The sequence below is a fragment of the Acidobacteriota bacterium genome (genome assembly GCA_016715115.1).
In the GTDB taxonomy this organism is placed as follows: domain Bacteria; phylum Acidobacteriota; class Blastocatellia; order Pyrinomonadales; family Pyrinomonadaceae; genus JAFDVJ01.
The window spans coordinates 1187501-1245171 of record JADKBM010000011.1 but is presented as its reverse complement, the minus strand read 5'-3'; the positions used below and the strand labels follow the sequence as shown (position 1 = coordinate 1245171).

Below are 57671 nucleotides of genomic sequence, written 5' to 3'. Positions count from 1 at the left end.
GCCCGAGCCCCGTCTTCCAACGCGGGTTCTTCGTATAGGAATACTCGGCGGCGCGTATCTCACTGTACTTAAACGATTTCGAGATCTTCTCGCGGCCGGACGATTCAATCAACAGCGCGTCTTCGAGGAATGTGACGGTGACCGACCTTTCATCGATGTTCTTGCCGTCCTGAACGAGAAGTTCGATCTTGTCAAACGTTTGCGCAGTTGCCGGAAGAACGCCGCTGATCGAGAAGATCAGCAAAAGGTTGACGAGCGTTTTCTTTAGTTTATCCACGATTCGACGATAACAGGTTTCGGTGCGTCGGATCGCGGGAGTTGTCGGAGTTTGTCGGGTGTCACAATCAGCGAAGCCGTGTGTTCTGATCTACAGACCCTGTTCGCGCTTCGCGCTCATTGCAAGCGGGGACACTTGTGCTCCAGTCGCTTTGCGCTCCAGTATTAAACGGACTATTCGTGCATCAATTCCTCGAACGCTTCGCGGACATTGAGGCGATGCACGGTCAATTTCTCGGAAAGGTCGGCGGCGGAGGCGAGTTTCATCCGCCGAGCGACGACCTCGAGCGCGTCGCGGTTGGCGGCGGGGAATTTCGTGGAACGCCCGATCGTCAGGCGGAGTTCGTGATCGAGCGCGGAAAGGAACTCGTAGCCGAACGACAAAGCCTCGAATTGGTCCGCGGAGAGCGAACCCCGTTCGTAAAGCTTGCGGAGCATAAACCCCGTCGAGCGGTTTTGCGGATCATCCGGCACATCATCCCGAAGCTGCAAAAAACGCATCGCAAAATAGATGTCGAGCATTCCGCCGGAACCGTACTTGATATCTATGTCGCGGTGCGTGCGCCCGGCCTTTTGAGACTCGAGCCGATCCCTGACCCGACGGGCCTCAAGGCGAAGTTCATCGCCATCGACGCCCCGGGCCCGTGCGAGGATGATCCGCCGAGCCTCGGACTCGATAATGCGGGCGAGTTCGAGATCGCCGCCGACGGCGCGCAGTTTGACGTATGCGAGCAGTTCCCAAACATCTGCACGGGTCTCGAAATAGTTCAGAAACGCACGCCGCCCGGTCGCCAACGCGCCGTTCTTTCCGTCGGGCCGAAGCCGCAGATCGACGCGGTACAGGCTGCCTTCGCGCGTCATCGCCGACAATGCGGTGACGAAGACCTCGACTGCTTTCCCGAAGAACGCGGCGCGCGTCAGTTCGGATTCGTCGAGAAATCCAAGCTCGGCCTCGTCGTCGTAAACGAGCACCAGATCGAGGTCCGAGCCGTAGTCCATCGCGTTTCCGCCGAGTTTTCCAAGTCCGAGAACGGCGAACGGGAATCGATCGATGCCGACGCCGAGTCGGTGCGTCAGTTCGTTTTGCGTGACAAAGAGCGCAGCGGCGATGCTGGCCTCGGCGAGTTCGCACTGAAGTCTTTTGGAGTCGGACTTCGTCAGCTGCCCAAAGACTTCCGCGACAGCGATCCCCAACAAAAACCTGGACTGAAGCCGGCGCAATGACGCGAGTCTTGACGCAAAGTTCATTTCATCCCGAACGATGGTTTGAAGTTCCAATTTGTAATCGCGCGCGGCAAATCCTTCAGCAGATATTTCGGCCAACACTTCGACAAGTTCGGGATTGGCGGTGATCGAACCCGCAAAATACGGCGAGATTTCGGCAAGATCACGCAAGACGGATAGCGTTCGTTCGTCTGGCTCGGCGCCCGATTTTTCGAGCGATGAAACGGCCGCGCCGTAAGCCGGATTGCTGGTTCTGATCGAACTGCCGGTCGTCGCCGATTCGCCCGGCGTTTCCGGTTCGGAGTCGATATCGACCAGAGCGCTCTCGTCGAAGATCCGGCAAAACGTCCGATAGACTGCGGCCGTTTGACGCGCAAGAGCCGCGTCGAATTTCGTCAGATCTTCGAAATGCATACGTTTTGCGACCGGAAACCGCCGTTCGGGGTCGTTCGGAACGAGATGCGTCTGAAGTCCGTGTTCCATCTGCAACCGATGCTCGAGGCGCCGCAGAAAAGAATAGGCGTCGGCAAGTTCCGTGTGCTCGGACTCGGTGATCAGGCCGCGGTCGGCAAGCCGCGAGAGCGAGATCAGCGTATGCGGTGCCTGCAACCATTCGTCGGCGCCGCCGTGAGCCAGTTGCAGCGCCTGGGCGATGAACTCGATCTCACGGATTCCGCCGTGTCCGAGCTTGACGTCAAACCCGTTCGCGGATTGCTTTTCGAGATTGATCCTTTCCTTTGACAGGCGGACGTTGCGGAGCGCTTCAATGACCGAACCGTCCTTTGAAAAGACACTCGGCCGGACCGTTTCGAAAAACCGCCGATATATCTCGGCGTCGCCCGCGCAAGCTCGCGAACGGATCAGAACCTGCCGTTCCCAAGGCTGCGCCGTCGTCAAATAGTATTGCGCCGCGTCGCCTCCGGGAATTGCCAGCCCACCGACCCTGCCGTGCGGCCGGAGCCGCATATCGACGCGGTACGCGGCGCCCTCGCCCGACTGTTGGCCAACGAGTTTGATAATGTGTTCCGATAGCTTTACGAAATACTCCCGATTCGTCACGGCACCGCGCGAACCGTTGCCGGACGTGTTTCCTTCCGACGAGTAAAGAAACAAAAGGTCGATATCGGAAGAGTAGTTAAGCTCGCGCGAGCCGAGCTTGCCGAGCGCGACGATGCAGAAAGTCGCTTCGGCCGAACGGCCCTTGTCGTCCGTTTCGAGCGGAGCGCCGAAGCGATTGTCCAGTTCCTGGCGTGCGATGCGCAGCGCGAATTCGAGTATCGCGTCGGCGAGATCCGAGATTTCTTCGGTGATCTCGGCAACGGTTTTGAGGCCTCGGATGTCGAGCAAATATATCCGAAGGAGTTCGCGTCGGCGGAACCGCGAAAGCAAGACGTGAGTTTCGAGCGTCGAGTTCGTCAGTGCAAAGCGCGCGAGCGATTCGATCAGGTCTTCTTTCCCGCGGGATCTCGACGAAACGCGCTGGCGTTCGAGCCACGAGAAATACGATTTATGTTGGAGCAGCGTGGTGGCGAGCAGAGGGCTGAAAGCGACGAGCGTCAAAACGTCGGAGAGAAGCCCATCATTGCGCCGCAATCGTTTTTCCTCGAGCGGGAACCGGGCCGAAAGATCGACAAGAAACCGCTCCGCGCTCTCCGCGTCCGGCAGGTTCCGCATAATGTTCCCGACCTGTTCGTCTTGCACGATGTTGAGTCTCTCGGTGTCCGAAATCGAGAATCGCTTCATTTGAAGCGTTTTGGCGTGATTCCGTACCTCTTGATTTTATAGCTCAAGATTCGTTCCGTCGAATCGAGCAGACGCGCGGCCTTGGCGACGTTCCCGCGGGCGGTTTTCAGAGCGTCCTGTATAAGATCGCTTTCGTACGCTTCGACAGCCGCGGCGAGGGAGAGTTCCGCGACAGTGTCGGAGATTTCGGCGGTCTGCAGCGTCGGCGGAAGGTGATGGCCGTGGATCACCTGTTCGTCGCAGACCAGGACCGCGCGTTCGATGACGTTCTCGAGTTCGCGGACGTTGCCCGGGAAATGATAGCTGGTAAGCATATCGATGGCAGGCGTTGATATGCGCTTGATCTCTTTGCCGTGTTCGCGCTCGTATTTGTCGAGGAAATGCTCGGCGAGCAGGAGGATGTCCGATTTTCGTTCACGCAACGGTGGAAGGAAGATCGTAAAGACATTGAGCCGGTAATAAAGATCCTCGCGAAACGTGCCGTTGGCGATCTCTTCCTCGAGATTCTGGTTCGTCGCCGTGATGAATCGCACGTTGATCTTGATAGTCTCTGTTCCGCCGAGCCTTTGGATCTCGCGCTCCTGAATGACGCGGAGCAGTTTCACTTGAGTCTGCGGCGGAAGATCTCCGATCTCGTCGAGGAAGATGGTTCCGCCGTCGGCCATTTCGAAGCGGCCTTTTTTCAGACGGTCGGCACCGGTAAAGGCGCCCTTCTCAAAGCCGAAAAGCTCGGATTCGATCAGTGTTTCGGGCAGCGCGGCGCAGTTTACCTTGATGAACGGGCGTTTCGAACGCAGCGAATTGTAGTGGATCGCGTGCGCGATCATTTCCTTTCCGGTCCCGCTCTCGCCGCGCAACAGGACCGTCGCGTTCGAACGCGCGACCTGCGAGACCTGGTCGTAGACCTGGCGCATCGCGCTTGAATTCCCGATGATCTGCGAGAAGTCATACTTTTCCTTGAGTTCCTGTCGAAGGTGCGAATTCTCGTCGGCAAGAAGTTGGCGTTCGGCCGAGACGGCGTACTCGATCTTGAATGCCTGCGAAACGAGCGCCGCGACGACAGCGATGAATGCCGGCAAGACTTGGGAATCGCCCGCCGGGATTTCCGAACAAAAGACGCCGAGCGGTCGGCCTTCAAGGATTATCGGCTCGACCGCAACTGTCGACGAGGTAGCCGACTGCAGAAAACGAAGCGAAGGGTCAGTCGCGGGATCGGCCACGGAACGTCGCTTGCCGCTCAGGAACACGTCTTGGAGCGCGCTCTTGCGTGCCGAGGTTTCGACGCGGCGGAATTCATCGATTCCCAAGCCGTTGGCCGCGACCATCGACAGCTTTTCCGCTTCGGTCTGGTATACGAGGACGCAGCTCCGCCGAATCCCGGCCCGCTCGGACAGGATCTCGAGAACCGCCGAGAAGGCGGATTTTGGAGTTTGCGAATCATTCAGTTTGAGAATGATGCGCTCGATCGTTTCGAGTTGATTCGGCGACATTGACTTTGAAATCCTACGAAATTGTCGGAAGTCGACAAGCGTTGTTTTCGACTTTAGCAGGGTAATCGGGAAATATTCAAATGCCTGATCCAAATCAGACAAAAATGTCGGATGATTGTTCAATATTCGACAATATTGTAATAAAAGTGGTCGCGCTGAAATCCGACGATCGCACGGAATGGGTTTCAAGTCCTTATCCGAAAAGCGCTTGCGGGCTTTCATCCGCTGTGGAACGGCGATTGCCGACGTGTTCTTGCGGAATCACCCGAGCCCGAAACAATGAAAAAGTTGAACATTTCAAAATCGTTCCAAACGGCCGCATTCGTTTTGGCCACCGCCGTCTGCGTCAAAGCCGAAGATCTCGCTGAACGGATCGCGCAGCTCGAGGCCGGTTCGGCTCGCGCTCAAATGAGCGCCGATAACGCCTGGGTTCTCCTTTGCTCGGCGCTCGTCCTGCTGATGACCGTTCCGGGGCTGGCGCTCTTTTACGGCGGCCTCGTACGGCAAAAGAACGTGCTCTCAACGATGCTCAAAAGCCTTATCTCGATCGGCATCGTAACGCTTTTATGGGCGTTCGTCGGGTACAGCCTGGTTTTCTCAGAAGGAAACGCTTTCATCGGCAGTTTCGACTTCGCGTTTCTGCGCGGCGTCGGCGGGAGTCCGAATACCGACTATTCCGCGACCCTTCCGCAGCAAACGTTTATGATCTTCCAACTGATGTTCGCGATCATCACGCCGGCGCTGATCACGGGCGCGTTCGCCGAGCGCATCCGGTTCGCGGCGAAACTCGCGTTCACCGTGCTTTGGACCCTTTTCGTTTACTTTCCCCTCGCCCATATGGTCTGGGGAAAAGGCGGTTTCCTGAACGCCGCGCTCGGCGGCTCGATTCCGGCGCTCGATTTCGCCGGCGGAACGGTCGTCCATATTTCATCCGGCGTTTCGGCGCTTGTCTGCGCGATCTGGCTCGGCAAACGGCTCGACTACAACAACGAACCGACAACGCCTCACAATACCGTCTTCAGCCTGATCGGCGCCGGACTGTTGTGGTTTGGCTGGTTCGGATTCAATGCCGGCAGCGCGCTTTCAGCCAACGCGCTGGCGACGAACGCGTTCGTCACGACCCACTTTTCGGCTGCGACGGCGATGCTCGCCTGGACCATCATCGAGTGGCTGACGCACGGAAAACCGACGACCCTCGGAGCGATCTCGGGTGCCGTCGCCGGGCTTGTCTGTATCACGCCCGCCGCCGGATTCGTCACGCCGATCGCGGCGATCGGTTTCGGATTCGTCGCTGGCGTCACTTGCTTCTATATGGTATCTGAGGTCAAGCGCCGGTTCGGTTATGACGACACGCTCGACGTCTTCGGCATTCACGGTATCGGCGGAATTCTCGGCGCGCTTTTGACCGGCGTCTTTGCGACGTCCGCCGTAAATCCGATCTTCGCCGATGCGTCGGGAAACGCGCTTCCGGTCGGAATGCTCGAGGGAAATTGGATGCAGGTCTTCAATCAGCTTGCCGGCGCGGGGTTGACGATCGTCCTCGCGGTCGCGGGTTCGGTCGTGATCTTGAAGTTGGTCGATCTGTTTATCGGCTTGCGGGTCAGCGAAAGTGACGAAGCCGCCGGGCTCGACGTGACTCAGCACGGTGAAACGGCGTATGTTTTTGAAGGGGAATCAATTCACGCATCGAACGAACCGGCGACAGCACCGAGTCTGACGCCGGCGTTCGAGACCAAGTAAAGTTCTTAAAACATTTGGGGTTCGCATCCTATCACGCAACTTGGGGAAGATTGTCGGGATGCGAACCCCGAATTTATTTGCGATTTGCGATTTGCGATTTGCGATTTGGGGGACTAAAACGAGATTCCGGATTCCGGATTCCAGATTCCAGATTCCAGATTCCAGATTCCAGATATTCCAAATTCTAGATTCCAGATTCCAGATGCGGGAGCTTTGAAATACCGGCTTGAAGGAAATCGGCGGCGTTTAACCACAGATGAACACGGATTTGCTGGATGGAGCGGATTTGTTTCAATCGATAGAGAAACGCTTGTTTCGAAGTATCCTCTTGCATCCGATCTATCTGTGTCCATCTGTGTTAGGAACGGCGCCGGGACCGCCGTTATGTAGGTTTTTCAAAGCTCCAGATTCCCGATTCCAGATTCAAAATCCTAAGTATTCAAGATTCCGAGAGCCTGTCGGAAAAGCCGTTTGAGAACTGAATTTGCCTCTTTAAGCGTGCGGAGCACGCGATCTTGCGATAGCACCACGTGAAGCGGAGCGGAACGCGGTGGCTGGGCGCGCCAACCTCGACAGCGTGTGTAGCACGCGTAACTCTCGTGTGTGCAACAGTTCCGCGTTTTACATACGTTCGCTGGAGTCGTCGGTGGTGACACCTGGGTTCCGCTCCGCTTCACGTGGTGCTATCGTAACTGCGTGTGCTCTGCACACTGAATCGTTTTTTCGACAGGTTCCCGGAGATCGAAAAATCGAAAATCGAAAATCGAAGATCTCAAATGACCAATCCGATGTCACACAGATTCGAGTTTCAGGTTCCGCCAGAACACCGCAAGCAACGCCTCGACGAGTTTCTGTTTGCGCAGTTTCCGCATCTGAGCCGGATGTATCTTCGCGATCTCGTTCGCGACGGCAAATGCGACGTCAACGGGACGCACGAAAACCGCGGCTACAGACTTCGAACCGGCGACTTTGTCGAAATCGACGTCGACCGCGCGCGGCAACCTTCAATGCAGCCCGAAGACCTTTCGTTGGACGTCGTCTTTGAAGACGCAGACCTGCTTGTCGTCAACAAGCCTTCGGGAATGCTCATTCACCCGACCGTCCGCGTCCGATCGGGAACTTTGCTCAACGCCGTTGCGCATCATTTGAACGCCGACGGCCCGGAGTTTTTCCGCCGTGCCGGACTCGTTCACCGGCTCGACAAGGATACTTCCGGAATCGTGGTCCTGGCCAAAAACATTCGTGCGCATCGCATTCTGGCCCGGCATTTCCAGCGTAAACTTGTTGAAAAGAAATACCTTGCCGTCGTCGTCGGCGAACTGACCGTCGAGCAGGGAACGATCGAGGCGCCGATCGGACGGTTCGCGGAAGAACGTCTTTGGGCGGTCAAGGAAGACGGCAAACCGTCGACCTCGAAGTTTCGGGTCGTCGAATTCAAGAATGGCCGGTCTCTGCTCGAACTCGAACCCGTCACGGGTCGCACAAACCAATTGCGGATTCACCTCGCGCACATCGGCCATCCGATCGTCGGCGATACAAGATACGGCGGACAGCCGTTTTCGCGGCTCTGCCTCCACGCCTTCAGACTCTCGATCAATCATCCTTCGAGCGGTGAACTTCTGAGTTTCGAGGCCGCCGCGCCGGTTGAAATGGAGTTTTCGGCGAACTCAATTTAGAATTGAAGGACGGAGCGACACATATGAAAACCGAAGCCGTGTACAAGAAGATCAGAAAACTCATAAACGAACGCGAACTTGACGATGCGAACCTCGACGAAGCGTTCGATTTGCTCAATGAGATCGTCGAAAAGGACCCGAACTGCGCCTGGGCGTACGGGCTGTTGGCGGAGATCTTTTACTGGTTCGGCGAAACATCCGAACCGGAAGACAAGTTGGTCAACTACGAGGAAGGCGTAAGCCTCGGTGAAAAGGGTGTCGCGGCCGACCCGAACTCGCTTGAGGCCAACTTCTGGCTCGCGGTCAACTACGGGTCGTTTGGTCAGGAAAAGGGAATTATGAAGAGCCTCGCATTGATCAACCCGATGAAGGAATGCGTCGAACGCGCGATGAAGGTCGACGAAAGTTACTTTTACGGCGGCCCTTGGCGGGTTCTCGGCCGGCTCTATCACAAAGCGCCGGGATTTCCGTTTTCGATCGGCAACAGCAAAAAGGCGATGGATTGCCTTCAGAAGGCGCTTGAGTTCGGCCCGAATTTCTATCTCAATCACCTTTTCATCGCCGAACTTTGCATTTCGAACGGCGACCGCGCCAAGGCGCGCGAGCATCTGGAGTGGATCATCAACGCGCCGCTCTCGCCGAATCACGAGACTGAAGACGGGATCACGAAACGCGACGCCGAAGCTCTTCTGGCGAAGTTGTAGATCCGTTGTTCATCGGGCGGGCGAAATTTGTTTCGCCACGAACTGCACGAACATCACGAATTCATCTGGGAGTCCTTCTTGCTTTCAGTTCAAATACCCCGGGCCGCGGAGCGCTTTGCCGGGCATCTTGCCGGTCAACTTCGTGCCGTCGAAAACGATTTCGCCGTTGACGATCACCGTTTGAAATCCTTCGGCGTACTGGTGCGGATTTTCGAACGTCGCCTTATCCGCGACCGTGTTCTCGTCGAAGATAACGATGTCCGCAGCGAAGCCCTCGCGGATCAGGCCGCGGTCGCGTAGGTTGAACGTCTGCGCCGGGAGTGAGGTCATTTTGCGGATAGCGTCCTCAAGCGTGATGATCTTGAGTTCCCGCACATAGCGTCCAAGAACGCGGGCGTTGTTGCCGTATCCGCGCGGATGCGGGACGCCGGCGCCGAAACGGGCCACTCCGCTGTCCGAAGCGATCATCGTAAACGGCTGTCGCATAATGTTTTGCACGTCATCCTCGTTCATCACGTGGTAGACCATCTGAGCGCCGCCTTTGTCGTACATTTCGAGGAACTGATCGATCTGGGCGTCGAGTTTCTTTTTTCCCCGAACCAATTTCGTGATCTCGGCGATGTTCTTGCCGTTGAACTCCGGATTTGCGCGATAGCTTGCGACATAGGCAAAGCTGTAGTCCTTGAAGTTCTTCCTCTTCAGTTCATCTTTCATTTCCCGCACTACTTTTTTACGCGTTTCCGGATCGGCAAGCCGTTTCCGGCCCTCTTCGCGTCCGCCCGCGATCGCCCAACTCGGGATTCGCGCGTCGAGCGACGTCGACGACGCAGTATATGCGTACTGATCGACGGTCACCGTCAGCCCGCGTTTTCGGGCCGCTTCGACAAGCCCGATCGTCGTCGGCGTCTGCCCCCAGAGAGCCTTGCTTGAGATCTTGAAATGCGAAATGTCGACCGGCATATTCGCCTGTTCGCCGATGTTGATCGCTTCTTCGATCGCCTCGACGACCTTTGTGCCTTCGTCGCGAATATGGGACGCGTAAACCCCTCCGAACTTTGCCGCCGACTTCGCCAGTCCGACGACCTCTTCGGTCTTTGAAAATGTCCCCGGAACATAGATCAGACCGGTCGAGAGTCCGAGTGCGCCGTCGCGCATCCCTTTCTCGACGAGTTCGTTCATCGACGTTTGTTCTTCGGGTGACGGATCACGATTGTCGAGTCCCATCACCTTCGACCGAACCGAGCCGTGCGCGATGAGTGTCGAAATGTTCAAGGCGAGAGGTTTTGATTCAACGCGTCCGAGAAATTCCTTGATGTCGGTCGCCGAACCGCCACAATTGCCGGTGACGAGTGTCGTCACGCCCATTCGTACAAAATTTTCGGCCGCTGGATTCGAAAAAACATCCTCGACGTGCGTGTGAACGTCGATGAATCCCGGCGCGACGATCCTGCCGGCCGCATCGATCGTCGCCTTCGCTCCGGATGCTTCGACACGCCCGATCTTGACGATCTTTCCATCGCGAATCGCGACCGACCCGCGAAACCAGGGGTTGCCCGTGCCGTCGACGATGCGCGCATTCGTGATCACCAGGTCGTAGGTCCCGGAAGTGTCGGGAACGCTCGCAGTTGTCGAAAGAAGGATGCAAAGAATCAGGATGCCCGAAAAAACTAGTCTCATAGCACAACTAAAATGCCCAGAAACCGACGGTTTGTCAACATTTTCGATTTTCGTCCGCCGGATCCGAATGCCACGCCGGCGGCATTTCGAATCTCACCGGTATCTGGAATGAACCGCGAAATCAGCCTACACCCAAGTGTCGAGCGCATGGCGCGGATCGGCGCGAGTTTGGGTTCTGGATTTGTGATTTTGGATTTGAATGCACCGTGCGCATCGATCGGTCCGTAAACAATCGCAAATCGCAAATCGCAAATGGAGAACCCACCGAACCGCCCGGCAATCCGAAATCCGAAATCCAAAATCCAAAATCGGCTAGTCAGCCCGGAGCGGCGCGACGTATCGATCCCAGAAGTCCGACGCGGCCGAGCGGAATTCGCGCGGCGCGGAATTGAACGCGTCATCGAAATTCTTCTCGCCGCGTTCCCGATAATCAGGCACCTCAACCGAATTCGTCCCGCGCACGGCGAGTTTCTTTTCGCCACTGTGCATCATCAGTTTGTAAGGGATCGGCGAAACGTCGCAGCCGCCGGCGATGTTGTAGACGAACATATTCTCGGCGACGCCGTCGCCATCGATGTCGCGGACGTCGATCGGCGATGTCAGGCCTTTTCCGTTGTCGCAGTAGTTCTCGGCGTTATCCTGTATCTTCCAAAGAAGCCGCGTCGAACCATCTTTGACGGCATAGAGATAGCCGTAAATGAAATGAATCGAATCGTCCTGACCGCGGACCTGTTTTCGTTCGGTAACGAGGAGAGTGTTCTCACCGTTCGAGTCGATCCAACGCGCGCCGTCCGTGATCCGGCCTTCATACGCAAAATCGCCGGGCACTGAACCGGAAGAGAAATCCAGTTTCTTGTATTTTGCCGGCGTGCTCTCGGCCGTCGTTCCGGCAATCGGAGAATCCTTCGATGCCTCGGCGTCGGCCGCACGTCCCGCTTGCGTCTCGTCAGCGGGCGTCTCGGCCGAACTTTTTCGACCGCTCGTCCTGCAGCCCGAACCAATGAAAACAAGAAACAACAAAAAAATAGCCGCAAATCTCATAATTGTTCCCCCTATTCCTGCTTTTGAAAGCAAAGCGGATATCAATTAATGCCTCTGCAACTATTCTAACGGCACTTTCCAGCGAAGTTTCACCCGCGCAAAATTAGTTCCGCCGACACCGCAAACAACCTGCGCTGATTACTTTGATTTGCACGGTTTGCCCGGGGCCGCGTCGGCGAGTTTGCGTGCCTCTTCGTTTTGTTCAGACGACGGTCGGACGACGTCTGTGATGCAAGATTTCTCAGCGCCGATCTTCGCAACGACGAGATATGAGGTCGTTTCAGTCTGATCTTTTTTGTCGCTCGCAATGAATCTGACGATCATCGCGAACGGAACGGGCTTGCCGTCCTTCTTCTCGACGCGCCATTCGGCCTTTTCACCGAATTCCGAAAAGGCGTTCGAGACGTTCGCCTGGAAATCAAGTTCCGACTTCTTGCCGCCCGGCGGGACAACGTTCATCGACTGGCGAATATCGTCCTCGTAAACCTCGAGTTTGTAGCCGCCGACGCCGTCGCACATCTGAATGATCCAGCCTTCGGCCTCGTTCTGCGAGGTCGTTTTGCATTTCTTCGCGGCGATATCCGTGTAGATCGACTCAAATCGATCCGACGAAACTTTGGTGTTGTCGGCGTTTGCGGCGGCGGGTGCCGGGCTTGTGCCTGAATCACTCCTGGCGGCGGCGGAATTCGAATTCGCCTCGCCCGCCGTATTTGCGGTGGTATTTGAAACTCTCGAACAACCGGACACGCCGATGATTACCGGAATGATCGCCAGCAGTATAAGCGATTTGAATTTTTTCATAGGTTTTGTCGTCAATCGACGATCGCGTCGGATTATTTGCCCAAGCCGAACGCGTAACCGAACGAGATCACGAGATTCCCGGTCTTGCTGTTCCCGTTGAGCACCGTGTCTTTCTGGATCGACACCAGGCCGTACGAAACGCACGCGTCGAAAACGAAATAGTTCTTCTTGTGCGGGATCTCGAATCCGCCGCCGCCCGTCAATCCGAAATTATGTTTGTTGAGTTCGTCCTTGATGTCGGTCGTCGCGTCGAACGGGATCGCCGGAAACGGAGTGCCGACCGGCGGAAGCAGCAACGGAACGCGCCCGTCGCGATCGAGGAAGAGCGTGCTGTTGCCGTTGGTCACGGTTTCAGCCTTGACCAGCAACCCGTAATAAGCACCGCCGTTTACGAACAATCGCGGTTTTGTCTTCGGGCCGAATTTGTATTTTGCCAAAACCGGAACTTCGAGATAGGTCAGTTTCGCGGTGTTGTTGAAATTGGCGTAATAATAATTTCCGGCCGGAAGCGCCGGAAGTCCCGGTATCGGCTGCGTCACGGGCTGAATCCCGTTGCGTTTTCCGCCCTGGCCGGCGTAGTTGACCTCGAACTGGAGCGAGGTCCGTTTGGCGACGCCGAATTCGAAAAATGCCCCGAAATTCGGCGCGACCCGCGATTTGTAATCGCGGCTGAGTTCGTTGTCGTCGCTGCTGCTGAGCTGCGGAATGCTGACTCCGCCTTTGAACCCGATGTAATTTTCCTTGTCGTCCTGTGCGAAGATCGTTGCTGCAAAAGCAAGAATGGCGATCAACCCGGTCAGGGTCCGATGTCGATTGCGTGTCATAAACAATTTCTCCTGTTTTGATTCTTGGAATTGAACGGTTCGATTGTAACGGCGAAGCGTCGAACTTCCAACTACCCGCCGCGCCGGTAAACGATTTTTCCGCCGACGATGGTGGCGACCGCCGCGCCGTGAAAACTGCGTCCGTCGTAAGGTGAATTCTTCGATTTCGAACGCGATTCGGCGTTGCGGTAGACCCAATCGAGCGTCGGGTCGAGCAGTGTCAGATCGGCGTGCGATCCGACTTTCAGCGTTCCGCGTTCGCGAAGGTGGAAAACGCGCGCCGGATTCGTCGAAAACAGCTCGACCAACCGCACGAGATCGATCAAACCTTTGTGAACAAGCTCGGAAAACGCGAGCCCGACGGCGGTTTCGAGTCCCGTGATGCCGAACGGTGCGCGGTCGTATTCAAGCGCTTTTTCATCGGCGTGGTGCGGGGCGTGATCGGTCGCGATGGCGTCGATCGTGCCGTCCTTGATCGCTTCAAGGATCGCCGCGACGTGTTCTTCGCTGCGCAACGGCGGCGCCATTTTGGTATTCGTGTCGTAACCTTCGACGGCGGCATCCGTAAGCGTGAAATGGTGCGGCGCGACCTCGCACGTCGCGTGAATGCCCTCCGCCTTCGCTCGGCGGACGATCTCGATCGAGCCTTTTGTCGAAATATGAGCGACGTGGATGTGCGCGCCGGTTTCCCGGGCGAGATAGATGTCGCGCACGGCGTCGAGGTCCTCGGCAAGCGCCGGCATTCCCTTGAGTCCGAGCAGCAGGGAAACGCGGCCCTCGTGCATAACCCCGCCCGATGACAGCGATTTGTCCTCGCAGTGATCGACCACCGGAAGATCGAAATCCTTGGCATATTCCATCGCGCGGCGCATCATTCCGGCGTTCGGCACGGGACGGCCATCGTCGGATACCGCGACCGCGCCGGCGGCCTTCATTTCGCCCATCTCGGCGAGCTGCGCGCCATTTGATTCCTTGGTGATCGCGCCGACCGGGAAGACGTTCGCGAGCCCGGCGCGTTCGGCCTGCTCGATCATATAACGCGTGATCGCGGCGTTGTCGTTGATCGGATTCGTGTTCGGCATCGGGCAGACGCTGGTAAATCCGCCGGCGACCGCCGCCGCGCAGCCCGAAGCGATCGTCTCCTTGTGCTCCTGACCAGGCTCACGCAGGTGAACGTGCAGATCGATGAATCCCGGCGCGACGACGAGCCCGCTGGCGTCGAACACTTCCGCGTCCGCCGGCGGCTGTTCGCCCCGTCCGATCCAGGCCGCGACGCGTCCGCCCTCGATAAGGACGTCCATTCCGCTGTTCTGATTTTGTGCCGGGTCAATAAGATGACCGTTTTTGATAAGAAGTTTCATTCAGAAATCAAAAGTAAAAATGAAAAGTCGAGATTCGAGATTCCAATAATTCCAAATTCCAGGTTCCGGATTTTCCAATCGCAAATCACCGCGTGAAAATCCAAAATCCAAAATCCAAAATCCAAAATCCGAAATCCAAAATCCGAAATCGCAAATCGCAAATCGCAAATCATCCTCCGCCCGTCGCCAGATACAGCACCGCCATTCTCACTGCGACACCGTACTTCACCTGATCGAGAATCAGAGACCGCGAACTGTCGGCGACTTCCGAAGCGATCTCGATGCCGCGGTTCATCGGGCCCGGATGAAGGACGATCGCGTCCTTGCGCGCGAGATCGAGTCGTTCGTTGGTCAATCCGTAATGTATCGAATACTCGCGCAGCGTCGGAAAATACGCCGAGTCCTGACGCTCGCGCTGGATTCGAAGGATCATCACCACATCGGCGCCACGGATCGCGTCCTCGACGTGAGGGCAGACCGTCAGATCCTTTTCCACCAGATGCTCAAAGTCCCTCGGCACCAGGGTCTTCGGGCCGGCGACGCGAACGCGCGCGCCGAGTTTCGTGAGCAAGTGTATGTTCGAACGCGCGACGCGGCTGTGCAGGATGTCGCCGAGGATCGCCACCTCGAGCCCCTCGATCGTCCCCTTGTGCTCGCGGATCGTCATCGCGTCGAGCAGCGCCTGCGTCGGATGTTCGTTCGCGCCGTCGCCGGCATTGACGATCGCCGCTCTTGAGACCTTGGCGAGCTGATGCGGGACGCCTGCGCTGCCGTGACGGACGACGATGCAGTCCGGCTGCATCGCGTCGAGATTAAGCGCCGTGTCGACCAGCGTTTCGCCTTTGGTAACGCTCGATGACGAAACAGAGATGTTGACAGCGTCGGCTGAAAGCCGCTTCGCCGCGAGTTCGAACGAGGTCCGCGTCCGCGTCGAATTCTCGAAGAACAGATTGATCACGGTCTTGCCGCGCAGGGTCGGAACCTTCTTGATCTCGCGCTGGTTGATCTCGCGGAAGTTTTCGGCGGTGTTCAAAATACCGGTGATTTCCGCGGCCGAAAGATCGCGGATGCCGAGAAGATCACGTCGTCGAAAAGGCTTTTCCATAATTCGGAATTGAGATTGGGGATTGCGGATTTGGTCGGACACGTCGGCTTGAAGACAAATCCGAAATCCCAATTCCCAATTCCCAAATAAAAAAAAGCAAGGCGTCTAAAATCCTTGCTTTCAAATAACTTACGCCGGTTTCTCGTAGATCCAAACGGATTCTTCATCGTCATACTCTTTGAGCATTACCTTGATGATCTCGGTCCGTTTTGTCGGCACCGTTTTACCGATGTAGTCGGCCTGAATCGGCAATTCGCGATGTTCCTTGCCGCGGTCGATAAGCACGGCAAGCTGGACGCGATTCGGTCGGCCGAAATCCATCAGCTGATCGAGGGCCGCGCGGATCGTTCGTCCGGTATAAAGAACGTCGTCCACGAGAATGATGTTCTTGCCTTCGATGTCGTGCGTCAGTTCGGTCCGGTTGACTATCGGATTCGCGCCGACGGTCGAAAGATCGTCGCGATACAACGTGATGTCGATGATCCCGAAGTGCGGCGTTTCGTTTTCAAGTTCGGCGATCTTCTCGACGATCCGCTGGGCCAACGGAACGCCGCGGCGACGAATTCCGACGATATAAAGATCACGCGCGCCGTGGTTGTCCTCGACGATCTCCGAAGCAAGCCGCGACAGGGCCCGCGTCATCCGTGAAGAATCCATGATCTTCGATTTTTCAATTAATCCGTATTGGTCTGCCATAGCGTTCAGCCGAAATCGTATCACCGCTAAGTTTCGACTTTCAAGTACCGTTCCGACTGTTTTCGTCCGCGCCCGAAAGAAAGAGCAAAATCGCCGATGCTGCGCGCGCCGACGCACCGCCGTGCCCGAGTTTTTCGGTCGCTTCGGCGAGGCGGCGCCGGAACGAGGCGTTGACCTCCGGATCGAGGAGCCGGAACAATTCCGTACCGAGGGAATCCGTTGTGAGATCGTCCTGTAAAAGCTCGGTCGCGATCCGTTCATCCGCGATGAGGTTGATCAATCCGAAGTGCTCGACCGAGATCATCGGCCGAAAGATCCGGTAATTGAGCGGCGAGGTCTTGTAAACGATCGCCAGCGGCGTGCCGATGACGGCGGTTTCAAGTGTCGCCGTTCCGCTCGTGACCGCCGCGGCGTCGGAGGCGTTGAGCGCGTCGAACGTCTCGCCGTGCGCGGTAACGATGCTGAGCGCATCGCGGACAACACCGCTTTTTGAAAAGGCCGCGGCGACTTCGGTCTCGCGCCTGAGATTGGCGAGCGCGATCACGAACTGAAGCGCCGGTTCACGGTCGGTCATATCTTCGGCCGTCTGGAGCATCAGCGGAAGGATCCGTGCGATCTCCTTGTGGCGGCTTCCCGGCAGAAGAGCGATGACGGGCCGCTTCGGATTGAGTCCGTATTTTGAGCAAAACTCTTCACGAGTCGATCTGGCCGCAACTTCGCTTATGGTCGGATTCCCGACATATTCGACCTTCGAAAACCCGTTTTTCAGATACCAGTCTTTTTCAAACGGAAGTATCGTCAGCAGCAGATCGACGTATTTTTTTATCGCACCGATCCGATATTGGCGCCACGCCCAGATCTGCGGCGATATATAGTAAATGACCTTGATGCCGCGGCGTTTGAGGGATCGCGCGAGTTTCAGGTTGAACTCCGGAAAATCGACCAGTATCACGGCGTCGGCGCGGCGACTGACGGCGGCATCGCGGAGTTTCCGAAACGCGCGCCAGAACATCGGCAGGACCTTCCCGATCTCGAGCAGTCCGACGACCGAAAGTTCGTCCGCGTTGACGATCTCTTCAACGCCTTCGGCCCGCAAATGATGGCTTGCCGCGCCGAAAAACTCGAAATCGATCCCGGTTTGCGCCCGCAGTTCACGGACGAGTTTCGCGGCGTGTGCATCGCCGGACGCTTCGCCCGCGACAATCATTATTTTTCGGCTTTTTGGTGCGTCCACGTTGGTCCGGATGGTTCCGGGTCGAATAAATCGTTGCTGCAGGTCAACCCGTTACGTCATTTATTGCATCAAAGGCTATGTTTTTCAAACGCGTCGGAACTTTAATCCGGTACTTGCTTGCAGAACCCAGGTTTTACCTTTAAAATGCAATGTTTTGCGATTGATGCGAGCGGAACGTTTGGGAGTCTTTATACGCCCTCGTAAAAATCTGATTTTCGGAGGACTTTGTGAAGTTTCACATTTTCGTAATTTTAGTCATTATTGCACTTTTTTCGGCGCCGGCCGAGGCACAGGTCGATTCTGTTATCGGACAGGTAACGAATTCGTTCAGTGACTCCTTTGCGGGTGGCATCAGCGGGGACGGCCGCCTTATTGTTTTTGAATCGAGCGGCGACATCGCCACTGAAAATCCTCGGAACTCCGACGGCAATCGCGAGATCTTCATCTTCGACTACGCTCAGCGACGCATTTTCCAGATCACCGACACCAAAAGTCTTTTGAACGATCCGACCAAGGCTCCGACGTTTGACAACATCAAGGTCGACATCGTGAATACGCGTCCTGTGATGAGCGTTGACGGGCGTTGGATCGCATTCGGTTCGAACGCGACGACTTCGACGCCGCTCGCGCCCAATTCGACAAATCCCGGTTCGTTTGACGGCAACTCGTTTACGACCGGAACCGGAACGAATCCGCTGACCGCGGACGGGAATACCGAGGTTTGGTTCTATGCCGTACCGGCGGTCGCCGCCGCGGACCTCTCTTCGGGAGTCGAGATTCCGTTGACGGATTTGACGGGCGGCGCTTTCACCCGCGTCACGAATTCGCTTCCGAGCCGGTTGCCGACACCGGGCAGTCCCTCGACGCAGTCGACGATCGCCGACGACAATCGTGACGTCAGCATCAACGATGACGGCACCTATATCGCGTTTACGTCAAGCCGCGATCTCGTCACCGGCGGGAACGCGCCGTCGGCCGACAACGACGAGATCTTCGTCTACGCCCGTTTGATCACGACCTTAAAGCAGATCACCCAAACTCCGCGCGGAACGATCGGAAACCCGATCTACAATGGCTTTTCATCGATATCGGGAAACGGCCTGCGGATCGCGTTTATGAGCAACGCCGTCAATCCGATCATCGGAATGACCGGCGGTTCGAACGCCGACAGCAACGAAGAGATCTACTTTGCGGACATCGATGCCAGCGGTTCGCCGACGGGCCAGAAGAAACAGGTAACGACAACGGCCCGCACGAATCCTGGTGACGTTGTCAATGTTTTCAGTTTTGGAAAACGCCTGAGCCGGGACGGCCGCTACCTCGCGTTCGATTCGTTCGCGGATCTCGCCAACGAGCACTCCGGAACGAATCAGGCCGGATTTGCGACGTTCATTTACGATTTCAATCCGCCGGTCACGATGCCTCCGAATCCGAACCCGCTGATCAAACGCATTTGCGCGCGAAGCGATGCGGACAGTGCGGCATCCGGCGGCGATGTGCAGCGTTATCCGTCGTTCACCGATTACGACCTCGGCGGCACTCCGCAGACGCTTGTAATGGAAACGCGAATGAACATCAAGGCCGATGGAACAATTCCGGCGACCCCGGCCGACGGTTTGAATAATATCGATGCCCGACCGCCGCAACTTTATTCGTATCCGTTGGCGGCGATCCCGGCAGCATCTATCTTTACGCGCGTCACCAAGTTCCCGCGACCGGAGTTTTTCCTCGGAACCACGGCACCGATAACGACGAACAGTCTGCAGCGGATGGCGTTCACCTTTTCGCAGACGGAGATCGGCACCGGTAATGACGATCTCGGCAACGAGGTTTATTATTTCTATCTGCCGACGGTGATTCGTCAGGGAGCCTCGACGCTTTCATTCGCGACGGGTGCCAGCCGCCAGCCGGTTTCGCCGACGGCCATACCGTCGCCGACTCCGACTCCGACGCCGTCGCCGACACCGACGCCGACCCCAACACCAACGCCGACGCCGACACCAACGCCGACCGGAACGCCGACGCCGACGCCGACTGCCACGCCGACTCCGACGCCGCAGAATCCGCCTGCAGTTCAGGGCGTTTCGCCCGGAATGCTCGCGATTCTCGATTATGATGCGGGAATCAGTCAACCGGTCGCCGCGCGGACGGCAACGGGTTCGATTCAACGGAGTTTCACGCTTCCGATCGAACTGAGCGGCGTGACGATGACGGTGAACGGCGTCGCCGCGGGCCTGAAGTTCGTGAGTCGTCGTCAGATAGAGTTTATCGTTCCGCCCGGACTCAGGGCGGCCGACGCGGGCGCGACGTATCCGGTTGTGATCAACAATAACGGAACGGTTATTCGTGGCAATATCGTCGTTGTCCCGGCAAGACCGGATCTGTTTACGGATCCCGACGTTCGCGGACCGGGCGGGCGTGTCAAGGCGTTGAACGTCGTCAACCGAGTTTACACGCGCGAACCGTTTACGGTCACGACTTTCAAGCTTCGCGGAAGCCGTCGTGTCGCGACGGTTCTACGAATTCATTTGACCGGGGTGAACAATATCGGATCGACCGCGATCGCCGGCACGGCTGTATCGGTCAGGATCGGCGACGTGACGGTCTCTGGGGCCACGGTCATCACCAATCCGGTGTTGGTTGAACCCGGCGTTTACACGATCGATGTCACTTTGCCGCAGACCTTGGCAGGTGCCGGGGACAGGCCGATCATCGTCTCGGTCTTCGTTAACGGGATCATTTACACCAGTCGGCTTGACTCGTCGGCAGCACGGATCTCGATTCTATAACGGAGTGTTCCAACAAGTCGGGCGGGTGAGGATCTCGGTATCTTCACCCGCTTTTCTGTTTCCGGAATCGCCGCGGGGCCAGGGTCGTAGGGATATGTATCTTGCCAATGATTCCGCCATATACTATCCTTAAGTCATAGGTTGAATCTGGTTTTTTCTAAGTTTCCACCGCGTTTATCACCGGCTTCAAATTCTTATCTTGAGGAGCATTCATAACTATGTCGTCAAAAGATGTCAACACTCTAAGAATCGCGTCGAAAGTTTGGCGCGACGGACAGATGATCGATTGGAACGACGCTCGCGTTCACGTAATGACGCACGCGATCCACTACGGTTCGAGCGTTTTTGAGGGCATCCGCGCCTACGAGACGGTCAACGGAACGGCGGTCTTTCGTCTCACCGAGCATATGCAGCGGCTCGTGAATTCGGCCAAGATCTATCGTATGGATCTTAAGTTTACCCGGCAGGATTTTTGTGACGCCGCGGTCGAACTTGTTCGTGACAGCGGACTCGAAGCCTGCTACCTGCGGCCGATCGTTTTTCGCGGATTGAACGAGGAGAAACCTGCGTTTGGCGTCAATCCGTTTCCGAATCCGGTGCAGTGTTACATCGCGGCCTGGGATTGGGGCAAGTATCTCGGAGAAGAAGCGCTCGAGGCTGGCGTCGACGTCTGTGTCTCAAGCTGGACACGGATAACGACCAACTCTCTGCCGGCGGTCGCGAAGGCCGGGGCGAATTATATGAATTCGCAGCTTATCAAGATGGAGGCGATCCTCGGCGGCTTCAGCGAAGGCATCGCGCTCGATGACCGCGGCTACGTTTCCGAGGGCTCGGGCGAGAATCTGTTCTTGGTCAACAACGGGATGCTTCTGACGCCGCCGCTCGGCGCGTCCATTCTTCCGGGAATCACTCGTGATTCCGTGATTCAGATCGCGAAGGAACTCGGAATTCCGGTCAAGCAGACGAACATCCAGCGCGCGGCCCTCTATCTGGCGGACGAGTTGTTCTTTACCGGGACCGCCGCCGAGATCACGCCGATCCGTGCGGTTGACCGAATTACCGTCGGTTCCGGCAAGCGCGGCGAGATCACCAAGAAACTTCAGGAACATTTCTTCCAGGTCATTCGGGGTGAGCGGCCGGCGCCGAACAACGCTCCGTGGCTCACCTATGTTTCCGAAGGCTCGGAAAAAAAAACGGCTAAGTCCGGAGAATGAGCTGTAAAATAGTTCTTCCAAATAAACCCGCAAATTGTTTATAATCCTAAAGGTTGCGTCAATCGCAGCCTTTAGTTTTTTCCACTCCAAGCTTCCAATCCGAAAGTAAAGACTCATTCCCGATGAAGAAAATAATGTTGCGCATCATCTTCGCCTCGGCGTTTGCGCTCACGCTCTGCCTCTCTGCAAACGCACAGAAGAAAGACTCGACCGCCGAAAAAGCGGTCAAACTCGTCGTCGTTGTCGTCGGACAATCGGCGAAGCTCACCGGGCGAACGATCAAAGTTGTCGCACCCGTCGCATTGCGTTTGACGGAGAAATCCGCCGTCGTTTCGGCCAAGGCCGCCGGATTCATCATCGAAAAGACCTTGCCCGTCGCGAAGAAATTGATTGTTACCTACTTGAAAGCTAAACTTCCTCTATGAAGTTTACGATCGAAGCGTTCCTCGCCGAACTTCCCAAACCCGCGAACGACAAATGGATCGACGGAGTTTGGGATATTGAGCCGTTCTCGAAAAATGGCGTCAAACTCGTCTTTTTCGCGCCGCGCGGCGTTGATCGGCAGACATTTCACGACGAGGACGAGTACTATTTCATTGCCCGCGGCACCGGAGAGATCGTCATCGACGGCGTTCGATTCCCGTTCGAAGCCGGCGACGCCCTGTTCGTGCCGGCGCGTGCGGAGCATCGGTTTGAGAATTTCAGCGAAGATTTCGCGACCTGGGCGGTTTTCTTTTAAGAGCGATGTCGAAGATTTTTGATAGGTTGATCCGTCCGTGTCTTTTTCGATTGGCGCCTGAAACGGCACACGAATTCGGTGTCGAAACCCTCCGCATCGGACTCGGATCGCGAATCTCGCAGAGAATCGCCTCGTCGGTTTATCGGAGTGAATTCTCCTTCGGGCCGATAACGCGGTTCGGACTTAGGTTCGACAATCCGCTCGGGATCGCGGCCGGATTCGACAAGAACGGATTGGTCGTCGATCAACTCGCCGCGCTCGGCTTCGGCTTTGTCGAAGTCGGCACGGTGACATTCCGTCCGCAGCCCGGCAACGCGAAGCCGCGGTTGTTCCGCCTTCCGGAGGACGAGGCACTGATCAACCGTTTCGGGTTCAACAATGATGGCGCGGCGCGTGTCGTTGAACGCCTGAAGCGCTCTCGCCGCAAATGCGTGATCGGCGTCAACATCGGGAAAAACAAAGACGTGCCTCTCGAATCCGCGCTCGAGAACTATCTCGAAAGTTTTCGCCTTGCATACGACGTCGCCGATTATGTCGCGATCAACGTTTCGAGCCCGAACACTCCGAATCTGCGGGAACTTCAGCGGGCCGACTCGCTCTTGGAACTCCTCGGCGAGATCCAGAATCTCAATCGCGCGATCAGCGAAACGAAAGGAATTGGCCTGAAACCCTTGCTCGTCAAGATCGCGCCGGACCTTGACCGCCCGGAGATCGAAAGCATTGCCGCGATCGCGCAAAGTCTGGAGCTTTCCGGGATCATCGCGACGAACACGACCGTTTCCCGTGAAGGTTTGAAGACGGTCATCGACGAGGCCGGAGGTTTGAGCGGGCGCCCGGTCCGGAGACGCTCGACCGAGGTCATTCGGACGATCTATGAGGCGACGGGCGGCGCGCTGCCGATCATCGGCGTCGGAGGTGTTTTCTGCGCGGCAGACGCGTTCGAGAAAATCGCCGCCGGCGCATCGCTCGTCCAGGCCTACACCGGATTCATCTATCGCGGGCCTTCGTTCGCGCGCGAGATCAACGACGGATTGTCGCGAATTCTCGTCGAACGAGGTTTTTCGACTTTTGACAATGCGGTTGGTTCAGGCGTTCGGTAGAATGGTTTGATGACCCGAAGCGATTGCGCCGCGAACCGCTTTGGTTTGACACATTCGATTCAGAAGCTATAATTATTCCTTTGCGTTTCGCGCCGTGATAATTGAAATTTCAATCTTTGCCAGATGATTATTGAAATCCGCGAATCGGGACGGCCCGAGATACCTTTTGAGTTTAGTTCGGCGCCCGACCTCGATGACGACGCCGCACGGATATCGGGGACCGTGAAAGTCGCCGGTACGCTTCGCCGGACGGGCGGCCGTGTTGAAGTCGAGGGACGCGTCGAAGGCGTCGTTGAATGTGATTGCGTCCGTTGTCTGAAACCGGTGAACGTTGAGCTCGACTTTCCGTTCCACGATGTATTTGTGACGGCCGAACTTTTTGAAAACAGAGCCGAGTCCGAGGTCGGCCAAGACGAACTCGACGTTTCCGTCTTTGACGGGCAACAGATCGATCTTGCCGACGTGGCGCGGGAACAGATTTTGCTGTTCCTTCCGGAACAGGTGTTTTGCAGCCGGGACTGCCTTGGGCTTTGTGCCAAATGCGGTGCGAATCTGAATACCGGCACTTGTGGTTGTTCGGTGAAAGAGATCGACCCGCGTTGGTCAGGACTGGAGAATATTAAATTTTAGATCGCCCTTTGGACTGACGGTCAACGACCGCAATGCAATCTGCGATCCCGAAGTAAAAGAGGAGAATTATGCCAAATCCGAAACGGAGACATTCCAAATCGCGTACACGCCAGCGCCGTGCGCACGACGCACTGAGCGTTCCGCAGTATTACATCGACAAGGACAGCGGGGAACCGAAGCGTCCGCATCGCGTGGACGCCGAAACCGGCACCTATAAAGGCCGGCAGATACTTGACGTCAAGGAATCCGAATAGCTAGTTTGTGATTTTCGATTTGCAGTTTGTGATTGGACGATAAACAATCCAAGAATCCAAAATCTAAAGTCAAAAATCCGAAATGGGACACAACGCAGGGATCATCGGGATGGGACACGCTTATCCGGAAGGCATTCTGACGAACGCCGACCTGGAAAAGATCGTCGAGACCAGCGATGATTGGATAACTACGCGCACGGGCATCAAACAACGCCACAAAGCGGCCGATAACGAGTACACTTCGCAGTTCGGCACGAGGGCGGCGGAGATGGCGCTCGAGCGTGCCGGTTTGAAGGCCGAAGACATCGATTTGATCGTTTGCGCGACGACGACGCCGGATCAGATAATGCCGTCGACGGGCGCGCTGATACAGGCGCAGATCGGCGCGGTCAATGCTGCCGGGATGGATCTTTTCGCGGCCTGCTCGGGATTTCTATATGGTTTGACGATGGTCGAATCGATGATTCGAACCGGTCAGATCCGCTATGCGTTGGTGATCGGCGCCGAGGTGCTGACCAAGTACGTCGATTACACGGATCGTTCGACGTGCGTCATTTTCGGCGATGGCGCGGGTGCGGCGGTGGTTGGCCCGGTCCCCGAAGGAAAAGGAATTCTCGCGACCAAGATCAGGTCCGACGGGCGATACGAAGAGCAGCTCTTTGCACCGGGCGGCGGAACGAAACTCGGGACGACGCACAAGACGATCGACGATCGGCTGCACTTTTTCAAGATGAAAGGCAACGAACTCTTCAAGGTTGCCGTGCGTTCGATGGCCGACATTTCCGCCGAGATGCTGGCCAAGGCCGGTTACACCGTTGATGATGTCGATCTCGTGATCCCGCATCAAGCGAATCAGCGTATTACCGACGCGGTCGCGTCACGTCTCGGGGTTCCGGAAGAAAAGCTTTATTCGAACATTGCGTTTCACGGCAACACCTCGTCGGCGTCGATCCCGATCGCGCTTGACGAGTGCATCCAGTCCGGGCGCGTCAAAGAGGGAAGTTTGGTCCTTCTGACAGCCTTCGGCGGCGGCGTCACCTGGGGCGGAACGGTGATTCGATTTTAGATTTTGGATTCTTCGAATTTGGATTTTAGATTTTGGATTTTGGATTCTTCGAATTTGGATTTTAGGTTTTAGATTTTGGAATTCGGAGTTTTGGAACCTGGAATCTTGGAATCTGGAATCTTGGAATTCTGAGTTTTGGAATCTGGAATTTTGGAATTCGGAGTTTTGGAACCTGGAATCTTGGAATTCGGAGTTTTGGAACCTGGAATCTTGGAATCTGGAATTCTGGAATCTTGGAATCTGGAATTCTGGAATCTGGAATTCTGGGACCTGGAATCTTGGAATTCTGAGTTTTGGAATCTGGAATCTTGGAATTCTGAGTTTGGAATCTGGAATTCTGGAGTCTCGAAAGACTGAAATAGACTAAATGAGTGCAGAATCGAGTTTGAAATCGCCGGTTCCCAAGGTCGCATTCCTTTTCCCGGGACAGGGGTCACAGTCGGTCGGGATGGGCAAGGACCTGTTTGACAACTTTCCGGCTGCGAGATCCGTATTTGAAGAAGCCGATGATGCGCTCGGTTTTTCGCTTTCTACAATGTGCTTTGCCGGGTCGGACGAGGATCTGACCTTGACTGCGAACACGCAACCCGCGATCCTGACGACCTCGGTCGCCGCCTTCCGGGCGATGGAAAGCGAAGGATTTCAAGCGCCGGCGTTTGTCGCCGGACATAGCCTCGGCGAGTACTCCGCGTTGGTCGCGGCCGGAGCCTTGAGTTTTGCGGATGCGGTCGTCGCCGTCAGAAAGCGCGGAACTTATATGCAGGAAGCGGTTCCGGTCGGAGTCGGAGCGATGGCGGCGATTCTCGGACTTCCGCTCGAAACGATCGAGATCGCTTGCGCCGAAGCCGCAATGGGCGAAGTTTGCTCGCCGGCGAACATCAATTCACCGGCGCAGATCGTGATTGCCGGGAATTCCGATGCGGTCGATCGTGCGATCGAACTCTTGAAGGAACGCGGCGCGAAACGCGCGATCAAACTAAACGTTTCGGCGCCTTTCCATTGCGACTTGATGCTCCCGGCGCAGGAGCGCCTGGCAGTTGACCTTGAGTCGATCGAGTTTTTCGATCTCAAATTTCCGATCGTCGAGAACGTATCGGCCGAACAGAATTCAAGCGGCCAACGCGCGCGCGCCGCGCTGATCGAACAGGTTTCGTCGCCGGTCCGCTGGGCGCAGTCGGTCGAAGCCTTGCTCGCCGCCGACGTCCGGACGTTTGTCGAGATCGGCGCCGGAAAGGTCTTGTCCGGACTCGTGCGCCAGATAAACCGCGAGGCCGTTTGCTCGAATGTCGAAACGGCCGAGAGTTTGAAAAAGTGTTTTGAGGCTTTGGAAGGTTAGATTTCGTTTTCACGCGACCTGACCGAAGGGTTTACTTATTAAAATCAGGAGAAATTATGTCAGAAATTCAGGATAAGATTAAACAGATCATTGTGGACGAACTTGGTGTAGATGAAGCGGAAGTTACTGAAAACGCTCGCTTTATTGAGGATCTCGGCGCCGATTCGCTGGACCTGGTTGAACTCGTGATGCGTTTCGAAGAGGAATTCGATATCGAAATTCCGGATGAAGACGCCGAGAAGATCCAGGCCGTCCGCGATGCGTACGCCTACGTTGAACAGCACAAACAGGCCTAACCTTTCGCAAATCGTTGATGGTCAATTGATCATCGCCGCTGACGGCGTTCGACACAATTGACCATCGACAACTTGCCGTTATCCAAGATTATGAAACGTCGTGTAGTAGTCACGGGACTCGGACTTGTAACCGCCTGCGGCAACAGCGTCGGTGCGACCTGGTCGGCATTGATGGAAGGCAAGAGCGGCGCGGATTACATCAAGAAGTTCGATACCGAAAAATTCGATGTCAAATTCGCCTGTGAGGTCAAGGACTTCAATGCGGAAGACTATCTCGAAAAAAAGGAAGCGCGCCGAATGGGCGCTTTCACGCATTTCGCGATCGCGGCGTCGGATGAGGCCGTAAAAGACAGCGGACTGGTGATCGACGACTCGAATTCCGAGATGGTCGGAACTTACATCAGTTCGGGCATCGGCGATTTTTGGGCGATCGAGCGCGAGCATGAAAAACTCCTGAACTCCGGTCCGGGAAGGGTCTCGCCGTTTTTTATCGTCTCTGCCATCGTCAATCTCGCTTCGGGCAACGTTTCGATCAGGCACGGCGCTAAGGGACCGAATTCGGCGACGGCAACGGCCTGTTCGGCAGGCGCGCACGCGATCGGCGACAGTTTTCGGATCATCGAGCGCGGCGATGCCGACGCGATGATCTGCGGCGGCGCTGAAAGTGCGATCACGCCGATGTCGGTCGCCGGCTTCGATTCGATGCGGGCCCTTTCGCGGCGCAATGACGAACCGCACCGCGCATCGCGGCCGTTCGACGCCGAACGTGACGGGTTCGTGATCGGAGAGGGAGCCGGAATGGTGATCCTTGAGGAACTCGAGCACGCCAAGGCGCGCGGCGCGAAGATCTATGCCGAGATCGTCGGCTACGGAATGAGCGGCGACGCCTTTCACGTGACGATGCCGGACGAGACTGGGTCAGGCGCGATCCGCGTGATGACGCGCGCGATCAAGGACGCAGGCATTGCGCCGGAACAGATCGGATACATCAACGCGCACGGCACTTCGACCCCTTATAACGATAAGTTCGAAACGCTCGCGATCAAAAAGGTGTTTGGCGACCACGCTTACAAGCTCGCGGTCAGTTCGACGAAGTCGATGACGGGCCACGCGCTCGGCGCGGCCGGCGGAATCGAGGCCGTGATCTCGGTCCTTGCGCTGGAGAACAACATCTTGCCGCCGACGATCAATTACGAGAATCCCGACCCCGACTGCGACCTGGATTACGTTCCGAATGTGATCCGCGAAGCGAGCGTCGATTACGTTCTGTCGAACAGTTTCGGGTTCGGCGGGACGAACGCGTGTTTGGTCTTTAAGCGCTACGAAGAATAAATGAACTGGGCGTTTCGCTGCGGTGAGCAGGCGAGGCGCCTTTTTTCTTATGAATGAACGGTCATTCATTTTGCTGTTTGCCGCTCGGCGTTTTAGAATTAGAACTATTGAATCTCTTTTCAAAAGGTAACAATTTATGAAAATCGTTGTATTGATGAAACAGGTCGCGAACAAGGACGCGGTGCTGCGTATCGCGGGCGATGAAAAATGGATCGATGAAGGCGACATCTCCCTTCAAACGAACGAATCGGACGGATACGCGCTCGAAGAGGCGCTTCGGATGAAAGAAGCCAAGGGCGGCGGCGAGGTGATCGTCTGCTCGCTCGGCGGCCAAACGGCGAAAACGGTCATCAAAGACGCGCTTGCACGTGGTGCCGACCGCGCGATCCATATCGTCGCCGACGGATCGAACAAACTCTCGCCCTATCAGATCGCGAGCGTCATTGCCGATGCGATCCGCGAAGAGGGCGCGGATCTGATCTACACGGGACTTCAGTCAGACGATGCGAGCTATGGCCAGACGGGCGTCATCCTTGCTGAACTTCTGGGCGTTCCGCACGCGACGCTTGTGATCGAAGTTGATCGCGAAAATCCGGCGCTGCGCGTCAAGCGTGAACTCGAAAGCGGCTGGTACCAGTGGTTTACCTATCAGACGCCGGCGCTCTTGTCGATCCAATCGGGGATTTCGCAGATCCGCTACGCGAGCCTCAAGGGAATTATGGCCGCGAAATCAAAACCGGTTAAGGAAGTCGCGGCGTCCGTGGCTGATTCCGGCTCGACGCAGGCCATCAAACGCGTCTATCTGCCTCTTAAAACCAAACAAACTCAGATTCTCGGCAACGGCGACGCCAAAGCCGGGGCGGTCGAATTGGTCGAAAAATTGAAAACGGAGGTTCGCGTTTTTTGATAATCCGATTATCAATCAGCCAACAAACTTATGATTCTCGTATTTATTGAACACAAAGACTGCGTTCTCAACAAGACTTCGCTCGAGGCGATCGCCGCGGCGCAGAGCATCGGCAAGGATCTCGGAATGAAGGTGTCGGCGGTGATCCCGTGCGGCGGCGAATGCTCGCTCGCGGCCGAGATCGCGTCATACGGCCTTGAAAAGGTGATTGTCGCCAAAAACGAAAAACTCGGCACGTATACGCCCGATGGCTATGCGGACGCGTGGGAAGCTGTCATCAAAGCCGAAAATCCCGCCTACGTCGTGATGTCGCACACCTATCAGGTCCGCGACTTCGCGCCGAAGGTGGCGGCGCGTTTCGGGACGGAGTTGGTCGGTGACGTCATCCGCTATACGAACGACGGCGGAAGCCTCACGTTTACACGCCGGATCTTCCTCGGCAAACTCGATGCCGACGTGACCATCGGCGGCAGCGGCCCGTTCTTCGTGACGTTCCAGTCGGGCGCATTTCGCGGTGAGAACGCCGAAAAGGGAAGCGCCGCGGTCGTGAATCTGGACGTCGAAATCGGCGAGATCCGAATGACGCCGGAAGCGCCGTTCCAGGAAGCGAAAGCATCGGTCGACCTGACGAAATCGGAGGTCATCGTGGCTGTCGGACGCGGCATCAAATCGGCGGAGAACATCGCCGTCGCCCAAAGCCTCGCGGACGTTCTCGGCGCCGATCTCGCGGCTTCGAGACCGATCTGCGACAGCGAATGGCTGCCGATCGACCGGCAGATCGGCTCGTCGGGCCAGACGGTCGCTCCGAAACTCTACATCGCCCTCGGGATTTCCGGCGCGATCCAGCACATCGTCGGGATGAAGAATGCGGGAACGATCGTCGCGATCAACAAGGACGCCGAAGCCCCGATCTTTGACATCGCCGACTACGGCATCGTCGGCGACCTTTTCGAAGCCGTCCCGGTCCTGATCGAAGAGATCAAAAAGGCGAAAGGGTAAGGACCTTTTCGCCGCGAATGCAGAAACGCGCACGAAGTAAGCGTGCCCCTACTTCGCCACGAATAGCACAAATCTCACGAATGCAGTGCGGAAACGCGCACGGAGTGAGCGTGTCCGGCCGCAGAGCGGTCGAGTCGTGATGATTCGACGCGCTCGGGATGACGACGGTGATGTATGATGACGGATCGCTCGCGCTGCGAGCGGGCACGCTTACTTCGTGCGCGTTTCTGCATTGGCACGCCTACTTCGTGCGCGTTTCTGCATTGGCACGCTTACTTCGTGCGCGTTTCTGCATTCGCTGCGGCGAATTCCCAGTTGAGGAGTTTGTCGATGACCGCGTCGACGTATGCGGCCCGGCGGTTTTGATAGTCGAGATAATAGGCGTGCTCCCAGACGTCGATCGTCAGGAGCGGTTTGAGTCCCTGCGTCATCGGCACGTCGGCGTCGCCGGTCTTGATCACCGACAGTTTTCCTTTTTTGTCGGCGACGAGCCATCCCCAGCCGGTTCCGAATTGCGAAACGGTCGTGTCGGCGAATGCCTTGCGAAACTTGTCCCAGTCGCCGAACGATTCGTTGATCTTGTCGAGCATCTTCCCGGACGGCTTGCCGCCGCCGTTCGGACGCATCGATCGCCAATAAAAATCGTGGTTCCAGATCTGCGCCGCGTTGTTGAATATCGCGGCATTCTTCTTCTTCGCCGACTGCATCACGACCTGTTCGAGGGTCAGCGATTCGAACTCGGTGCCCTTCGCCAGCCGGTTCAGGTTATCGACGTAACCCTTGTGATGCTTCCCGAAATGAAACCCGATCGTGTTCGCCGAAATGACCGGCGCCAGCGCATCGTCCTTGTACGGAAGCGATGCCAGTTCAAAACCCGCGGCCTTGCCGATGATCGACGGAAAACCCGCTACGATCGTCGTCCCGATCCCGATTGCTAGAAAATCCCTTCTGTTCATAACATTAATTTAGCATTCGGGGACGAAGCTCTCAAATCAGGTCACTTTTTGTTGGCCGGCGGCTCGTCGCTCTCGATCCGGACGAAATAGAGATCGGTCTGCTTTGTTTTCTCGTCCTCGGAGGCGACGATCACAAGGCCCGCCTGGCGGCCGTTCATCTTTTTCTGAAAGACGCAGAAAACCCCAGGAACCCCTTTGTCCTTCCCGCTGATGCACGTCGATTCCTTGCCCGTTTCCCAGTTTCCGAATCCGGACATCTTTTCGTTCGTGTAGAAGGCTTGCACATCGTCCGGCGTTTTGCCGGTCGTGAACGCCATCCAGTCGATGTCGCCCGTCTGCTGCGGCTCACCTTCCTTGTTGAGCCGTCCGAGATTACCGAGGATCGTCCGAAGGATCAGTTTGGTCGCGACGGGCATCTCAAGTTCCGACGCGTTCATTCCCTCCATCTTCGGAACGTCGCTCCATAGCTCGTTAACACGCTTCATATCCTGGGTGCCTGCGATGCGGTCGACGACCGTGCTGCAGGCTATGACGCACAACGACAATGCGATCACAGCCAGTATTCCGGTTCTCGTATTCATACGGTTTCTCCGTGTGATTAATATCAGAAAACCGGTCATCAGACAAACAAATACCCGCGGGAATGCGATTCGCCGCGGGTATTCGGATCGGGTTCGGGATCCTCAGATCGAAGCGACGATCGCGGCTTCGAAGATCTCGAGCGCGACGTCCGCGTTTTCCTTCGTCAGGATCAGCGGCGGCGACCAGCGGATGGTGCTCGCGCCGCAGCCGAGGATGATCAGACCGCGTTCGAAACAGGCGACTTCTATTCGGTCGCGAAGCTCTGCGTCCGGTTTGAGACTCGTTCGATCGGTGACGAACTCGACACCGAGCATCAGTCCCATACCGCGGACGTCGCCGATGCAATCGAACTTGTCCTTCAAACGGTTCAGGCCCGCTTTCAGATGATCGCCGACGACCGCCGTGTTCTCAACCAGTCCGCCTTCGAGCAGCTCAATCGTTTTGAGCGCCGAGGCGATGCACACCGGATTTCCGCCGAACGTCGAGGCGTGCGCCCCCTTGTGCCAGTCCATCACATCCGCGCGCGCGACGCACGCGCCGATCGGGAGTCCGGAAGCGATCCCCTTCGCGAGGCACAGGATATCGGCCTTGACGCCGTGATGATCGAGCGCGAACATCTTGCCGGTCCGTCCCATTCCGGACTGGACCTCGTCCACGATCAGCATTATCCCGTTCTCGTCGCAGATCCTGCGGATCTCTTTGACGAACGATGTCGGCGCCGGAACGTAGCCGCCTTCGCCCTGCACGACCTCGAGAATTATCCCGGCGACTTCTTCCGGAGGCGTCGTCGTCTTGAACAGACGGTTTTCGATCCAGTTGATGACGTCGCGCGTGATCTTTTCCTCTTCGCACGGCATATCGTCGGCAAAATGCCTGAATTTGTTCGGATAGGGCACGTGGACGACGTCAAGCGCCTGGCGCATAAATCCGAGCCGTTGCGCTTTCTTTGAAGATGTCAGCGAGAGCGCACCGAGCGTTCGTCCGTGGAACGACCCGAAGAACGATATGAACTTCTGACGGCGCGTGTGATACATCGCGAGCTTGAGCGCGGTTTCGATCGCCTCCGCTCCCGAATTCGCGAAGTGCGTCTTCGTCGGCCCGTCGATCGGGCAGATCTCGTCGAGTTTCTTGCCGAGTTCCGGCATATGGCGATAAAAATAATCGGTTCCGCAAAGATGGATCAGACGCTTGGTCTGTTCGGTGATCGCCTCGACGATCTCCGGATGGCAGTGGCCCGTCGAACAGACGGCCACGCCGGCGTTGCCGTCAAGGAATACGTTTCCGTCCGGATCTTCGATCCAAACGCCGTAAGCCCTTTCGGCGACGAGTTTGTAGTCGGGGCGCGGATAGCTCGGCGTAACGTATTTGGCGTCCGCCTCGATGATCTCGCGTGATTTCGGTCCGGGAAGTTCGGTCTTGATGATCGGTCTCTGCAGTTCTGTTGTCGGTGTCATTAAATTTCTCCTAAAAATTCTCTGAATTACTAAAAAGAGGCTGATGAGTTTCAGCGTGGGAATTGCGCTTCTGAGACAGAGAATTAGTCGCCCGCGAAAAGGCTCGGGCGTTTGATGGTCGGTCGAAGTTTTGCAATGGAGCGTTGCGTCATTCGTCGGTAATATATCAAAAAAACACGAGAGACCCAAATTGACGCCTCGCCGGGCGCGGAACGGTCGAGTCAGGTCCCCTTTGCGCTTGTCGGGCCACGCGTGAAACAATAGCCGATATGCAGGGAAGGAAAAAACATACGAACAAGCTGATCAACGAAACATCGCCGTATTTGCTGCAGCATGCGCATAATCCGGTCGATTGGTATCCGTGGGGCGAAGAGGCGTTTGAGAGGGCGCGCAATGAAGACAAGCCGGTGCTCGTGAGCATCGGGTATTCGGCGTGCCATTGGTGCCACGTGATGGAACGCGAGTCGTTCGAGGACGAAGAGACGGCGGCGTTGATGAACGAACATTTCGTGAACATCAAGGTCGATATGGAGGAGCGTCCGGACGTCGACAAGATCTATATGAGTTACGTTCAGATGACGACCGGTTCCGGCGGTTGGCCGATGAACGTTTTTCTGTCACCCGACAAGCGTCCTTTTTTCGGAGGAACGTATTTCCCGCCCGAAAATCGGTACAATATGCCGAGTTTCAAGCGTGTGCTCGCGAGCATCGCGGATGTCTGGGTGACGAAACGCGACGAACTCCTTTTCTCTGCGAACGAAGTGATCGGCGAGATGCGCCGGATGTCGATCGCCGAAATGCCCGGTGAGGGGCTCTCGACGGCACAGCTCGAAAATGCGTTTCAGCATTTTGTGCGGTATTTCGATGCCAAGAACGGCGGATTCGGCGGGGCTCCGAAGTTCCCGCCGGCGATGAGCCTGGAGTTTCTGCTTCGTTTTTACAAACGCACCGGAAATGAGAACGCGCTCGAGATCGTTCGACATACTTGTCTGAAAATGGCTCACGGCGGGATTTACGACCAGCTTGGCGGCGGCTTTCATCGCTACGCGGTCGATTCGATCTGGCTCGTTCCGCATTTTGAGAAAATGCTTTACGACAACGCGCAGCTCGCGCTTGTTTACCTTCATCTTTTTCAGGCGACGAAGGATGAATTCTACAAGCGAATCGCGGTCGAAACGCTCGATTACGTAACGCGCGAGATGAACGGCGGCGGCGGCGGGTTCTATTCGACGCAGGACGCCGACAGCGAAGGCGTCGAAGGGAAGTTCTTTGTCTGGACGCCGAGCGAGATCGAAGCGATTCTCGGCAAGGACGACGCCCGCCTTTTCTGTTTCTATTACGATGTCTCAGAGGAAGGGAACTTTGAAGAGAAGAACATCCTCAACGTCCGACACACGCTCGCGGAAACCGCGGAAGCGCTCGATGTTTCAGCCGACCGCCTGACCGAAGCGCTCGAAACGGGCCGGGAGGCGTTGTTCCGTGAGCGTGAGAAGCGCATCAAACCGTTTCGCGACGAGAAGATCATAACCGCCTGGAACGGTCTGATGCTGTCGGCATTCGCCGAGGCGGCGGCGATTCTGGGACGTGCCGATTATCTGGAGACGGCGCGCCGCAACGCGGATTTCCTGATGCGCGAATTGGTTTTGGATGGACGGGTTTTGCGGACCTGGAAAGACTCGCGTGCGAAACTTGGCGCCTATCTTGAAGACTATGCGAATCTCGGGTGCGGCTTGCTCGACCTGTTTCAGGTTTGCGGCGATATGAAATACTTCGTTGAGGCGAGGCGTCTGGCGGATGTTTTGATAACTTCGTTCTGGGACGAAGCAGATGGCGGGTTCTTTTTCACTGCCAATGATCACGAGGAACTGATCGTGCGGACAAAGGACTATTTCGATAACGCGACTCCGGCAGGAAACTCGGCGGCGGCGGATCTGCTACTCAAAATCGCGGCGATCAGCGGCGACGAACGCTACGAGCGCTTCGCCGTCACCGTGCTTCGATTGGTTTCGTCGCAGATCAAGCGATATCCCTCCGGTTTCGGCCGCGCGTGGTCGGCACTCGAATTTCACCTGGGGCAGAGGAAAGAGATCGTGCTCGTTGGAGAATCGGAGGAATTGCGTTCGGTTGTTTGGAACGAATTTCTGCCGACGAAGGTCGTCATACCAGTTGGCGGCGATGCGAGTTCGGAGACGATTCCCTTGCTCGATGGGAAATCGATGATCGACGGGAAGCCGGCCGCGTATGTCTGCGTCAATTTTGCCTGCCGGCGTCCGGTGACGAATGCGGCGGATCTTGCCGGCGAACTGACTGCATAGTGCATAGTGGATAGTGCATAGTGGATAGTGCATAGTGCATATTGCATAGTGCAGAGAGAAAGTTCAAGCCTACTGTGCATATCTCCGCTCCGCACTATGCACTCCGCACTCCGCACTATGCACTCCGCACTATGCACTCCGCACTATGCACTCCGCACTATGCACTTTGCACTGTGCACTCTGACAAAGCAAAGAGGCGGCCGTTTCCGGCCGCCTCTTGGTTTGTTCGATTGTCACAAACTACTGTTTCGCCGCGTTTGCAGCTTTGTTAACCGCGTCTTTCGCCGCGTTGGTCACGGTGTTGGTCGCTTGCTTCGCGGCATTGGAGGCCGAATTGGTCATATTGCCGGCGGAGTTCGTGGCTTCCTTCGCCATATTGGTCGCGCTGTTTGTCGCTTCCTTGGCCATATTGGTTGCCGAGTTCGTCATATTGCCGGCGCTGTTAGCCGCTTTGTTGGCCATATTGCCAGCCGAATCGCCGCACGCGAACGACATCATACCGAGAGTCAAAACTGCCGAAAGACCTAAAATCTTCTTCATAAATTTCCTGTTCTCCTGTTCTGAAAAGTAATAAAACCTAAAGTTAAAGACCGCAAATCCCTATTGATCGGAATAAAAGCAATATAGTTGTTTGGCAGCCGTTAGTCAATAGCCCGAGTTGTTCAAACAGCGAAACAAAAGAAAAACACGCTGCCCGAAGGCAGCGTGTTCACGTTCTTCAACGTTCAAGAAAAACTACGGCTTCTTGGTCGTGTTGGAAGCGGCGTTGGTTGCCGGCTTGTCTTCTTTCTTATCCGTGTTGCCAGCGGCGTTGGTTGCCGGCTTCGCGGTGTTCGACGTGTTCGAAGCAGTCGTGTTCGTCGAGTTCGTCGTGCCGGACGAGTTCGTCGTCGTCGTCGTGGTCGTCGAAGCGGTGTTCGACGTGGTGTTCGCCGGCTTCATGTTCACATTGTTCGCCGGAGCGGTTTCACCGCAAGCGGCGCCCAACAAGCCAAGCGTCATGATTGCTGAAAGAGCAATAACTTTTTTCATTTGTAAATTCTCCTGTCTTCTTCAAAGATTGTTTTGTTATTTTACGACCGCCCTAGGACAGTCGTTGTTCACGATTCTTTATTTCGGAACAATCGACAATATAAAAGGTGGAAAATGCTAAGTCAACCCAAAAAATGTCAAAAAATGGGATTTTCACAAAAAAAATATAAAATTTTCTCACTTTTCTCACCGTTAAAAATCACCGATCCTAACTCAGGTTCGAACTTCGTGTCTGTTGACTAAAACCTTTTCGAAAAGTTATCTTCAATTTGCGAGTAAATTCACACATTTACCGCCTTTTCACCCGAAATCCGATCCCGACCGAACCACCGGCTATTCCTATGAACCCAACTAAAATGCCGAAAGTTAAAACGAACTCCCAGACAATCAGTTTTTTGCTGACGGGGCTTCTCGCGCTCTCAGCGCTGACGGCGACGTTCCTGATTTCGAACTCCGATCTTGCGTTCGAGTCCAAACGACTGATCTTTGCCGCGATCGCCATCTCGTACGTCGCGCTGACCGCGGGCTTCTTTCTCTGGCAGCGCTCGCGCGACGGCCGCCGCGCGGCCGCAAGCCCGTTCGAACCGATAAACGAATCGGTGGAAGGAAAGCTGTTTGCGCTCGAAGAAGCGAGCGAGTTTTTCGGCGCGTCACTCAAATCCGCCGATATGTTTCGTCTTGTCGCGAGCCGGATCAACGAGATACTCCCATTTGCCGCATGCGTCCTTTTTCTCGCGGACGACGAAGCAAAGACGATTGTTCTAAAATACGCATTCGGCGAGAATCCCGAAAAGTTCGCAAATGCCGACATCGAGGTCAACCGAAGTCTGGCTGCCAAGGCGTTCTTGAGTCGGGCGAGTCAACTCGATTCCGCGAACGCGTCCGACCGACGCGTTTTTCCGCGCGAACTCGTCTCGAAGTTTGGTTCGGCGTTGGCCGTTCCTTTGTTTCGAAATACGGAACTATTTGGGGTCATCGTTCTTTACTCGAAGACTGACGAAAGCTACGACGCGGGTTCGCTGACGTTGGCGGAGGCGATTGCCGTGCGCGCCGCGCCGCTGTTTACGAGTTCGATGGCGTTTGAACGAAGCGTGTCGAACGCGCTCACGGACACGCTGACAAATCTGCCCAACGAACGCGGTTTCTTTCTCGTCCTCGAGAATCAGATCGCCGAGTCGCAGCGCAACCGCGACGATCGTCCGTTGACGGTTCTCGCCGTCGATATCCGGAACTTTGAAGAATTGAATGCAAAACACGGCCACGTGATAGGAGACAGCGCCCTCGAATTCGCGGCGGGCCTCATTAAAAAGCAATTGCGGCAAATGGACGTCTTGACGCGTTCCGTCGGCGACGAGTTTCTCGCGGTATTGCCGACGGCGGGCGAGGCAGTCGCCGAAGAGATCAAGGATCGAGTCGCGCGCGCCTTCGTGAGTTGTCCGTTTGAGAAGCTTTCAGGCGAGAAAGTCTTTCTGGAACTCAATTTCGGATCAGCGACGTTTTGGCGCGACGGCGAGACCGCGCCTGATCTGCTCCGTACCGCGCGCCTGAAAAAAGATCAGGACAAAAACAGCGTCCGCGGAAAGGTCCTCTGGTTTCCAAAGGAATACGTCAATTGAAACACGAACCCTGGATGACGGGATTGATGTTGTTTCCGTGCGCCTCAGTTTCGACCACTTGACGGATCTAGGCGGTGATCGGTCGCCGGCGCCGCTCAAGTCTCGAACGGTTTTGTTGACCACAGTTTGTTTTTCTCGGCAAATCGGGCAGAATCACTTCAACACGATTCTCAAATCGTGCAAACGGAGCGTTTAATGGCAAAGATCACTTTCTTCGGCGGCGTCGGTTCGGTGACCGGCTCAAAGTATCTGCTTGAATCGAACGGACAGCGTATCCTGGTTGATTGCGGCCTGTTTCAGGGCGACAAGGAACTCCGCGAGCGAAACTGGCAGGATCCGCCGTTCGATCCGAAATCGATCGACGCGGTGATCATCACGCACGCTCACATCGATCACACGGGATACTTGCCGCGGCTCGTCAAACTCGGATTCAACGGGAACGTTTACTCGTCGCGCGCGACGTGCGATCTTCTGAAGATTCTTTTGCCCGATTCGGGGCGGCTTCAGGAAGAGGACGCCGATTACCGGAATCGCCACGCGCTGACGACGCACTCGCCGGCCCTGCCGCTCTACGACGAAGCCGACGCGAAGGCCGCGCTCGAATTGCTGGTTCCGGTCGCGAACGACGGCAAACCGATTGAGATCTGCGACGGGATCCACGCGAGTTTTATGGTCGCCGGCCACATTATGGGCGCGAGTCTGGTGCTTGTTGAACTGGCGAACGCGCGCCCCGACGGTTCGAGCATTCGATTCTTGTTCTCGGGCGATCTCGGGCATTATGATCAACCGATCGTCAAAGATCCGTCGCCGCCGCCGGCGTGCGATTATCTGATGTGCGAATCAACGTACGGAAACCGGCTTCACGGCGAGGTGACGTCGGACGTCCAGCTTGCGGAGATCATCAGGGACGCATACGAACGCGACGCTCCGATCCTTATTCCGGCCTTTGCCGTCGGGCGGACTCAAGAGCTTTTGTATATGATCCGTGAACTCGAAGACGAGCATAAGATCCCGTCGATGCCGGTCATCGTCGATTCGCCGATGGCGTCGCAGGCGACGCAGGTATACAACCGCTGGAGCGAGGAACACGACGAAGAATACGCGTCGATCCTCGCGCGGAAGATCCATCCGCTCCGGACAGACTGGATGAAGACCGCCTCGACCCGTGAGGAATCAAAGCGGATCAACGATATGAAAGGACCGAGAATCATCATTTCGGCATCCGGAATGATGACCGGCGGACGCGTGCTCCACCACGCCATCCGGATGCTCCCCGACGAGCGCGCGACGCTCGTGTTCGTCGGCTATCAGGCGGCCGGAACCACCGGACGGAGAATCCTGAACGGTGAGGACGAGGTCAAGATAATGAAACAGTGGATTCCGGTTCGCTGCCGCATCGAGAAAGTCGAAGGATTCTCGGCTCACGCCGACTGGAAAGCCGTCATCCGTTGGCTCGAAGGTTTGCCGAACACTCCGAAAATGGTCTTCACGACTCACGGCGAACCCGATGCGGCCGAAGCGATGGCCGGACATATCCGCGACCGCTTCGGCTGGAACGTAATGGTTCCCGAATACCAGCAGACGGTCGAACTCTGAGTCAGCGCAAAGCAGTGAAGAGTGCAGAGTGCATAGTGAATAGTGCATAGTGGATAGTGCAGAGTGCAGAGTGCATAGTGGATAGTGCAGAGTGAATTTTCAGGGTGGTTTCGATATCGCCCGACAAGAGCTTTGCACTATGCACTATGCACTACGCACTCTGCACTATCCACTATGCACTATTCACTGAGTTAACGTCACTCGTATCGCAGACACTCGATCGGATCGAGACGCGAAGCTCTTAAGGCGGGAACGACGCCAAATACCAGGCCGATCCCGATCGAGATCCCAAGGCTGACGACGATCGCGCCGATCTCGATGATCGCCGGAAGCGACGGGAATATGAGCATAATGAGCTTGCTGATCCCAACCGCGAGGACGACGCCGATAAGGCCTCCGAAGAACGTCAACGTCATCGCTTCAAGCAGAAATTGCAGCACGATCGCACCCTTGGTCGCGCCGATAGCCTTTCGGATCCCGATTTCCTTTGTTCTCTCGGTCACTGACACAAGCATAATGTTCATCACGCCGATGCCGCCGACGAGCAAACCGAGCATCGATATCGCTATCGCCGCAGACTTTACTCCAAAGACGATGCCTTCAAACTGGGCGATGAAATCGCTCGCGGTCTTGAGATCGAAGTTGTTCGGCTCCTCGAACTTCACGCCTCGGCGCTGACGCAATATCCCTTCAACCTCAAGCGCGGCGTCCGTGACCTTTCCGGATTTCGCCTGAATGACCTGCAAAACCGCGTCACGCGTCGGGGCGACCTTGCGCGCGGTGCGGTATGGAAGATAGACCTTCCGATCCTCTTCGTTCTCGCCAAAGAATCCGGCCTTACGTTTTTCGATGACGCCGATCACTTCCCACGTCGTGCCGTTCATTCTCACGACCTTGCCGACGACATCGTCCTGCTCGTCAGGGAACAACGCCTCAACCGCATTGACGCCGAGCACCAGAACATTCCTCCGCTGATAATTGTCCGAATCGGTTATCCAGCGGCCCTGTCGGATGACGAGGTTGGTGATCTGCATATAGTTCGGCGTCACGCCGTCGGTCAGCGCCCAACGATAGTTCTTGCCTTCATAAACGAGATTGTCGTCGAAGCCGCTGCCCCACGAACCGATGTTGATCGCGACGAGCGAAATGTCCTCGACCGCCGACGATTGCGCGAGGATCGCGGTCGCGTCGTCTTCGGTCAGCGGCTTGCGGTTCCGCTCGTCCCGGTTGCGGTTCCCGAAACCGGTCGAAAGATGAAATGCGTAAATGTTGTTCGAGCCGTATTCTTCGATGATCGAGACGATCGACTGGCTCATCCCGTTGAGGATCGAAAAGACGACGATCCCGGTGATCAGGCCGATGACGATCCCGAGTACAGTCAGGGCCGAACGGAATTTATGAGCCATTATGCTCTCGAACGCCATTTTCAGGACTTCTTTTGGTAATGTTCCGGATAATTGCATCTTTACTTCCTCAAGATTTTGCGAGCGCGACGATCGGATCGAGTTTCGACGCCTTCCAGGCCGGATAAAGTCCCGCGAGAATTCCGATGACGCTCGAAACGATGACGGCGATCGCCATATATTTGACGGTGATCGTCATCGTCATTTCGAGAAGCGCGCCGACGACCTGCGTCGCGCCGGCGGCAACGATCAGACCAAGCATCCCGCCGACGATGCAAAGCGACGCCGATTCGATAAGAAATTGAACCATGATCTGATTGCGCGTCGCGCCCAGCGCCTTTCGGAGCCCGACCTCGAACGTTCGTTCGGTGACCGACACGAGCATAATGTTCATCACGACGATCCCTCCGACGAGCAGCGTGATCATCGTGATCGGGATGACGACCACCGCGATCGCGTTCGTGAACTGATCCATTTGCGACCCGAATTCATCGGTGTTGACGATGCTGAAGTTGTCCTCCTCGCTGCCGATCAGCTCTCGCTTGTTGCGCAAGACCAACCGCGCGTTCTCGATCGCTTCCTTGAGCGTTTCTGCATCAGCCGCCTTGCCGTGAACCTGCAGGCCTCCATCGCGCGAGAAGATCTGATTGTGCAGAGTTATCGGGATATAAATGTTGCGGTCCATCGAGTCGCCGAAAAACGATCCGCGCTTTTCCTCGACGCCGATGATCAGCAGAGGCACGCCGCGGAGCTTGATCGACTTTCCGATAGGGCTCCCGCTCGGGAAGAACTTTTCCTGCAGATCCACTCCGATAACGCAGACTTTCGCGGAGCGCTCGACTTCCGGGTCGGAGATAAAACGCCCTGCGCCGATGGTCTTGTCCTCGATATCGACCATATTCGCGGTCACGCCCTGAATTCGCACCGAAGGCATTTCAATCCCGTCCTGCGTGATGTCGGCGCCTGCCCCCATCGCCGCACCGACCGAAAGGCACATCTTGCAGTTATCGCGAACGTATTGGAATTCCTCCCAGTTGACGTCCTTGTTGCGGCGGTTGCGCCGTTCGTATTCTTCGTCGGAAAGCCGTCCCGTGTTCGCCATCCGCGTCATCATAAAATGGTTCGAGCCGAGAACCTTCGAGACTTTGTCGACGACGTAAGTCTTCAAGCCATCGATCGAGGCGCCGACGATGACGACCGCGGCGACGCCGATGATGATCCCGATCAATGTCAGGAACGCGCGGAGTTTGTGTTCGAAGATCGATTTGATGGCGATCCCGAAAGCATCGTAATAAAAGGAATATAACTTCCGCATAGGACTGGTTTGCGGAGACCGCGAATGCAATTTCGAAAATCCCGCGAAATGATTTGTTTGAAAACGGTAAACCCGCCCGTAAAAAGGTCGGACAACAATGGTAACGACACGTTCGCCGGTTTAGTTTCGGGAAAAGTTCGTTTTGTCCGGTTTGCAATAGATTTCGTGGGGCGTGTTATACTTTTCCTTTGTTTTGACCAAGTTAAATTCCAGGAGAAATCAGTTTTGAGCGTTTTAGTTGACAAGAACACGCGCCTCATCGTGCAGGGCATTACCGGCAAGGAAGGCACATTCCACACACTCCAGATGATCGACTACGGGACGAACGTCATCGGCGGCGTCACGCCCGGAAAGGGCGGTTCGACCCACGAAGGCGTTCCGGTCTTCAACACAGTCGCGGACGCCGTCAACGAAACCGGCGCGAACGCTTCGGTCATATACGTTCCGCCAGCATTCGCCGCGGATGCGATAATGGAAGCGGCCGACGCCGGGATCCCGCTCGTGGTCGCGATCACCGAAGGAATTCCGATCACCGATATGGTGGCCGTCAAAGAGTATCTGCGCGACAAGAAAACGCGGGTCATCGGTCCCAATTGTCCCGGTATCATTTCTCCCGGAAAATGCAAGATCGGCATTATGCCCGGCCATATCCATAAGGAAGGGCGCATCGGCGTCGTCTCGCGGTCGGGAACGTTGACGTACGAGGCTGTCGGACAGCTGACATCGCTCGGACTTGGCCAATCGACGGCGATCGGAATCGGCGGCGATCCGATCATCGGGACCAATCATACGGATGCATTGCGGCTTTTCGAAGCTGACGACGAGACGGACGCGATCATTATGATCGGCGAGATCGGGGGCACGGCCGAGGAAGATGCGGCCGCCTATGCCAAAGACAATGTGACGAAACCGATCGTCGCGTTCATCGCCGGTCAAACTGCTCCTCCGGGACGCCGTATGGGTCACGCCGGCGCGATCATTTCGGGCGGAAAGGGAACCGCCGGCGAGAAGATGAAGGCACTTCGCGAGGCGGGGATCCGCGTTGTCGAATCGCCGGCGGACATCGGCCGCGCGGTGGTCGAACTTCTTGGATTGAAAGCGGGAGCCTGACGGCCCGGGAGCATTTGATATGCGGGAAAACGAAGCTTTGATCCGGCGTTGGTTCAACGAGGTCTGGAACGATAAGCGGGAATCGACGATCGACGAACTGCTCGGCGACAACTGCGTTCATCGCGGGCTCGGCGGAACAGAACCGATCGAAATACGGGGTTTGGAACAGTTCAAGGGGTTCTTTCGGGCGTTCATTGATGCCTTTCCTGATATCGAAGTAACGGTTGAGGACGTTGTGCTCGACGGCGATAGACTCGCGGCGCGTTGCACGGTTCGCGGAACGCATACGGGCGGCGGCCTCGGCGTCGGAGCGTCCGGACGCCGGGTCGAATTCACGGGGTTGGGCATGTGCACCATCAAGGACGGAAGATTAGTCGAGGTCTGGAACGAGTTCGATTTTCTGAAGATGTACGATCAGCTTGGACTCGTTTCGCTGAGACTCGGATGAAATTCTCGCACTCTTTTCGCGTAGCGGCCGGCGATATCGACGAACAGGGGCACGTCAACAATGTCGCCTACGTTCGTTGGGTCCAGGAAGTCGCCGTCGCGCATTGGAATGCGGCGGTCGATGCGGAAACGCGAGACGCGCTGACCTGGATGCTGACGCGGCACGAGATCGACTATCTGAAGCAGACGTTTGACGGGGACGAGGTGACGGCAACAACCTGGGTTGGAAAGGCGACGCGCGTCACCTGTGAGCGCTTTACCGAGATTTTGCGCGGAGACGACGTTCTGATCCGCGCGCGGAGCGTCTGGTGTTTGATCGACCGGTCCAGTTTGAAACCGGCTCGGATCTCGGGCGAAATGCGAGTCGTTTTCGAGATGGGCTAGCGTTTTGCGCGCAGATTGTTTTCAGGCATTACTTTTATTGATTGATTTTTCGGGGTTTTACGAAACCGCGGCAAATAAAGAGAGGACAAATTATCAAAATGAGCAATTTAACATTCGGAATTATCAAACCCGACGCGGTCGGGAAAGGGCATACGGGAAAGATCATCAGCCGCATTCTCGGCAACGGATTTCAGATTCGCGGAATGAAGCTGATCCATCAGTCGAAGAAACAGGCCGAGGGCTTTTATGCGGTTCATGCCGCGCGTCCGTTTTTTGGGGAGTTGACCGAGTTTATGTCGAGCGGTCCGTGCGTCGTGCTTTGCCTGGAAAAGGAAAACGCGGTCAAAGAGTGGCGCGATCTGATGGGCGCGACGAACCCGGCGGAAGCCGCGGAGGGCACGCTGCGAAAGGATTTTGCCGGTTCGATCGGCGAGAACGCCGTCCACGGTTCCGATTCGGACGAAAATGCGGCGATCGAGATCGCTTATTTCTTCAGCAAGCTTGAATTAGTTTAGTTAAAAGGATATAAAAGTCCGTAAGTTCGTAAAGACAAACGCTTTCAAACCTTCGGATTTACGGACTTCAATCCTGTTCTCAAGGACGAACAACTGATGAAAATATGCCCGAATTGTCAGCGTGAGTTTCCGGATACGATGCGTTTCTGTCAGACCGACGGGACGCCCCTCGGGGAAGCGGTCGAAGATGTCCAGGCCGTCGATCCGTTAAAGACTCAGATCGTCCGACAAGATGAGATCGCGGCGATGATCCCGCCTGACGACCCGTTCAAAACAATGGTCGCCTCGCGGATCGACGTGAAGGAAGACGACGAAGACGACGTTCTACAGATTCCGCAGGACTTCGATCCGATGGCGACGATGGTCGTTGCACCGTTGGGCGCGCCGGAAAAACAGACTCTCGAGGATCTGGTTTCCGACCCTCCGGCATTCGATTCGCTCAAGGAAGAGATCAAGCCTGATGTTCCGGCAGTATTTTTTGACGCGCCGATCGCGCCGCCGATAAGCGAGCCGCCGGCCCCGGTCTTCAGCGAACCGGTAATCGAGGCACCCAGTTTTTCTGATGTTCCGGCGCCTGCACCGGCTGACGATGAAGTTCCGGTGACGATCTTTCAATCGAATTTTGATTCGCAGTCGCCGCAGGAACCTGAAGTTGCGTCACCGTTCTCGACTCCGCCACCGAGCTTTGACGCGCCGCTGAGCGAACCGATCGCGCCGCCGCCGTTCGAAGCGCCGCAGGCGCCGATTTCTTCGCAACCTTCTTCGCCGTTCTCGACTCCGCCACCGAGCTTTGACGCGCCGCTGAGCGAACCGATCGCGCCGCCGCCGTTCGAAGCGCCGCAGGCGCCGATTTCTTCGCAACCTTCCTCGCCGTTTTCGACTCCGCCGCCGAGGTTTGACGCGCCGGTGAGCGAACCGGTTGCGCCGCCGCCGTTCGAAGCGCCGCAAGCGCCAATGGCTTCGGAACCTTCTTCGCCGTTTTCGACTCCGCCGACGAGTTTTGATCCGCCCGTCAGCCAACCGATCGCGCCGTCGCCGTTTCAGCCGACACCGTTCGACGCGCCGCAAGCGCCTGCCAATCAGGCATTTCAGCCTGCGGAATGGAATGCGCCGCCGGCTCCGGTCGGTGAATGGGGTCAGCAAGGGATCGGCGCGGACACGCCGTTTCAACCGCCTGCAGTCTCCGGTCCGAGCCAAATGCTGGCAATTATTTCGCTCATCACCGGTGTTCTCGGGTTTCTCCTGATGTTCGGCGGAATCGTGCCGATCGTTTCGTTGATCTGCATTCCGGTTTCATTTCTCTTGGCGATAAGCGGGATCATCACTGGATTTCTGGCGCGTAGCCGGGCGGCGAATGATCCCGAGCACTATGCCGGGTCGGGACTCGCGCTCGGAGGGATCATCGGTGGCGGCGGAGCGATTCTGGTTTTTGTTGGATTGCTGATTTTGGGCTTTTTGCTCGGGTTTATGCTCAGGTAGTCCGGGCGCGAAATTGATTTTATGTCGATAGTCTCAGATGTTATCAAATCTACCGTTGCGGTGATCAAGGGGATGAAACGCACGATCTCCGAGATTCCGCGTGAAAAATGGACCGTGCAGTATCCGGATGTCCCGGTCACGGTACAGCCGCGATATCGCGGACAGCATTTGCTTCACGTTGACGAAAACGGCAAGGAGAAATGCGTCGCGTGTTATCTTTGTGCGGCGGCCTGTCCGTCGGAGTGCATTTACATTGAGGCGGTCAACGATCCGCGGCCGTACGACGAACGTGTCGGACGCGACGAGCGCTACGCGAAGGTTTACAACATCGATTACGGACGCTGCATCTTTTGCGGTTTCTGCGTCGAGGCGTGTCCGAAGGACGCGATCACGCACGGCTACAACTTCGAGATCTCCGTCTATAACCGCGCTGACCTTTTGAAGACGAAAGACGATCTGTTGATCACAAAACAGAAGCAGTCGAAGAACTACCGGGTCGCGCTCTCGACCGAGGACGTCGATTCCGAATATAAAGAAGTTTAGTGAACCCGCATTTGAAAGCCGACCGGGGATGATCTGCGAATTGCCGATTGACCCGGTCGCCGTATTTTAGCCGATATGGATCCCGCTGAACTTCCGCCGACGGCGAAAGGCCGGAACTACGAACTCAAGGCGATCGGACTCCGCGAATTCGCCGGACTTCGGCGAGACGAACAGCGGCTCGATCCGTTTGACCTTGCCGCTTACGCCAAACTTCTGGTCGTGACCTACGAACAGATGGCTCCGTTTCTTTCGGGAGAAACGCGTGATCACCTACTGACCGACGGCAAAGACGCCTGGTCCGGCGGCGCATGTTCGCAGAAACTCCCCGACGGACGAAAACTGATCGTACTTAATCCGACGCACGGTTCGAACCGGCAGAACGCGACCTTGATGGAGGAGATCAGTCACGTGTTTCTCGGGCACCAGCCGTCGCGGCTCGCGATCAAGGCGGTCAACAAGCAAGGCAAGACGATCGCCCGCGACTACCGGCCGGAGATCGAAGAAGAAGCTTACGGCGTCGGCGCGGCGGCGCTTGTGCCCTACTCGGCGCTTAAACGATTCATCCGGCGCGGAAGGACTTCGCGCGAGATCGCGCGGCATTTCAATGTCAGCCGCGAACTGGTTGAATACCGGATCAAGATCTCGCGTTTGTGGGACGAATACGCGAACTCGATCCTTGTTAACCGCGATTATTGAATTTCCCCGGTTACGGAACTACAATTTCAACTAATGGAAGAACATCACCCGGAAACCAAAGCGCCGGATACGAGTCTGTCGGTCGTCGACAAGCTGCGAATGCTGCTCGACATCACCAAAACGATCAGCCGCTCGCTTGATCTCGACGAGGTTCTGACGCTTGTTATGGAAACGCTCGACTCGCTTATCCACTATGATGCCGCCGGAATCTATCTCATCGAGAACGACAGGTCGGGCGACAACCCCTACATCTTCAAATCGAAGGCGATCAGCGGTTACGCGGTCCCTTTCTCATTGGTCGAGCCGCAACTCAAACTCGGCGAAGGATTTATCGGGTATTGCGCGCAGACGGGGCGTTCGATCATTTCGGGCGACGTCAGCAAGGATCCGCGGTATTTTCACGCTCGCGACAACACGATCTCGGAAATGGTCGCCCCGATCGTCTCGAACGATCAGGTGATCGGGGTTTTCGACCTCGAGAGCGACAAGCCCGACGCTTATTCGGCGGACGATCTTCAGATCCTGCAGCTTCTCGCGTCGCAGGTGGCGATCATCATCGAAAAGGTCGAACTTCACGAGCAGCTTGTCGAGAAGAAGCGGCTTCAGGCGCAGCTCGAGATCGCGCGTCAGGTGCAGCTCGAACTTCTTCCGGATCACGACCCGAAGGTCAAGGGATTCGACATCAGTGCCTATGTTTTCCCGACGGAACAGGTCTCCGGCGATTATTACGATTGGGTAAAGGTGTTCGACGACCAGGTCGGGATCATCGTCGCCGATGCAGTCGGAAAGGGAATTCCGGCGGCGCTTCTGACGGCGTTTCTGCGCGCCTCGCTGCGGCTCGCGGTCCAGATCGGATACGCGCCGCATATCGCTCTTTCAAAGGTCAGCAATCTTCTTTGGGACTCGGTCGAATCGCATCAGTTCATAACCGCGATCTACGGCATTCTCGATGCGACCAACAAGACATTTGTATTCTCGAACGCGGGCCATAATCCGCCGTTGCTGATCACGCCGGACGGCGAGCACCGTTTTGTCGAGTACGGCGATCTCCCGCTCGGAATGTTCCGCGAAATGCGCTATCACCAGCATTTCATCAAGTTCGACGAAAAGCAGGTGTTGGTCCTCTATACCGATGGAATCACCGAAGCCGCCCGCGAGGACGGCGAAGAGTACGGGCGTGACCGTTTTGTCGAGCGTGTTCTCGAAGGGATCGATCTGCCGGCAAGGGAACTTGTCGATCATATCCGCAAGGGCGTCGCCGATTTCACCGAACGGAAGTTTCTCGATGATGACGGAACCCTGTTTATCGTCAAGGCGCTATAAGAATCGAACACAAAAAAAAGAGGGAACGCGGGTTCCCTGGATCAGAATTCCTTCCGCGTTCCTTCTTTCGTCTGTGAACTTGTTCAGTGTCCGGTGGCGGATGAATGGACGTTGTCGCCGCCGGGAACGATCGGGGCCCGGTAATCGCCGTAATTGACCTTCTCGTTCCCGGTTGAAAACGCGTAAACGTCGAAACCGAAAGCGTCGAAAAACTGGATCAGTTCGACCGACCGATCGATGTAAACGACCTCCGCGTATCCGAGTTCCGCGCGAATCTCGAGCAATCGCTCGACAACTTCAAGCGGGGCGAAACATTTTACCGGGTCATTATAGGTAGCCATTCTTATTCCTTCCAGCCGTGTTCAAAAGCCGGCGTGAACATCTCCTTTGATTACGCATCTGATTCAAAGGTTGTTTTCTTATTTTTTTACAACCAATTTCGTGCGGGAATGCTCTAATCTTGAAGACGGAAAAAGAATTGTGTTTTCGATTGAGAAGTATTAAAGTAAGTTCCAAATCTTTCCGTGGAGTAAGGAGCAGTGATAATGAAAAATAACGTGCGTATCGTTTTTGGACTGGTTTTTATGAGTTTGTTCGCAGGCTTGGCGGTTGCGCAGGAAGATCGCGTCGTGTCCTCGGTCGGAAGTATCTACGTTATCTCCGCCAAGGCCGGCGGCGTAAGCTACGTCGAAGGCAAGGTCTCCGTGGTTCGCAAGGAAGGCAAGAGCGGGCTTCTGATAAAGGACGATCAGATCGAGGTCGGCGACCGTGTCAGCACGGGCCCGGACTCGAAGGCCGAGATACTGCTCAACCCCGGTTCGTACTTGCGTTTGGGGGCGAACACGAGTTTCGAGTTTCTGACAACAAGTCTCGACGATCTCAAGCTTAAGCTGCACGGCGGCAGTGCCGTCGTCGAGGTTTTGGCTTCCGATGAATTCGCGGTCGCGATCGCGCTGCCGAACGCCAGCCTCAGTCTGACGCGCTCGGGAGTATTTCGGATCGATGTTCTGGGCAACGGTTCCGGACGTGTTTCTGTGTGGAAAGGAAAGATGTTCATTGACGGCGATAGCGAACTGAAAAGCGGCCGCGCGTTGGTGGTCACCGGTTCGAACACGACGGTCGCGAAATTCGACCGCGACAGTCCTGACGATCTCGATACGTGGAGCAAATTGCGCGCCAGGGAGATCTCGTCGGTGAACGCGCGGCTCGAACGTGATTCGATGCGCAATTCGCTTTTGAATTCGTACAACAACGGACGTTGGAACGCGTTCAATTCCTTCGGGCTCTGGGTCTTCGATCCGTTTCGAAGGATGTGGTCCTTCCTTCCGTTCGGCTCAGGCTGGGGCTCGCCTTACGGCTATGACTATCGTTTCGATATGTGGAATTACTGCAATATGCCTTATTGGGTCTATACCAATCCGAATGGAAATGGAAATGGAACCGGAACGGGCGGCGGCGGTTCGACGGGCGGCGGCGGAACGACAACCGTTCCGAATGCGAACCGCGAGCGTACCGACAACCTCAGGACTCCGCCGTTCCAGCGAACGAATCAGGCCGGCAGCCGGGTCGAGCGGAACGAATCTGATTCGCCGGTTTTCAACGGTTCGGGCGACGGAATGAATACCAACAATCAACGTCGGCGAGTTGAGAGCGATGATTCGCCGAATAACGACTCGAAGCCGGTTCGGACTCCGCCTCCGCCTCCGCCGACTCCGATCATCGTGATTCAGAATCCGAATTCCAAGTCCAAGGACAACTAGATCTGTTGCAGAATGCAAAGAAAGGGCGATGCCGAAAGCGTCGCCCTTTTTTCTACATTCCCAACCAAAGGTAGATCGCCGGAGCGTTCGCATCCGGCAGCGGTTGCGGGAAATACGGTTGTAAGATCAATAATGCCGACTGAATGCCGTTGAAGACGAAATGCAGGACGACGCACGGCAGAAGTCTGCCGGTGCGCGCCCTGACCAGCGTCAGGACAAGGCTTAGTGAAAGCAACAGGAAGATCGTCGAATAACTCGGAAGATACTGCGGCACGTGAACGATCGTGAACAATAGCGTGACCAGCACGGTCGAAGATGCAGTCCCCATAGTTTTCCGTGCGGCGGAATAGAGGACGCCTCGATAGACGACCTCTTCAACAAACGGCGCCGAGAATGTGGCGACGAGCGCGATCAGGATCGTTGCCTCCCGCGAACTGCGAAGCACTTGGAGGAGTTGGTTGTCCTGTTCCGGAAAATAATGGCCGACGACCGCCGCAAATGCGAAGAAGCCGCCGATGATCGCGATCCCGTGCCAGGCGCGGAATGATCCGAAGTCCCAGCCGAGAGCCTCGAAATAGCCGACTCGTTTCGTTCGGCTGATGATGAACCACGAGATAACAAGCGTCAGTATATGCGCCGGGATGATCGCCGCGATATTCAAGATCAAGGCGGTCTTGTTGCCCTGCAAAAACTCGCCCAGATTTTGTGAGTCGATCCCCATCATCATCGCGTAGGGAAGGACGGCGAGCGCCGGGAGAATCAGGATCAAAAGAACGCTCACGATCCAAAAGATGATCGCGGGGACGAGTCCCCACGACGGATCGTCCGGCGAGACCGCGTCGGAGCCGGAATCTGAGCGGTCAAGCTCCACAGCCGCCGTATGTTCGATAAGTTCTTCGTTTTGCACGGGTTCGAGTTTAGCGAAAACTTAAACGAGTTCCAAGTTTGAATTTTCGGTAAAATCGGGATAACCTAAAATCCCGTGGAGCAACACGGAATCAATCCCGAACAAAATGTGGTAGCAGTGATCCCGGCGCGTTACGCATCAACGCGACTTCCGGGCAAATTGTTGCTTGAAATCGGCGGAATTCCGCTCGTTGTTCACACGTTGAATCAGGTTCGCAAGGCGCTGAGCGTTACCCGAATCGTCGTCGCGGCCGACGACGAACGGATCGCGAGTGCGGTCCGGTTCCACGGCGGCGAAGCGATAATGACCGCGAAGACGCATCAGAGCGGCAGCGACCGCATCGCCGAGGTTGCGGAAAAGCACCTCGCGGCGGGTTCGATCGTGGTTAACGTTCAGGGCGATGAACCGCTGATCCCGCCGTCGACGATCGATGCGGCGGTCGCCGCGGTCTTGAGCGACACAACGGTCGATATCGCAACGACCAGCGAGCCGATCAACGAGATCGAAGATGTTCTGAGCCCGCATGTGGTCAAGGTCGTCGTCGATCGAAATGGGAACGCGCTTTATTTTTCGCGGTCTCCGATCCCGTTTCCGCGCGATTCCGTCGACCACTTTGGTTCGCTCGAACTCGCGCTCGAAAGCGATTCGACGTTGCTTCGCGTGTTCCGGAAACACACCGGTCTCTACGCATACCGCCGCGAGTATTTGCTTGAGTTTTCAAGAATGGAAAGATCTGCACTTGAGCGTCTTGAGATGCTCGAACAACTGCGGGCTATCGAGAACGGGGCGAGGATCAGGATCGTCGAGGTTTCGGAAAGTTCGATCGGCGTTGACACGGCGGCGGATCTTGAACGGGTCCGTGCCTTGATCGAGGGCGCGCGACGATGAACGACTGGGTGGGACTGTTGTTTTTTGCGGGTCTCTTGATCGCGATCTGGGCCGGGCTGAAAATGCTTTCAAAACCCGTTCGGAAGACCGAAGAAGAATTCGAACGAAGCGTCGCGGAAAGCGCCTCGATGCTCGGCGCGAGTATGAACGCGCTACAGGAGATGCTGAATCCGGAGGCCGCGAAGGCGCGGGAAGTGCAAACGGAATTAAGAAGCGGACGTTTCAATCGCAAGAAACGTGAAGGAAAAGCGAACGGCGGATCGGAAAGTCCGGAATCATCTGATGAATGAGGAAAAAACAATGACGAAATACATATTTGTAACGGGCGGCGTAGTTTCAAGCCTCGGAAAGGGTCTGGCAGCGGCATCGATCGGATGTTTGCTGGAATCGCGCGGTATGTCGGTTCAAATGATGAAACTCGATCCTTATATCAACGTCGATCCCGGAACGATGTCGCCGTTTCAACACGGCGAGGTCTTTGTTACCGACGACGGCGCCGAAACGGACCTCGATCTCGGACATTACGAGCGCTTCACGAGTGCCAAGCTTTCGCAGGCAAACAATTGGACGAGCGGCCGTATCTATCTCAGCGTCATCGAAAAGGAGCGGCGAGGCGACTATCTCGGCAAGACGATTCAGGTGATCCCGCACATCACGGACGAGATCAAGGCGGCGGTCCGGAAGGTTGCGGATCAGGAAAAACCGGATGTGCTGATCGTTGAGATCGGCGGCACCGTCGGCGATATCGAGTCGCTGCCGTTTATGGAGGCGATCCGCCAGATCGGTAACGAAGAAGGCCGCAATAACGCGATCTTCGTGCACGTCACCCTGGTGCCGTACATCGCCGCCGCGGGCGAACTCAAGACGAAGCCGACGCAGCACTCGGTGAAGGAACTTCGCGAGATCGGAATCGCGCCCGACATTCTGCTGTGCCGATCCGACCGTCCGCTGTCGCTCGATCTCCGGCGCAAGATCGCGCTGTTCTGCAACGTCCACGAAAATGCGGTCATTTCCGCGCTCGATGTGAAGACGATCTACGAGGTTCCGCTCGCGTTCCACGAACAGGGTCTCGATTCGTTGATACTGGACGATCTTCATATCCGCGAGCAGTTTCCCGATGCGAATCTGAAGAAATGGCGGGAACTGGTCGCGACGATCAAGGAGCCGACCGACGGCGAGGTCAAGATCGCGATCGTCGGCAAATACGTTGAACTTGAAGATGCCTACAAGAGTCTGCGCGAAGCTCTGACGCACGCCGGAGTGGCGAACAACCTGCGCGTCAAGATCGACTGGCTCGAATCCGAGAATCTGGTAAAGGACGACTACGAGACGGATCTTCACGACTACGATGCGATCCTCGTCCCGGGCGGGTTCGGAAAGCGAGGTGTTTCGGGAATGATCCGTGCGATCAAATACGCGCGCAAGTCCGGAACTCCATATTTCGGCATCTGCCTCGGAATGCAGACGGCGTGCATCGAATATGCCCGCAACGTTTGCGGTTTGCGCGATGCCGATTCGACCGAGTTTACGCCCGAAACGCCGTTTCCGGTGATATTCAAACTTCGGGATCTGGTCGGTGTCGATGAACTTGGGGGCACGATGCGCCTCGGCGCCTGGGACTGCAATCTCAAGGAAGGCTCGCTCGCCAGAAGCGTTTACGGCGAAACCGAAATGATCAGCGAACGCCATCGGCATCGCTTCGAGTTCAATCCTGAGTACCGGAGCGTTCTTGAAAATGAAGGTCTGATCTTCAGCGGCGTTTCTCCCGACGGAAAATTCGTCGAAATGGTTGAACTCCCGCGCGACGTTCACCCTTTCTTCATTGGTTGTCAGTTCCATCCCGAATACAAGTCGAAGCCTTTGGCGGCACATCCGCTTTTCGCGGCGTTTGTCCGCGCGGCGCACGAACATCGCCTGAACAGCGAGAATCTCGCGGATGATGTGAAAAGCGACAAGCAGATTGAAATGCCCGAACGGGCCGAGGTCGTCGGCGAAGAGTGATCTCCGGTTCGCTCCCGGTTGGAGAACTATCGGATCGGTGATCTTTCTTATATAGTAAGGCTAATGGCGGGAATCAACTCTTTTAATGTGGAAAACGTCGGTTTCGGCGACGGTGCGCTGAGCTTTATTCTTGGCCCGTGCGTCGTCGAGTCTGAAAAGCACGCGCTCTTTATGGCGCGCTCGATCAAAGAGATCTGCGGCGAGGTCGGCGTTGAGTTCGTTTACAAATCCTCCTTCGACAAGGCGAATCGAAGCTCGATCGAGAGTTTTCGAGGCGGCGGTATGGAATTCGGGCTCTCGGTGCTTCAAACCGTGAGGTCCGAGCTTGGACTGGCGGTGATCACCGATGTCCACGAACCGTGGCAGGTCGAACCGACGGCGGCCGTCGCCGATATTCTTCAGATTCCCGCTTTCTTGTGCCGCCAAACAGATCTGCTGATCGAAGCGGCCCGCTCGGGTCGTGCAGTGAACGTCAAGAAAGGACAGTTCCTCGCGCCCTGGGACGCGAGAAACATCGTCGACAAGCTTCGGGGCGCCGGGTGTGAGCGGATATTGCTGACCGAGCGCGGCGCGAGTTTCGGCTACAACAACCTGGTGGTCGACCTTCGGAGTTTTCCGATCATGCGTTCGTTCGGTGTTCCGGTCGTGTTCGACGTCACCCATTCGCTTCAATTGCCGGGCGGACTCGGAAAGGCAACGGGCGGTCAGTCTGAATACATCGAAGATTTCGCGCGCGCCGGTGTCGCTTGCGGAATTGACGCTGTTTTTATGGAGGTTCACGATAATCCCTCGGCCGCGCCGTCGGACGGTCCGAACCAGTTGCCGTTAAACCGCCTGAAGCCTTTGCTCGTGAAGCTCAAGGCGATTCACGAACTTGTGAGCGGCGCCTGAAACGGCTCGGCTTACTTATATATATGAGAAATCTACTATCGTTGGTTCTTTTTGTTCTGGCCGTCTCTTTTTTCGGGGCGATCGGTTTTGCACAGACCGATACGCGCGCTTCCAAAACCTGGGAAGTTGCGAAGTACGACCTCAGCGTTTCGCTTCCTTCGGCCGAGACGGACCGATTTGTTTCCGCGCGTGCGAAGCTGACCTTGAGAAACGTGTCGACGGCGGTCGCTTCGAGCCTTTCGCTCCGGATCAGCCCCGCCGCCGAGATCTCCGCGGTGAAGATCGGTGCAGGCGCCGTCGATTTCGCGAAGAACGAAGAGAAGGTCGGTTCGGGGACGTTGCAGCGAATCGTGATCCGCTCGCTGTCGGTCCCGGTCGGCGCAACGATCGATACCGAAGTAACTTATCGCCTCCGAATCGACGAGAATTCCGGACTGGCCGCAACCACACCGCTCCGTACGCAACTGCTGCCGATGTCGTTCTGGTATCCGACGCCCAACAGTTGGTTCTTTCCGCGGGGCGCGGATTTCGCGCCGTATCGAATTCAAGTGACATCGCCCGGCGGGCTCGGTGTTCTGTCGGCAGGGAACGGGGTCTCGGGCGCGTTCGAGCAAGCGCTTTTGGGCCAACCGTTTTTCGTTGCCGGATCGTACGAAGTGGTCACGGTGCGGAACGTAAGCGTCCACCTCTCTAAAGGCGCCGGTGCGGATGAAAAGAAGCGAGCCGAAGACGTTGCCAATTTGGCGGCTGATGCGAAGGCGTATTTCGAAACGCTTTTCGGATCATCGCCGAACGCTCCGCTGCGCATCATTTCGGTCCGGCGCGGTGCCGGTTATTCCGATGCCGGAACGCTGCTCGTCGACGAGAACGTCTTTCGCCGGCAGAAGTTGGATTCGTTGACGGCGATGTCGGTCGCCGAATCGGTGGCGCATGTTTGGCTCGGCGCTTCGACATCGATCGCCGGCGACGGCGGCGGAGTCGTTCGCGAAGGGCTTGTACGGTTCGTTGCGACGGAGTTTCTCGAATCGAAGTACGGGAAGGAGATCGCTGATCTCGAGCGGTTGCGACAGCGAACCGCGTACGCCTCGGTTTCGAAGCGCGATGCTCCACTCAGTCAGATCACGCCGCTCGATGATTATTATTTCGTGACCAACGCCAACAAGGGATCTATGATCTGGCGGCTGCTCTCAAAGAAAATCGGCGCGGACGCGTTTTTCGGTGTTTTGAAGGCGAATATGAAGACCGGCAGTCTCGATCTTTCCGGCTTGCGAGCTGCGTTCGGGCAGCAAAAGGAACTGCTCGACTACGGATTCGATCAGCTCACGGATCTCGATCTGCTCATAGGCCTTCCGCAAGCCGGTACCGCTGAGACGAAGATGGCGCTCCGGAACACGGGATCGGTTGATGCGGAGGTTGACGTGATTGCCCTGACCGAGAAAGGCGAACGGCTTCGGAATATTGTCAAGATTCCGGCCAAAGGCTTTTCGGAAACGGCATTCAAGACGTTGTCGAAGATTGTACGGGTCGAGATCGATTCCGACAAGATCTTTCCACAGCTTGATTATTCAAACGATGTTAAGCCCGTCGAGGTAGATGAGAGCGACGCGCTCTTGTTTACGAAGCGTCCGTTCGACCGCCAGGATTTCCCGGCCGCGGAACGGAATGCGCGAATCGTTCTTCGGGACGTCCCTCGTTTTGACGATGTCCGGGTGATTTTGGCGCGGTCCCTGTTGGCGGAGGGCAAACTGTCCGATGCGGAACGGGAGTTTCGGGCAATTGTCGACGAAAAGCTGCCGACGGCGCGAAGTCTCGCGTGGGCGAACGTCGGCTTGGGCGAGATCGCCTTGAAGACCGGACAGCAAGCCCAGGCGATCGCTTTTTTTGATATTGCGATCAGGGCGTCAGCCGAGATCGGCGCCTCGCTCGCTGCGCGGCAGGGCAGACTCAAAGCAAACGCTCCGGCCGTTAACGACGAATCGGTCAAGGCGTTCTTCGCTTCATTCGACAAGGCTGCGATCTCGGCCAGCAAGGCGAATCTGGAAACCCTCATAATGGGCGGGGAGACTCCGAAGGCGTTCGTTGGGGGAATCGCCGGGCAGGCGCAGGAATGGACTTCGCGCGTGACCCAGATCGATGTCGTTGATCCGCTGAATGTTTTGGTCGAAGTCGATCTGAACATTCGAATCATCAACAAGAACCCCGAG

Annotated in this window: 53 protein-coding genes and 1 pseudogene (2 of these 54 running past the window's edge); 33 read left to right on the top strand and 21 right to left on the bottom strand. The window is 56.3% G+C overall.

What is annotated here, in order from left to right; translation table 11 throughout:
* The 3 genes from IPN69_14110 to IPN69_14100 form a co-directional block, all read right to left on the bottom strand.
* Positions 1 to 277, bottom strand: the 5' portion of a protein-coding gene (locus IPN69_14110) for a hypothetical protein (protein MBK8811845.1). It extends 206 nt beyond the left edge of the window; 277 of the gene's 483 nt are visible here — the first part of the coding sequence; it begins with the start codon at positions 275 to 277; the stop codon falls past the left edge of the window.
* A 173-nt stretch (positions 278 to 450) separates the two neighbouring features.
* On the bottom strand, positions 451 to 3243 hold the full coding sequence (locus tag IPN69_14105) for a hypothetical protein (GenBank protein ID MBK8811844.1): 2793 nt from the start codon (positions 3241 to 3243) through the stop codon (positions 451 to 453).
* Positions 3240 to 4733: a sigma 54-interacting transcriptional regulator gene (locus IPN69_14100; protein ID MBK8811843.1), complete on the bottom strand. Its 1494-nt coding sequence runs from the start codon at positions 4731 to 4733 to the stop codon at positions 3240 to 3242. The genes IPN69_14105 and IPN69_14100 overlap by 4 nt, the downstream gene beginning before the upstream one ends.
* A gap of 279 nt (positions 4734 to 5012) precedes the next feature.
* On the opposite strand from IPN69_14100, the gene IPN69_14095 reads away from it, so the two are divergent.
* The 3 genes from IPN69_14095 to IPN69_14085 all read left to right on the top strand — a co-directional run bounded on the left by IPN69_14095 (position 5013) and on the right by IPN69_14085 (position 8853).
* Positions 5013 to 6473 (top strand): ammonium transporter, encoded by a 1461-nt coding sequence (locus IPN69_14095; protein ID MBK8811842.1) that lies wholly within the window; start codon positions 5013 to 5015, stop codon positions 6471 to 6473.
* A gap of 788 nt (positions 6474 to 7261) precedes the next feature.
* Positions 7262 to 8149 (top strand): RluA family pseudouridine synthase, encoded by an 888-nt coding sequence (locus tag IPN69_14090; protein ID MBK8811841.1) that lies wholly within the window; start codon positions 7262 to 7264, stop codon positions 8147 to 8149.
* A gap of 23 nt (positions 8150 to 8172) precedes the next feature.
* A complete protein-coding gene (locus tag IPN69_14085) occupies positions 8173 to 8853 on the top strand; it encodes a hypothetical protein (GenBank protein ID MBK8811840.1) in 681 nt (226 codons plus the stop codon).
* A gap of 84 nt (positions 8854 to 8937) precedes the next feature.
* Here the strand turns inward: IPN69_14085 and IPN69_14080 are convergent, their stop codons facing one another.
* From IPN69_14080 to lpxB, 8 genes are all read right to left on the bottom strand, one after another.
* Entirely contained in the window at positions 8938 to 10530 is a 1593-nt protein-coding gene (locus IPN69_14080) for a D-aminoacylase (protein MBK8811839.1), read from the bottom strand.
* 312 nt (positions 10531 to 10842) lie between these two features.
* Complete coding sequence (locus IPN69_14075) at positions 10843 to 11571, bottom strand: hypothetical protein (protein ID MBK8811838.1); 729 nt, start codon at positions 11569 to 11571, stop codon at positions 10843 to 10845.
* A 138-nt stretch (positions 11572 to 11709) separates the two neighbouring features.
* On the bottom strand, positions 11710 to 12372 hold the full coding sequence (locus tag IPN69_14070) for a hypothetical protein (protein MBK8811837.1): 663 nt from the start codon (positions 12370 to 12372) through the stop codon (positions 11710 to 11712).
* Between the two features lie 32 nt (positions 12373 to 12404).
* Positions 12405 to 13196, bottom strand: coding sequence for a PorT family protein (locus tag IPN69_14065; GenBank protein MBK8811836.1), 792 nt, complete (start codon positions 13194 to 13196; stop codon positions 12405 to 12407).
* Between the two features lie 71 nt (positions 13197 to 13267).
* Positions 13268 to 14557 carry a dihydroorotase gene (locus IPN69_14060; GenBank protein MBK8811835.1) on the bottom strand — a complete coding sequence of 430 codons (1290 nt, stop codon included), beginning with the start codon at positions 14555 to 14557 and terminating at the stop codon, positions 13268 to 13270.
* Between the two features lie 169 nt (positions 14558 to 14726).
* Complete coding sequence (locus IPN69_14055; GenBank protein MBK8811834.1) at positions 14727 to 15662, bottom strand: aspartate carbamoyltransferase catalytic subunit; 936 nt, start codon at positions 15660 to 15662, stop codon at positions 14727 to 14729.
* A gap of 129 nt (positions 15663 to 15791) precedes the next feature.
* Positions 15792 to 16358 (bottom strand): bifunctional pyr operon transcriptional regulator/uracil phosphoribosyltransferase PyrR, encoded by a 567-nt coding sequence (gene pyrR / locus IPN69_14050; GenBank protein ID MBK8811833.1) that lies wholly within the window; start codon positions 16356 to 16358, stop codon positions 15792 to 15794.
* Between the two features lie 40 nt (positions 16359 to 16398).
* The gene (gene lpxB, locus IPN69_14045; GenBank protein MBK8811832.1) at positions 16399 to 17565 is read right to left on the bottom strand and encodes a lipid-A-disaccharide synthase; all 1167 of its coding nucleotides are present in this window, start codon (positions 17563 to 17565) and stop codon (positions 16399 to 16401) included.
* Between the two features lie 254 nt (positions 17566 to 17819).
* On the opposite strand from lpxB, the gene IPN69_14040 reads away from it, so the two are divergent.
* From IPN69_14040 to IPN69_14005, 8 genes are all read left to right on the top strand, one after another.
* On the top strand, positions 17820 to 20381 hold the full coding sequence (locus IPN69_14040; protein MBK8811831.1) for a PD40 domain-containing protein: 2562 nt from the start codon (positions 17820 to 17822) through the stop codon (positions 20379 to 20381).
* 218 nt (positions 20382 to 20599) lie between these two features.
* On the top strand, positions 20600 to 21595 hold the full coding sequence (locus tag IPN69_14035; GenBank protein MBK8811830.1) for a branched-chain amino acid transaminase: 996 nt from the start codon (positions 20600 to 20602) through the stop codon (positions 21593 to 21595).
* 122 nt (positions 21596 to 21717) lie between these two features.
* Complete coding sequence (locus IPN69_14030; protein MBK8811829.1) at positions 21718 to 22020, top strand: hypothetical protein; 303 nt, start codon at positions 21718 to 21720, stop codon at positions 22018 to 22020.
* On the top strand, positions 22017 to 22334 hold the full coding sequence (locus tag IPN69_14025; protein ID MBK8811828.1) for a cupin domain-containing protein: 318 nt from the start codon (positions 22017 to 22019) through the stop codon (positions 22332 to 22334). Before IPN69_14030 ends, IPN69_14025 begins: the two co-directional genes overlap by 4 nt.
* 14 nt (positions 22335 to 22348) lie before the next feature.
* Positions 22349 to 23434 carry a quinone-dependent dihydroorotate dehydrogenase gene (locus IPN69_14020; GenBank protein ID MBK8811827.1) on the top strand — a complete coding sequence of 362 codons (1086 nt, stop codon included), beginning with the start codon at positions 22349 to 22351 and terminating at the stop codon, positions 23432 to 23434.
* A 123-nt stretch (positions 23435 to 23557) separates the two neighbouring features.
* Positions 23558 to 24064 carry a DUF177 domain-containing protein gene (locus IPN69_14015; protein MBK8811826.1) on the top strand — a complete coding sequence of 169 codons (507 nt, stop codon included), beginning with the start codon at positions 23558 to 23560 and terminating at the stop codon, positions 24062 to 24064.
* 68 nt (positions 24065 to 24132) lie between these two features.
* Entirely contained in the window at positions 24133 to 24318 is a 186-nt protein-coding gene (gene rpmF / locus IPN69_14010; GenBank protein ID MBK8811825.1) for a 50S ribosomal protein L32, read from the top strand.
* An 82-nt stretch (positions 24319 to 24400) separates the two neighbouring features.
* Complete coding sequence (locus IPN69_14005; GenBank protein MBK8811824.1) at positions 24401 to 25384, top strand: ketoacyl-ACP synthase III; 984 nt, start codon at positions 24401 to 24403, stop codon at positions 25382 to 25384.
* Between the two features lie 72 nt (positions 25385 to 25456).
* On the opposite strand, the pseudogene IPN69_14000 reads toward IPN69_14005, so the two are convergent.
* Positions 25457 to 25744, bottom strand: a pseudogene (locus IPN69_14000) (pentapeptide repeat-containing protein).
* Positions 25745 to 25751: 7 nt separating this feature from the next.
* Between IPN69_14000 and fabD the strand changes: the two are divergent.
* The 5 genes from fabD (at position 25752) to IPN69_13975 (ending at position 30254) form a co-directional block, all read left to right on the top strand.
* On the top strand, positions 25752 to 26720 hold the full coding sequence (fabD, locus tag IPN69_13995) for an ACP S-malonyltransferase (protein ID MBK8811823.1): 969 nt from the start codon (positions 25752 to 25754) through the stop codon (positions 26718 to 26720).
* 56 nt (positions 26721 to 26776) lie between these two features.
* Positions 26777 to 27016, top strand: coding sequence for an acyl carrier protein (locus tag IPN69_13990; protein ID MBK8811822.1), 240 nt, complete (start codon positions 26777 to 26779; stop codon positions 27014 to 27016).
* Positions 27017 to 27106: 90 nt separating this feature from the next.
* On the top strand, positions 27107 to 28348 hold the full coding sequence (fabF, locus tag IPN69_13985) for a beta-ketoacyl-ACP synthase II (GenBank protein MBK8811821.1): 1242 nt from the start codon (positions 27107 to 27109) through the stop codon (positions 28346 to 28348).
* Between the two features lie 136 nt (positions 28349 to 28484).
* On the top strand, positions 28485 to 29255 hold the full coding sequence (locus tag IPN69_13980; GenBank protein ID MBK8811820.1) for an electron transfer flavoprotein subunit beta/FixA family protein: 771 nt from the start codon (positions 28485 to 28487) through the stop codon (positions 29253 to 29255).
* Positions 29256 to 29285: 30 nt separating this feature from the next.
* Positions 29286 to 30254, top strand: a complete 969-nt coding sequence (locus IPN69_13975) for an electron transfer flavoprotein subunit alpha/FixB family protein (protein ID MBK8811819.1) — start codon at positions 29286 to 29288, stop codon at positions 30252 to 30254.
* A gap of 272 nt (positions 30255 to 30526) precedes the next feature.
* Here the strand turns inward: IPN69_13975 and IPN69_13970 are convergent, their stop codons facing one another.
* From IPN69_13970 to IPN69_13960, 3 genes are all read right to left on the bottom strand, one after another.
* Positions 30527 to 31210 carry a superoxide dismutase gene (locus tag IPN69_13970; protein MBK8811818.1) on the bottom strand — a complete coding sequence of 228 codons (684 nt, stop codon included), beginning with the start codon at positions 31208 to 31210 and terminating at the stop codon, positions 30527 to 30529.
* Between the two features lie 41 nt (positions 31211 to 31251).
* Entirely contained in the window at positions 31252 to 31791 is a 540-nt protein-coding gene (locus tag IPN69_13965; protein MBK8811817.1) for a hypothetical protein, read from the bottom strand.
* 102 nt (positions 31792 to 31893) lie between these two features.
* Positions 31894 to 33246, bottom strand: coding sequence for an acetyl ornithine aminotransferase family protein (locus tag IPN69_13960; GenBank protein ID MBK8811816.1), 1353 nt, complete (start codon positions 33244 to 33246; stop codon positions 31894 to 31896).
* Between the two features lie 269 nt (positions 33247 to 33515).
* Between IPN69_13960 and IPN69_13955 the strand changes: the two genes are divergently transcribed.
* Entirely contained in the window at positions 33516 to 35561 is a 2046-nt protein-coding gene (locus IPN69_13955) for a thioredoxin domain-containing protein (protein ID MBK8811815.1), read from the top strand.
* A gap of 240 nt (positions 35562 to 35801) precedes the next feature.
* On the opposite strand, the gene IPN69_13950 is transcribed toward IPN69_13955, so the two are convergent.
* Positions 35802 to 36101 carry a hypothetical protein gene (locus IPN69_13950; protein MBK8811814.1) on the bottom strand — a complete coding sequence of 100 codons (300 nt, stop codon included), beginning with the start codon at positions 36099 to 36101 and terminating at the stop codon, positions 35802 to 35804.
* Between the two features lie 195 nt (positions 36102 to 36296).
* Positions 36297 to 36593: a hypothetical protein gene (locus IPN69_13945; protein MBK8811813.1), complete on the bottom strand. Its 297-nt coding sequence runs from the start codon at positions 36591 to 36593 to the stop codon at positions 36297 to 36299.
* Positions 36594 to 36949: 356 nt separating this feature from the next.
* On the opposite strand from IPN69_13945, the gene IPN69_13940 reads away from it, so the two are divergent.
* Positions 36950 to 38209, top strand: a complete 1260-nt coding sequence (locus IPN69_13940; GenBank protein ID MBK8811812.1) for a GGDEF domain-containing protein — start codon at positions 36950 to 36952, stop codon at positions 38207 to 38209.
* A gap of 195 nt (positions 38210 to 38404) precedes the next feature.
* The gene (locus IPN69_13935) at positions 38405 to 39805 is read left to right on the top strand and encodes an MBL fold metallo-hydrolase (protein MBK8811811.1); all 1401 of its coding nucleotides are present in this window, start codon (positions 38405 to 38407) and stop codon (positions 39803 to 39805) included.
* Positions 39806 to 40002: 197 nt separating this feature from the next.
* Here the strand turns inward: IPN69_13935 and IPN69_13930 are convergent, their stop codons facing one another.
* Complete coding sequence (locus IPN69_13930; GenBank protein ID MBK8811810.1) at positions 40003 to 41268, bottom strand: ABC transporter permease; 1266 nt, start codon at positions 41266 to 41268, stop codon at positions 40003 to 40005.
* A gap of 10 nt (positions 41269 to 41278) precedes the next feature.
* Positions 41279 to 42523, bottom strand: a complete 1245-nt coding sequence (locus IPN69_13925) for an ABC transporter permease (GenBank protein ID MBK8811809.1) — start codon at positions 42521 to 42523, stop codon at positions 41279 to 41281.
* A gap of 225 nt (positions 42524 to 42748) precedes the next feature.
* Here IPN69_13925 and sucD point away from each other — a divergent pair, with 225 nt between their 5' ends.
* The 8 genes from sucD to IPN69_13885 all read left to right on the top strand — a co-directional run bounded on the left by sucD (position 42749) and on the right by IPN69_13885 (position 49020).
* Positions 42749 to 43633, top strand: coding sequence for a succinate--CoA ligase subunit alpha (gene sucD / locus IPN69_13920; GenBank protein MBK8811808.1), 885 nt, complete (start codon positions 42749 to 42751; stop codon positions 43631 to 43633).
* A gap of 19 nt (positions 43634 to 43652) precedes the next feature.
* Positions 43653 to 44081, top strand: coding sequence for an ester cyclase (locus IPN69_13915; protein ID MBK8811807.1), 429 nt, complete (start codon positions 43653 to 43655; stop codon positions 44079 to 44081).
* Positions 44078 to 44464, top strand: coding sequence for an acyl-CoA thioesterase (locus IPN69_13910; protein ID MBK8811806.1), 387 nt, complete (start codon positions 44078 to 44080; stop codon positions 44462 to 44464). The genes IPN69_13915 and IPN69_13910 overlap by 4 nt, the downstream gene beginning before the upstream one ends.
* A 98-nt stretch (positions 44465 to 44562) precedes the next feature.
* The gene (gene ndk, locus IPN69_13905; protein ID MBK8811805.1) at positions 44563 to 44979 is read left to right on the top strand and encodes a nucleoside-diphosphate kinase; all 417 of its coding nucleotides are present in this window, start codon (positions 44563 to 44565) and stop codon (positions 44977 to 44979) included.
* A 96-nt stretch (positions 44980 to 45075) separates the two neighbouring features.
* Positions 45076 to 46458 (top strand): hypothetical protein, encoded by a 1383-nt coding sequence (locus tag IPN69_13900; protein ID MBK8811804.1) that lies wholly within the window; start codon positions 45076 to 45078, stop codon positions 46456 to 46458.
* A 21-nt stretch (positions 46459 to 46479) separates the two neighbouring features.
* The gene (locus IPN69_13895; protein MBK8811803.1) at positions 46480 to 47001 is read left to right on the top strand and encodes an NADH-quinone oxidoreductase subunit I; all 522 of its coding nucleotides are present in this window, start codon (positions 46480 to 46482) and stop codon (positions 46999 to 47001) included.
* Positions 47002 to 47076: 75 nt separating this feature from the next.
* On the top strand, positions 47077 to 47697 hold the full coding sequence (locus IPN69_13890; protein ID MBK8811802.1) for an ImmA/IrrE family metallo-endopeptidase: 621 nt from the start codon (positions 47077 to 47079) through the stop codon (positions 47695 to 47697).
* Positions 47698 to 47730: 33 nt separating this feature from the next.
* Entirely contained in the window at positions 47731 to 49020 is a 1290-nt protein-coding gene (locus tag IPN69_13885; GenBank protein MBK8811801.1) for a SpoIIE family protein phosphatase, read from the top strand.
* Positions 49021 to 49103: 83 nt separating this feature from the next.
* Here IPN69_13885 and IPN69_13880 read toward each other — a convergent pair whose 3' ends face one another.
* A complete protein-coding gene (locus IPN69_13880) occupies positions 49104 to 49361 on the bottom strand; it encodes a hypothetical protein (GenBank protein MBK8811800.1) in 258 nt (85 codons plus the stop codon).
* Between the two features lie 204 nt (positions 49362 to 49565).
* Here IPN69_13880 and IPN69_13875 point away from each other — a divergent pair, with 204 nt between their 5' ends.
* Positions 49566 to 50780 (top strand): FecR domain-containing protein, encoded by a 1215-nt coding sequence (locus IPN69_13875; GenBank protein MBK8811799.1) that lies wholly within the window; start codon positions 49566 to 49568, stop codon positions 50778 to 50780.
* 52 nt (positions 50781 to 50832) lie between these two features.
* Here IPN69_13875 and IPN69_13870 read toward each other — a convergent pair whose 3' ends face one another.
* Positions 50833 to 51687 (bottom strand): CPBP family intramembrane metalloprotease, encoded by an 855-nt coding sequence (locus tag IPN69_13870; protein ID MBK8811798.1) that lies wholly within the window; start codon positions 51685 to 51687, stop codon positions 50833 to 50835.
* 90 nt (positions 51688 to 51777) lie between these two features.
* On the opposite strand from IPN69_13870, the gene kdsB reads away from it, so the two are divergent.
* The 5 genes from kdsB to IPN69_13845 all read left to right on the top strand — a co-directional run.
* Positions 51778 to 52575, top strand: coding sequence for a 3-deoxy-manno-octulosonate cytidylyltransferase (gene kdsB, locus IPN69_13865; GenBank protein ID MBK8811797.1), 798 nt, complete (start codon positions 51778 to 51780; stop codon positions 52573 to 52575).
* On the top strand, positions 52572 to 52865 hold the full coding sequence (locus IPN69_13860) for a hypothetical protein (GenBank protein MBK8811796.1): 294 nt from the start codon (positions 52572 to 52574) through the stop codon (positions 52863 to 52865). The genes kdsB and IPN69_13860 overlap by 4 nt, the downstream gene beginning before the upstream one ends.
* Positions 52866 to 52875: 10 nt before the next feature.
* Positions 52876 to 54576 (top strand): CTP synthase, encoded by a 1701-nt coding sequence (locus IPN69_13855; protein ID MBK8811795.1) that lies wholly within the window; start codon positions 52876 to 52878, stop codon positions 54574 to 54576.
* Positions 54577 to 54639: 63 nt separating this feature from the next.
* Positions 54640 to 55467 (top strand): 3-deoxy-8-phosphooctulonate synthase, encoded by an 828-nt coding sequence (gene kdsA / locus IPN69_13850; protein MBK8811794.1) that lies wholly within the window; start codon positions 54640 to 54642, stop codon positions 55465 to 55467.
* Between the two features lie 23 nt (positions 55468 to 55490).
* On the top strand, positions 55491 to 57671 hold the 5' portion of the coding sequence (locus IPN69_13845; protein ID MBK8811793.1) for a hypothetical protein. It continues 81 nt past the right edge of the window; the window shows 2181 of its 2262 coding nt (coding positions 1–2181); the start codon lies at positions 55491 to 55493; its stop codon lies off the right edge, out of view.

Coding starts and splice junctions, on each gene's coding strand:
- IPN69_14105 (MBK8811844.1), bottom strand. CDS start 3,243: ATGAAGCGATTCTCGATTTCGGACACCGAGAGACTCAACATCGTGCAA.
- IPN69_14100 (MBK8811843.1), bottom strand. CDS start 4,733: ATGTCGCCGAATCAACTCGAAACGATCGAGCGCATCATTCTCAAACTG.
- IPN69_14095 (MBK8811842.1), top strand. CDS start 5,013: ATGAAAAAGTTGAACATTTCAAAATCGTTCCAAACGGCCGCATTCGTT.
- IPN69_14090 (MBK8811841.1), top strand. CDS start 7,262: ATGTCACACAGATTCGAGTTTCAGGTTCCGCCAGAACACCGCAAGCAA.
- IPN69_14085 (MBK8811840.1), top strand. CDS start 8,173: ATGAAAACCGAAGCCGTGTACAAGAAGATCAGAAAACTCATAAACGAA.
- IPN69_14080 (MBK8811839.1), bottom strand. CDS start 10,530: ATGAGACTAGTTTTTTCGGGCATCCTGATTCTTTGCATCCTTCTTTCG.
- IPN69_14075 (MBK8811838.1), bottom strand. CDS start 11,571: ATGAGATTTGCGGCTATTTTTTTGTTGTTTCTTGTTTTCATTGGTTCG.
- IPN69_14070 (MBK8811837.1), bottom strand. CDS start 12,372: ATGAAAAAATTCAAATCGCTTATACTGCTGGCGATCATTCCGGTAATC.
- IPN69_14065 (MBK8811836.1), bottom strand. CDS start 13,196: ATGACACGCAATCGACATCGGACCCTGACCGGGTTGATCGCCATTCTT.
- IPN69_14060 (MBK8811835.1), bottom strand. CDS start 14,557: ATGAAACTTCTTATCAAAAACGGTCATCTTATTGACCCGGCACAAAAT.
- IPN69_14055 (MBK8811834.1), bottom strand. CDS start 15,662: ATGGAAAAGCCTTTTCGACGACGTGATCTTCTCGGCATCCGCGATCTT.
- pyrR (MBK8811833.1), bottom strand. CDS start 16,358: ATGGCAGACCAATACGGATTAATTGAAAAATCGAAGATCATGGATTCT.
- lpxB (MBK8811832.1), bottom strand. CDS start 17,565: ATGATTGTCGCGGGCGAAGCGTCCGGCGATGCACACGCCGCGAAACTC.
- IPN69_14035 (MBK8811830.1), top strand. CDS start 20,600: ATGTCGTCAAAAGATGTCAACACTCTAAGAATCGCGTCGAAAGTTTGG.
- IPN69_14030 (MBK8811829.1), top strand. CDS start 21,718: ATGAAGAAAATAATGTTGCGCATCATCTTCGCCTCGGCGTTTGCGCTC.
- IPN69_14025 (MBK8811828.1), top strand. CDS start 22,017: ATGAAGTTTACGATCGAAGCGTTCCTCGCCGAACTTCCCAAACCCGCG.
- IPN69_14015 (MBK8811826.1), top strand. CDS start 23,558: ATGATTATTGAAATCCGCGAATCGGGACGGCCCGAGATACCTTTTGAG.
- rpmF (MBK8811825.1), top strand. CDS start 24,133: ATGCCAAATCCGAAACGGAGACATTCCAAATCGCGTACACGCCAGCGC.
- IPN69_14005 (MBK8811824.1), top strand. CDS start 24,401: ATGGGACACAACGCAGGGATCATCGGGATGGGACACGCTTATCCGGAA.
- fabD (MBK8811823.1), top strand. CDS start 25,752: ATGAGTGCAGAATCGAGTTTGAAATCGCCGGTTCCCAAGGTCGCATTC.
- IPN69_13990 (MBK8811822.1), top strand. CDS start 26,777: ATGTCAGAAATTCAGGATAAGATTAAACAGATCATTGTGGACGAACTT.
- fabF (MBK8811821.1), top strand. CDS start 27,107: ATGAAACGTCGTGTAGTAGTCACGGGACTCGGACTTGTAACCGCCTGC.
- IPN69_13980 (MBK8811820.1), top strand. CDS start 28,485: ATGAAAATCGTTGTATTGATGAAACAGGTCGCGAACAAGGACGCGGTG.
- IPN69_13975 (MBK8811819.1), top strand. CDS start 29,286: ATGATTCTCGTATTTATTGAACACAAAGACTGCGTTCTCAACAAGACT.
- IPN69_13970 (MBK8811818.1), bottom strand. CDS start 31,210: ATGAACAGAAGGGATTTTCTAGCAATCGGGATCGGGACGACGATCGTA.
- IPN69_13965 (MBK8811817.1), bottom strand. CDS start 31,791: ATGAATACGAGAACCGGAATACTGGCTGTGATCGCATTGTCGTTGTGC.
- IPN69_13960 (MBK8811816.1), bottom strand. CDS start 33,246: ATGACACCGACAACAGAACTGCAGAGACCGATCATCAAGACCGAACTT.
- IPN69_13955 (MBK8811815.1), top strand. CDS start 33,516: ATGCAGGGAAGGAAAAAACATACGAACAAGCTGATCAACGAAACATCG.
- IPN69_13950 (MBK8811814.1), bottom strand. CDS start 36,101: ATGAAGAAGATTTTAGGTCTTTCGGCAGTTTTGACTCTCGGTATGATG.
- IPN69_13945 (MBK8811813.1), bottom strand. CDS start 36,593: ATGAAAAAAGTTATTGCTCTTTCAGCAATCATGACGCTTGGCTTGTTG.
- IPN69_13940 (MBK8811812.1), top strand. CDS start 36,950: ATGCCGAAAGTTAAAACGAACTCCCAGACAATCAGTTTTTTGCTGACG.
- IPN69_13935 (MBK8811811.1), top strand. CDS start 38,405: ATGGCAAAGATCACTTTCTTCGGCGGCGTCGGTTCGGTGACCGGCTCA.
- IPN69_13930 (MBK8811810.1), bottom strand. CDS start 41,268: ATGCAATTATCCGGAACATTACCAAAAGAAGTCCTGAAAATGGCGTTC.
- IPN69_13925 (MBK8811809.1), bottom strand. CDS start 42,523: ATGCGGAAGTTATATTCCTTTTATTACGATGCTTTCGGGATCGCCATC.
- IPN69_13915 (MBK8811807.1), top strand. CDS start 43,653: ATGCGGGAAAACGAAGCTTTGATCCGGCGTTGGTTCAACGAGGTCTGG.
- IPN69_13910 (MBK8811806.1), top strand. CDS start 44,078: ATGAAATTCTCGCACTCTTTTCGCGTAGCGGCCGGCGATATCGACGAA.
- ndk (MBK8811805.1), top strand. CDS start 44,563: ATGAGCAATTTAACATTCGGAATTATCAAACCCGACGCGGTCGGGAAA.
- IPN69_13900 (MBK8811804.1), top strand. CDS start 45,076: ATGAAAATATGCCCGAATTGTCAGCGTGAGTTTCCGGATACGATGCGT.
- IPN69_13895 (MBK8811803.1), top strand. CDS start 46,480: ATGTCGATAGTCTCAGATGTTATCAAATCTACCGTTGCGGTGATCAAG.
- IPN69_13890 (MBK8811802.1), top strand. CDS start 47,077: ATGGATCCCGCTGAACTTCCGCCGACGGCGAAAGGCCGGAACTACGAA.
- IPN69_13885 (MBK8811801.1), top strand. CDS start 47,731: ATGGAAGAACATCACCCGGAAACCAAAGCGCCGGATACGAGTCTGTCG.
- IPN69_13880 (MBK8811800.1), bottom strand. CDS start 49,361: ATGGCTACCTATAATGACCCGGTAAAATGTTTCGCCCCGCTTGAAGTT.
- IPN69_13875 (MBK8811799.1), top strand. CDS start 49,566: ATGAAAAATAACGTGCGTATCGTTTTTGGACTGGTTTTTATGAGTTTG.
- IPN69_13860 (MBK8811796.1), top strand. CDS start 52,572: ATGAACGACTGGGTGGGACTGTTGTTTTTTGCGGGTCTCTTGATCGCG.
- IPN69_13855 (MBK8811795.1), top strand. CDS start 52,876: ATGACGAAATACATATTTGTAACGGGCGGCGTAGTTTCAAGCCTCGGA.
- kdsA (MBK8811794.1), top strand. CDS start 54,640: ATGGCGGGAATCAACTCTTTTAATGTGGAAAACGTCGGTTTCGGCGAC.